The sequence below is a fragment of the Cellulosimicrobium sp. NPDC057862 genome, from assembly GCF_042797035.1.
GTDB lineage: Bacteria > Actinomycetota > Actinomycetes > Actinomycetales > Cellulomonadaceae > Cellulosimicrobium.
On record NZ_JBHVMH010000015.1, the window covers coordinates 1 to 56431 of the forward strand.

Here is a 56431-nt window from a genome sequence, read left to right on the forward strand (position 1 = left end):
GATCTGGCTGGACCGGTACAACCTGGAACGACCCCACACCGGCATCGGCGGCCTACGCCCCATCGACCGCGTGAACAACGTCCCGGGTCAGTACACCTAGGAGGAGGGAAGCGCATGTTCGGCGGACGGTGCGCGCTCGCCCGCTTCGAGCTGGTCGGCAGCGACACGAGCCCCCGCGGCGTCGTCGTCCTCACGTATGTCCGCGCGAGGTGAGTCCTCCGGGCGCACGAGCCTCAGGTCGGGACCGGCCTGGCCGGCGCCTCGTCGCCGGGACGACAAAGGGCCCCACCGCGAGGTGGGGCCCTTCGTCGTGGCGTGCTCTCGGCGCTGTCCTGCCAGGTCAGACGTCGTCGGCCTTCTCGGCGGCGTCCTCCGCGGCGGCCTCGGCCGCCTCGCGCGCCTTCTTGCCGGCGTCGCCGAGGTCGTCCTTCGCGTCCGCGGCCGCGTCCTTGGCCGAGGACGCCGTGCCGCGGGCGTTGCTGCGGGCGCGCGAGGTGGCCTTCTTGGCCGCGTCCTTGGCGTCGGAGACGGCGTCGCTGACGCGGTCGGTGACGTCGTCGCGGACCTCGGCGGCCCGCTCGGCGAGCTTGTCGGTCGCCTCGCGGCCCTTCGCGACGGCGACGCCCGCGGCCTCGCCCAGCGACTCGGCGGCGTCCCCGACGGCGTGCCGGGCGTCGCCGACGACGTCGTCGAAGTGCACCTGCTGCTCCTCCTGCTCCCACGGCTCGGCCCAGGGGTCGGTCGTGGGCTGCGCGCGGCGGTAGAGCACGTAGCCGACGCCGGCCGCGGTGACGCCGCCGGCGATCCACCACAGGGTGCGGCCCTTGCCCTTCGAGGCGTCGGCCTCGGCCGCCTTCGCCGCTGCCTTGTCAGCCGCGGCGGCGAGCTTGGCTGCCGCCTTCTCCGCCGCCTTGTCCGCGTGCTTGGAGGCCTTCTTGCCGGCCTTGCCCGCGGCCTTCTGCGCCTGCTTCGCGGCCTCGGCGGCGGCCTTCTGCGCCTCCTTGGCGAGCTTGCGCGCCTTCTTGCCGGTCGCGACCGCCGTGGCCGTGGCCGCGGCGGCGGTCGCCTCGGCCGCGTTGTCGGCCGCGCGCTGGGCGGAGTCGGCGGCGCTGGCGGCAGCGGCGTTGAAGCTCGCGACGATCTTCGGCAGCACGTCGTCGACGAGCTTGTCGTGCGCGGTGTCGATGGCGGGCGCGGCCTTGCCCGCGGCCTTCTCGACGCGGGGCGCGGCGGCCTGGATGCTGTCCTGCCAGGCCTTCTCGACGCGCGGCTGGAGCCACTCGAGGAAGGCCTCGACCTTGGGCGAACCCCACTCCTTGGCCTGCACGGCCGCGTCCTTGGCCTGGTCGGCGAGCTGGGTCGCCGCGCTCTGCGCGGTCGCGGCGGCCTGCGCGGCCTGGTCCTTGAGCTTCTCGGTGTCGATCGACTCGAGCGTGTCCTTGACGGAGTCGCTCGCTGAGCGAGAACGGGTCATGCGTGCTCCCCGGGGTCGTCGTCCGACGGGACGAAAGGGCGGATGCGATGGGCGTTTCCGACCACTCTGCCACCACCGTGCCCGGCCCGCGAGACATCGCGTCGGACGGGTCGCGCGCGGGTCTCGTGGGAGGATGGTGCCCATGTTCGCAACCCTCCACACGACCGCAGGTGACATCCGGATCGAGCTCCTGCCGAACCACGCCCCGAAGACGGTGGCGAACTTCGTCGGGCTCGCCCAGGGCACCACGACGTGGTCCGACCCCCGCACGGGCGCAGAGCGCACCGAGCCCTTCTACGACGGCCTGATCTTCCACCGCGTGATCCAGGACTTCATGATCCAGGGCGGCTGCCCGCTGGGCACCGGGACGGGCGGCCCCGGCTACACGTTCAACGACGAGATCCACCCCGAGCTCCAGTTCGACCGCCCCTACCTCCTGGCGATGGCGAACGCGGGCCTGCGCCGCAACCCGGTCACGGGCGAGGTCGAGGGCACCAACGGGTCGCAGTTCTTCATCTCGACGGTCCCCACCACCTGGCTCAACGGCAAGCACACGATCTTCGGCGAGGTCGCGGACGACGCGTCCCGTGCGGTGGTCGACGCGATCAACACGACGCCGACCCGGCCGGGCGACCGCCCGCAGGAGGACATCGTCATCACGTCGGTCACCATCGAGGACTGACCATCTCGACCACACCTCCCGGGCCCCCCGGCCCGCCCGCGTACGGGACGGCCGGACCGCACGACGGTCCTGCCGTCCCGCCCGTGTGCCCGCGGCACCCGGACCGGGTGTCGTACGTGCGCTGCCAGCGTTGCGGCCGCCCTGCGTGCCCGGAGTGCCAGCGCCCGGCAGCCGTCGGCGTGCAGTGCGTCGACTGCGTGCGCGAGGCCGCTCGGCAGGCGCCGACGCAGCGCACCGCGCTCGGCGGCACGGTGCGCGGTGGCCCTCCGGTCGTGACGTTCACGATCATCGGCCTGTGCGTGGTGAGCTGGATCCTCCAGCTCGTCACCGGCGGCGAGTGGACGCGACTGTGGTGGTTCGCACCGGTCATCGGCGAGGCCGAGCCGTACCGCTTCCTCACGTCGGCGTTCCTGCACTCGACGAGCCCCGTCCACATCCTCTTCAACATGTACGCGCTGTGGGTCACGGGGCCGTTCCTCGAGCAGATGCTCGGCCGCTGGCGCTTCGTCGCGCTCTACCTGCTGTCGGCCATCGGCGGCTCGGTCGGCTACCTCGTCCTCGCCGGCGGCCCGACGTCGGAGGGGTGGTACCAGCCCGTCGTCGGTGCCTCGGGCGCCGTGTTCGGGCTCTTCGGCGCGATCCTGCTCGTGCTGCGCCGGACGGGTCGCAACGCCATGCAGATCGTCGTGCTCATCGGCATCAACTTCGCGATCGGCCTGTTCTTCACCGGCATCGCGTGGCAGGCGCACCTCGGTGGGCTCGTCGTCGGTCTCGTCCTCGGGGCCGCGTACGCGTACGCGCCGAAGGAACGCCGCACCCTGGTGTCCGTGGGCGCGACGGCGGTCGTCGCGGTCGCGCTCGTCGCGGCGGCATGGCTGACGTATGCCTCGGCGGGCCAGGTCGGGCACCTCGTCGGCTGATCCCGGGTGACAGTGCCGGCGAGTTATCCCCAGGGTTACTCACAGGTGTGGAACTACGCCGGTGTCATTCCCACCACGGGTCGCTCGGCACGCCGCGCGCCCCGAGGCGCGCGGCGGCCGTCGGACCGCCTACTTCCAGCGGGTCGTGAGCGCGAAGCCCGCGATGATGAACGCGAAGCCGACGCCGAGGTTCCAGGCGCCCAGCGCCGGGATCGGGAGCTGCGCGGACCCGCTGAGGTAGAACAGCACGATCCACGCCAGCCCGACGAGCATGAGCCCGAGCATCGTGGGCACGAGCCAGCGCGGGTTGCCCGACTCGGGCTTGGGCACGCTCGGCGGACGCTGCGGCTTGGGCTTCTTGCGCGACTTCGACTCGGGCACGAGGGTGGGCTCCTGTCCTGGTGGGGTCCGCTGCCGGCGGCGTCGGGACGCACCGCGGGAGCGGACGCCTGCCGTCGTCGTGCAGGAACCGTGCATGGCTCGGGCGAAGGTCGTCGACGCGCCGCGAGGCTCCGTAGGAGCACGGGTCCGTCACGATCGTGGACGACGTTCGTCGACTAGCGTAGTGGGCGCACACAATAGGCACGGACACCGCGCGCGGGCAACGGCCCTCTGGCGGCGACGACGACACGACAGACGCACGGCAGAGACCCCTCGGAGAGAGGGGCGACGACCTCGTCCGACCAGGAAGGAGACGGTCGCGTGAGCAGCACCGACCCCGCCTCCGCGACGCCGGACGAGACCGCCGAGGCGGTCGCGGCCGGTCCCGCGCCGTCGTCCGCCGCACCGGCCGCGCCGCCGCGCTCACGCAGGGTCCGGTCGGCCGTGACCGTCGCGCTCGTCCTCGCGCTCGCCGGCGTGATGTTCACGGCGAACGCGCGCCTCGCCCGGGGCGACGACTCGCGCCACCCCGAGAACCTCGCGCAGCTCGTCGACCGCGAGTCGGACCGCGTGGCGGAGCTCTCGGCCGAGGTCGACGCGCTCACGGAGGAGATCGCGGGGCTTTCGCAGACCGGCGACGCGCCGGCCGGCGTCGACCCCGACCTCGCGTCGCGCACCGCGGTCGCGGCGGGCACGACGCCGGTCTCGGGTACGGGCCTGTCCGTCTCGCTCGACGACGCGCCCCCGGAGGGCAACTACCCGCCGCAGATCCGCCCGGACGACCTGGTCGTGCACCAGCAGGACATCCAGTCCGTCGTCAACGCCCTGTGGGCCGGCGGCGCGGAGGCGATGACGCTCCAGGGGCAGCGCGTCACCGCGACGTCGGCGTTCCGCTGCGCGGGCAACATCCTCCTGCTGCACGGCCGCGTGTACTCGCCGCCCTACGTCGTGGAGGCCGTGGGTGACCCCGACGCGCTGCGCGACGCCCTGGAGCGCTCGCCCGGCGTGCAGGTCTACCAGGAGTACGTCGACGCCGTGAACCTGGGTTGGTCCGTCGAGGACAAGTCGAACCTCGAGCTCCCCGGCTACGAGGGCGCGCTCGAGCTCCGCTACGCGCGACCCTCCGACGCGGTGGCGTCGTGACGGCCACCGCCCCCGCGCCGGTGCGGCACGCGGGCCGCCGCGCCTCGGGGCGCGGCGCGGTCTCGACGGTCGTCGGCATCGTCGGGGAGCTGCTCATCACGCTCGGGATCCTCCTGGGGCTGTACGTCGTCTGGCAGCTCTGGTGGACGGACGTGCAGGCGGACCGCGTGCAGGCGCAGGTCCTGGAGGAGATGGACGCGCCCACGCCGGACGCCGCGGACGTCGCGACGGCCGTGCGCCGGGACGAGCCGCCGGTCATGGAGGCGCCCGCCCTCGGCGAGGTGTGGGGCACGCTCTACGTGCCGCGCTGGGACGGCAAGATGATGCCGATCGCCGAGGGGACGGACAAGCGCTCGATCCTCGACCAGGGCCAGGCGGGGCACTACCCGGAGACCGTCATGCCGGGCGACGTCGGCAACTTCTCGCTCGCGGGGCACCGGCAGACGTACGGCAAGATCTTCCACGACGTGGAGGAGCTCGAGATCGGCGACCCGATCGTCGTGGAGGCGGGCGGGGTCTGGTACGTGTACCGCGTGGACCACATGCAGGCCGTGAAGCCCGACCAGGTGGAGGCCGTGGCGCCCGTGCCGTGGCAGCCCGGCGTCGAGCCGACGGAGCGGTACCTCACCCTGACGACGTGCCACCCGATCGGGCTGAACTCGCTCGTGGCGCGGTTCATCGTCAACGCGAAGCTGGACTACTGGATGCCCGTCGAGGACGGCACGCCGCCCGACCTGGTCGGCCAGGCGGCACCTGCGGCCGAAGGGAGCGCGTGATGTACGGGGCGCTGTGGCGCGTGCTGCCCGGGCCCGCGTGGGTCCGGGTGGTGATCCTGCTCGTCCTCGCGGCTGCCGTCGTGCTCGCGTGCTTCGAGTGGCTGTTCCCGATCGTGTCCGAGTACATGCCGTTCAACGACCCCAACATCCAGACCGACGCCGCCGGCGCAGTGTCCGTGGAGGCCCCGCGATGACCCACCAGACCCGCATCCTCGTCGTGGACAACTACGACTCGTTCGTCTACACGATCGTCGGCTACCTCGACCAGCTCGGCGCCCAGACCGTCGTCGTGCGCAACGACGCCGTGCCCGAGCCCGACGCCGAGGGGCGGTTCCACGACGCCGACGGGACCGTGTTCGACGGCGTGCTCGTCTCCCCCGGGCCGGGGACGCCGAAGGAGGCAGGGCAGAGCGAGCAGGTCATCCGCGCGTGCGCCTCCTCGCGCACCCCGATGCTCGGTGTGTGCCTCGGTCACCAGGCGCTCGCCGAGGTGTACGGCGCGACGGTCACGCACGCGCCGGAGCTCATGCACGGCAAGACGAGCCTCGTCGAGCACGAGGGCGAGGGTGTCCTCGCCGGGCTCCCCGCCCCGTTCACCGCGACGCGCTACCACTCGCTCGCCGTCGTGAGCGACACGGTGCCCGCCGAGCTCGAGGTGACCGCGTCGACCTCCGGCGGCGTCATCATGGGGCTCCAGCACAAGGACCTGCCCCTGCACGGCGTCCAGTTCCACCCCGAGTCCGTGCTCACCGAGGGCGGCCACCGCCTGCTCGCGAACTGGCTCGAGGCCTGCGGCCTCGTCGGCGCCGTCGAGCGCTCGGCGGGTATGGCGCCGCTCGTCCGGCAGTAGCCCGGCCAGCTCCGGCGACTCCGTCCGGGCGCAGGGATCGTCGCCCTGTCTCGACCGGCGCAGACGCCGCCACTGCCCAGCACGACGAACGGGCCCCCACCTCGCGAGGTGGGGGCCCGTTCGTCAGCGTTCTCCGGGCGCGGCGATCGATCAGCCGTCGCCGTTGCCCCCGCCCCCGCCCGGTCCGCCGCCGCCACCGTTGTCGCCGCCGGTCGACGGGCCGGGACCGGTCGAGACGATGAGCGACACCTCCGTGCCGACCTCGACCTCGGTGCCGCCCCCGGGGTCGGAGCCGATGACGACCCCGGCCGGCCACTGGTCGGACTCCTGGTTCTGCTGCGTCCCGGGGTTGAGCCCCGCACCTCCGAGCGCGTCCTGCGCCTGGTCCAGGGTCATGCCGACGAGGTTGTTCGGGACGTTCGTGGTCTCCGCTGCACGCGGGATCGCGACGTCGATGGTCACCTCCGAGCCCTGCGGCACGCTGCCGGCGTTGGGCCGCTGCGCGACGACCTGGCCCTCGGGCTCGTCGGACTCCACCTCGTTGACGACCGGCTTGAGGCCGAGGTCGGAGATGGTCTGCTCCGCCGCCTGGCGCTGGTTCCCCACGAGCTCGGGGAGGGCGACGAGACCAGACGAGACGTACAGCGTGACGGTCGAGCCGCCGGCGACGGACTGACCGGCCGCGGGATCGGTGCGCGTCGCCGCGTCCTTCGGGACGTCCTTCGAGTCCTCGGAGCCGCCGGACGTGACCTGCAGCCCCTGCGCCTCGAGGATCTGGCGCGCCTCGTCCTGGGACTTGCCCTTGACGTCCTGGATCACGACCGCGTCGGGACCGGCGGAGAAGAAGGCCGTGACGGTCGAGCCGAGGTCGGCCTCGGTGCCGCCCGCGGGATCGGTCTTCGTGAACGTCCCCTCGGCCTCGGTCGACTCCTGGTCGATCGCCTGGGCGTACTCGAAGCCGGCGTCGGAGATCGTCTTCTCGGCCTCCTCGGGCGTGACGCCCGCGGACAGGGTCGGGACCGTGGCGGTCGTCGGTTCCTCCTCGCCCTGGCTGTTGATGACGAGCATCGTGATGATCGCGGCGAGGGCGAGCACGCCGATCGCGATGAGGGTCCACATGAGGCCCTTGCGGCTCTTGGGCTCCTCCTCGTCCTCCCCCGGGACCTCGTCGCCGGGCGGGACGGCCGGGGCCACGCTCGTCGCCCACGGGTTCGGGGCGGCGGCCGTGGGGGCCATCACCTGCGTGGCGGACTCCACCATCGTGGGCTGGAGGTCGGCGGCCGCGGCGGCGGCACCGAGGCCGGCCGCGGCGGCGGCGACCCCGAGCGCGGGGGCCGTGATCGCCCCGCCGCGCACGGCGTTCTCCAGGTCGGCGCGGAACTCCGCGGCGTTCGAGTAGCGGGCCGTGCGGTCCTTGGCGAGCGCCTTGAGCGTGATGCGGTCGAGCACCTCGGGCACGTCCGGCGCGACCGCGCTCGGCGTCGCCGGGGCCTCGCGCACGTGCTGGTAGGCCACCGCGACGGGCGAGTCGCCGATGAACGGCGGCCGGCCCGTGAGCAGCTCGTAGAGCAGGCAGCCGGTGGAGTACAGGTCGGAGCGCGCGTCGACCGTCTCGCCGCGTGCCTGCTCCGGCGAGAGGTACTGGGCGGTGCCGATGACGGCCTGCGTCTGCGTCATCGTCGCGGCGGAGTCCGCCATGGCGCGGGCGATGCCGAAGTCCATGACCTTGACGGCGCCCGTGGGCGTGATCATGACGTTCGCGGGCTTGATGTCGCGGTGCACGATGCCGGCGTGGTGCGAGTACTCGAGCGCCGCGAGCACGCCCGCCGTGATCTCGACCGCCTCGTCGATGGGGACGGCCTGGCCGTCGCGGAGGATGTCGCGGACGGTGTGGCCCTCGACGTACTCCATGACGATGAACGGGACGTGCACCGAGTTGCCCGTGGCGTCCGCGTGGACGTCCTCGCCCGTGTCGTAGACCGCGACGATGGCGGGGTGGTTGAGGGACGCCGCCGCCTGGGCCTCGCGGCGGAAGCGCGCGAGGAAGGTGGGGTCGCGGGCGAGGTCGGACCGCAGGATCTTGATCGCGACGGTGCGACCGAGGCGGTTGTCGTGCCCGATGTGCACCTCGGCCATGCCACCACGGCCGATGAGCTCACCGACCTGGTAGCGCCCGGCAAGCACTCGGGGAGCGTTGTCCACCACTCATTCGTCCTTCGGAGTCGTCGGAGCCGCGGGCGCGTCCGCACGCGGCACATCTGGCGCAATCATCCCACTGGAGGGCGTCCGGGAAAGCCGGGAACACAACGATGTCGTCACGATGTCACCCGTCCGGAGGGAGTCGCGGAGTCTGGGACGGAGGCGTCGGTGACCGTCTCGACGACGGTCGCGGGAGCCGCGTCCGCATCGCCCCCGTCCCGGTCGCCCAGGGACGCGATCGTCGCGACGACCAGCACGAGGAGCAGGCCCAGCAGGGCCACCAGGGGCCACGTGAGGCCGTTCGGCAGCCCGCCGAGGCGCCGCCCTGTCGTCGTGGACGTGCGGCGGCCGGCGGACGACCGCGACGGGGCCGTCTGGGACTGCCGTCGGGCCTCGGCCCGCGTGGCCGGCGCCGCCGACGGGGTGCTCGTGGTCGAGCCGGCGCCCGGCCGTGCGCCGCCGCGAGCGGGCTGCGGGCGTCGGGACGAGCGGGTGCCGCCGTGCATCTCGCGGCGCGGCGGGTAGGCCCGGGGACCGGCCGGGTCCTCGCCCGCCGGCGCGGGGACCGGGCGCTCCCACGGCAGGGCGGGTCCCGGGGCGGGCGGCGTGTCGGACGGCGGAGCGGCCGTCCGACCGGCGCGCTCGGCACCGTCTCCGACGGAGGGCCCGTCGGCGGGCTCCGCGGCGTGGGCACCGGGTCGCGGCTCGGGAGCGACCCAGGGCGTCGCCGGGTCCACGGGGTGCGGGTCGCGCACGGCGGCCGGGATGACGAGCGGCGTGATGACGGGAGCGGGGTCCGGCTCGGGCGCCGGAGGGGCGTCGTCCGCCGTCGCGCGCGCGCGACGGCCGCGCCGGGTGTTGGCGGCCGCGCCGGCGCGGGCGGACCACGGGTCGGCTGCGAGGCGCTCCTGGATCTCCTCGAAGACCCGCGCGAGGGCGTCGGCCGGGTGCGGCCGCGCCAGCGGGTCCTTGGCGAGCATGATCATGACGAGCTCGGAGAGCTCCGGGTCGACCGACGACGGGAGCGGCGGCACGGGCTCGTTGACGTGCGCGACCGCGATGTCGACCGGGGTGGACCCGGTGAACGGCCGGTTCCCGATGATCGACTCGTACGCGACGATGCCCAGCGCGTAGATGTCCGACGCCCCCGTGGCCGCCTGCCCGACGGCCTGCTCGGGCGACAGGTACTGGGCGGTGCCCATCACCATGCCGGTCGCGGTCATCGGGACCTGGTTGGCCGCGAGCGAGACGCCGAAGTCGGTGATCTTCACCGTGCCCGAGCGGTCGATGAGGATGTTGCCCGGCTTGACGTCGCGGTGCACGACGCCGGACAGGTGCGCCGCGTGGAGGGCGCGCGCCGTCTGGGCGAGGATCGGCAGGAGCCGGGCGGGCGGGAGCACGGGCTCGCGCTCCAGCAGGTCCGCCATGGGCTCGCCCACGACGAGCTCCATGACGAGGTACCCGGAGCCGTTGGTCTCGCCGTAGTCGTACATCTGGGCGATGTTGGGGTGCGAGAGCGCGGCGCTGTTGCGGGCCTCGGTCCGCAGCCGGTTGAGGAAGTCCTCGTTGCCCGCGTACTCGGTCCGCAGGACCTTGACGGCCACCTCGCGCCCGAGCGCGTCGTCGGCCGCGACCCACACCTCGCCCATGCCACCGACGGCGATGCGCCGCACCAGGCGGTAGCGGTTGCCGAGCGTCAGCCCCCTCACGGGCTTCATCCGTTCAACACCGCCTCCATGACGGCGCGCGCGATCGGCGCGGCGATCGCGCCGCCGGTCGCCTCGTTGCCCAGCGAGCCGCCGTTCTCGACGATGACCGCGACCGCGACCTGCGGGTCGTCGGCGGGCGCGAAGCTCGTGAACCAGGCGTGCGGGGCGGCCTCGCCACCGGTCTCGGCGGTGCCGGTCTTGCCCGCGACCTGCACGCCCGGGATCTGCGCCGCCTTCCCGGAGCCGTTCTCGACGACCCCGAGCATCATCTGCGTGAGCTGGTCGGCCGTCGACGGCGACACCGACGTCCGCAGGCGGCGCGGCTCGGACTGGCGGACGACGTCGAGGTCGGGGTTGCGGATCGTCTCGACCGTGTACGGGGCCATCTGCACGCCGTCGTTCGCGATCGCGGCGGCGACCATCGCCATCTGGAGCGGCGTGACCTTGACCTCGCCCTGCCCGATGCCCGCACGCGCGATGCCCGCCGGGTCGGCGCCCGGGGTGCCCTCCGCGGGGAACTGGCTGGGCGTGACGTCCATCGGGATCTCGAGCGGCGCGTCGAAGCCGAAGTCCTCGGCCTGGTCCCGCATCGCGTCCTCCCCGAGCGTCATGGCCAGGTCGCCGAACGCGGTGTTGCAGGAGATGCGCAGCGCGTCCGCGAGGGTCATCTCGCCCGTGGGCGAGCAGCGGGTGCCGCCGAAGTTCTTCATCGTCTGCGTCGACTGCGGGTACGGGAGCTCGTCCGGGGCCGGGATCACGGTCTCGGACGTGTACTGCCCGCTCTCGAGCGCCGCGGCGGACGTGACGATCTTGAACGTCGAGCCCGGCGGGTACGTGTTGCCGCGGATCGCCCGGTTCGACATCGGGTTGCCGTCGGCGTTGAGCAGCTCCTGGTAGCGCTCGCGCGCGAGGGCGGTGTCGTGCGTCGCGAGCTCGTTGGGGTCGTAGCTCGGCTTGGACACGAGCGCGAGGACGCGGCCGGTCTTCGGCTCGATCGCGACGACGGCGCCGCGCTGGTCGCCCAGGGCGTCCCAGGCGGCCTGCTGCGCCGCGGGGTCGATCGTCAGCTCGACGGACGCACCCTGGGGCTGCTTGCCGGTGAACAGCGCGCTGAGGCGGTCGAGCCACAGCGAGCTCGCCTCGCCGTTGAGGTAGTCGTTCTCCTTGTCCTCGATCTCCGTGCGCCCGTTGGTGAGCGAGAGGAAACCGGAGACCGGCGCGTAGAGCGGGCCGTTGGAGTACTGCCGCTGGAAGCCGAACGCGTCGTCCACCGGGGTCGAGGACGCGATCGCGTCGCCCGCGACGACGATCGGACCGCGGAACTTGTTGTACTCGCGGTAGATCGTGCGGGCGTTGCGCGAGTCGTTGTTGAGCGAGTCCGCCTGGACGAACTGGATGTACGTCGTCGACACCATGAGCGCGAGGAACATGACGAGGACGACCGTCGCGACGCGACGCAGGGGGACGTTCACCGGGCTCCTCCCCAGGGGTCGGTCTCGGGGTGGGTGCCGTCGGGACCGGGGCGTCGCACGACCTCCGTGCGGAGCTCGTCGGGGTGGTCCGAGAGCTCCCCCGTCTGCCCGACGGCGGGCTGCACACCCGTCGTCGCGCGCGTCGGACCTGTGGCGGGTCCCGTCAATGGCCCTGCGGCGGGCGCGCCGACCGTGGTGGGCGCGTCGTCGGGCCGGGCGCCGACGGCGGGGGCCCCGCTGCCCACGACCTCGACCGGGTCGGAGTCGGGGCGCGTGCGCGCCCCGCCGGGGGCCACCTGCCCGCGCACGGGCAGGGACGAGGGCCGCCGCGCGTCGTCGGAGATGCGCAGCAGCAGGCCCACGACCAGCCAGTTCGCGAGGAGCGACGACCCGCCCTGGGCGACGAACGGCATCGTGAGGCCCGTGAGCGGGATGATGCGTGTGATCCCGCCGACGACGACGAAGAGCTGCCACGCCATGACGAACGCGAGGCCGCCCGCGAGGAGCTTGCCGAACCCGTCACGGACCCCGATCGCGGTGCGCAGGCCGCGCTCCACGAGGATGAGGTAGGCGAGCAGGATGCCGATGAGGCCGGTGAGGCCGAGCTCCTCGCCGAGCGAGGCGTAGATGAAGTCGGAGAACGCGTACGGGACCGTGCGCGGGTAGCCCGCGCCCCAGCCCGTGCCGAACAGGCCGCCGTTGCCCAGGGAGAACAGGCCGCCCACGAGCTGGCCCGAGCCGCCGGGGCTGCGGCCGAAGATCTCGGGGTCGAACGGGTGGAGCCACACGTCGACGCGCGCCTGGACGTGCCCGAACGTCGACGCGGCGAGCACCGCGCCGACGGCGATGAGCAGCAGACCGATGACGACCCAGCTCACGCGCTCGGTCGCGATGTAGAGCATCGCGACGAACAGGCCGAAGAAGAGGAGCGACGTGCCGAGGTCGCGCTCGAACACGAGGATCGCGAGCGAGACCAGCCAGACGATGATGATCGGCCCGAGGTCGCGCAGGCGCGGGAGCTGGAGCCCGAGCACCTTGGGCCCCGCGAGCGCGAGCGTGTCGCGGTTCGTCACGAGGTAGCCGGCGAAGAAGATCGCGAACGCGATCTTCGCGAACTCCGCGGGCTGGAGCGAGAAGCCGAAGACGTTGATCCAGATCTGCGCGCCGTTGATGCGCGTGCCCAGGCCCGGGACGAGCGGCAGCGCGACGAGCACGATGCCCGCGATCATCGCGGTGTAGGTGTAGCGCCGCAGGGTCCGGTGGTCGCGCAGGAACCAGATCACGGCGAACGCGCAGAGGATGCCGAGCGCGGTCCACTGGAGCTGGCGCGGCGCGAGGTCCTGCGTGCCGCCCGTGACCTGCGAGCCGAGGTCGAGGCGGAAGATCATGGCGAGGCCGATGCCGTTGAGCGCGACCGCGATCGGCAGGATCACCGGGTCCGCGTACGGCGCCTTGAAGCGCAGCAGCAGGTGCGCGGCGCCCGCGAGCACCACGGTGCCGATGCTGTACACGTAGAAGCGGCCCGGGAGCTCGCCCGTGAGCTGGAGGCCCACGAGCGCGTAGGCCCCGATGCCCAGCGCGAGCGCGAGGACGAGCAGACCGAGCTCCGCGCCCCGGCCAGGGCGCACCTCGGTGGTCTCCACCGTGGCCATCAGGCCCCCGAGCCGGCGCCGTCGGTGGGTGCCGGGGTCACGTCGGGCGCCCCGGCCTCCGGGGTCTCGGCGGCACCTTCGGTGGGCGCCTCCGTGGTGTCGTCGGTCGCGGGCGCGTCGGTGGACTCGTCCGCGGCCTCGGCGACGAGGCGCTCCGCGCGCGCACGGGCGTCCTCGAGCGACTCCGCGGGGATCGTCGTCTCGAGGCGGTCGACGACGTAGCCCGGCAGGTCCGCGACGCGCGTCCCGGTGAGCTCGATCGGCGTCGACAGCGTCACCGGGCCCGCGTTCTCCGGGATGCCCCGGAACACGGCCACCTGACCGTCGGCGACCCCGACGTAGTACTGCGTCTGCGTCCAGCGGTAGCCCGCCCACCCGGCCACGCCCAGGCCGGCGACGACGAGGAGGATCGCGACGACGGTGATCCAGCGGCGCGGCGCGCGGCCCGGTCGCACGTCGTCGTCGCCGTCCTCCGCGACGTCGCCCGGGGTCGCCCCGCCCTCCGCGGGCTCGGGTGCGCCGTCCGTGGCGGGCTCCTCGGTCGCGGCGGGGGCGTTCGCGCTGGCCATGAGGGCTGCCGCCCGCGCGGCGGGGCCGTCCGCGGCCGACGTCGGGGCGTCGCGGTCGATCGCCGCGGACCCGACGATCTGCGCCCCGGTGCCGGGCGCCGTGCCGTCGGGCAGGACGTCGAGGTCGACGATGTCCGCGACCACGACCGTCACGTTGTCCGTGCTGCCGGCGCGCAGCGCGAGCTGGAGCAGGTGGTCGGCGCACGCGTCGACGTCGGGGGTGTCGGTGAGCGTCTGGGCGATCGTCTCCGGGCTGACGAAGCCCGAGAGGCCGTCGGAGCACAGGAGCCAGCGGTCCCCCGGCTTCGCCTCCCGCACCGACATGTCCGGCGTGAGGTCGATGTCGAAGTCGCCGAGCACGCGCATGACGACGTTGCGCTGCGGGTGCGTCTCCGCCTCGTCGGGCGAGATGCGGCCCGTGTCCACGAGGTGCTGCACGAACGTGTGGTCGGTCGTGACCTGGGTGAGCTCGCCGTCGCGCAGCAGGTACGCGCGCGAGTCGCCGAGGTGCGCCATCGCGAGCTTGTTGCCCGCCCGCAGGATCGCGGTGACGGTCGTGCCCATCCCCACCAGCTCGGGGTCGGTCACGCTGCGGTCCACGAGGTCCTGGCGCGCGTGGTCGATCGAGCGCTCGAGCTCGGCGAGCGCGTCGTCCGGCCCGTGCGACTCGCCGTCGAGCGGTGCGAGCGCCGCGATGGCGATCGACGACGCGACGTCTCCACCGGCGTGGCCGCCCATGCCGTCGGCGACGACGAGCAGGTGCGGCCCGGCGTAGCCGGAGTCCTGGTTGTTCGAGCGCACGAGCCCGACGTCGGAGCGCGCGGCGTAGCGCAGGGCGATGTTCACTGCGGGCTACCTCTGCAGCTCGACGACGGACTGACCGATCCGCACCCGCGTGCCGGGACCCAGCGGCGTCACCTGGCCGATGCGCTGGTCCTCGACGTAGGTGCCGTTGGTGGAGCCGAGGTCCTCGACGAACCAGGACCCGTGCTGCGGGAAGATGCGCGCGTGGCGCGACGAGGAGTAGTCGTCGTCGAGCACGAGCGTGCAGCTCGGTGCCCTGCCGATGAGGATCGACGACGTCGTGAGGGGGATCGTCGTGCCCGTCAGCGGGCCGGCGGTGACGACGAGCCGGGACGGTCCCACCGGCGCGGCGGGGCGCGCGGGCTCCGCCGCCGCGGCAGGCGTGGGGCCCGACGTCGGGCGCGCGGGCTGTGCGGCGCCCTTGCGGCCCCGGCGTGGCGTGATCTTGGTGCCGTACAGGTCCCGACGCAGCACCCCGATCGCGGAGAGCACGAACACCCAGAGCAGCACCAGGTAGCCCAGCCGCAGCAGGGTGAACGTGAGGTCGGTCATGCGGGCCGGATCACCACTCCTCGTTGTCGGACGCGCCGGTCCAGAACATGATGCGGGTACGGCCGATCGTCAGGGAGTTGCCGTCCAGCAGCGTCGCGGCCGGCACCTGGTGGCCCTCGACGAACAGGCCGTTGGTCGAGCCGAGGTCCGTCGCGATGACACCCTCGGGCGTCACGCGGATCTCCAGGTGACGGCGAGAGACGCCCGGGTCGTCGACGACGATGTCGGCCTCCGAGCCGCGGCCGATGACCGTGACCGGGCCCGTGAGCAGGTAGCGCTGCCCGTCGATGTCGACGAGCGGGTGCCGCGTGCTCGGGGACGCGGACGTCGCGGGCGCCACGTTGCCGCGCACGCTGGCCGAGCGGAGCTGGAAGCGGCCGACGTCGAGCGCGTCGTTCTGCTCGAAGCTCACGCTCACCGGGCCGACGAAGGCGTAGTGCTGCGACGCCGCGTACTGCGTGACGTTCGACGCCAGCTCGTCGGCGAGCGTCTCCGCGCCCCACCCCTCGACCTGGCCGAAGTCGTCCACCGACAGCTCGATGGTGAACTCGTTGGGCACGACCGTGCGCTCGCGGTCCACGACGGCGGCGCGGTCGTCGACCTCGCGCCGCAGCGCGCTCGCGAGCTCGACGGGCTTGACCTCGCTGCGTCCGACCTTGGCGAACGCGTTGTTCACCACGCGCTCGACGCCCTTCTCGAAGCGGTCCAGGACTCCCATGCCACCTCCTCCCTCGTGCTCGCTCGTGCTGCGGCTCGTGCCGCGGTCCTCGTCTGCGCCTCCCCGGACGTGCTCCCGGCGGCCCCTGGTGCACACCTGCGTCCCGGGCAGACTACCTAGATCGTATCGATCACGTCTGCGACGGAGGCCCGATTCGTCGCACGATCTCCGGACGGATGTGGCGCGTTCGGGGCGGAGCGTGTGAACGTCGGGCGCGCAGCCGTCGGGGCGCCTCGTCGGTGCGCGACGACCGGCACGTGGCGGCCGTCACCTCCGGCCGCGCGGTTCCAGGCGTCGTCGTGCATCGTGCTAGTCTTCTGCGGCACGCGCGAGTGGCGGAATGGCAGACGCGCTGGCTTCAGGTGCCAGTGTCCGAAAGGGCGTGGGGGTTCAAGTCCCCCCTCGCGCACGTGGCGAGGGCTTCGACTTCTCAGTCGGAAGACCCGCGGAAGAGTCCCGGTCAGGTGATCCTGACCGGGACTTCTTGCATCCCGGGACCCCGACCCCCTCTCCCTGCGCCGGGAGCGTAGAGCACTCCCCCACCATCGGGGTAATGGGGGTCAAGCATCGGTCAAAATCTCCCGCTTGCGCGATGGGAAACCGGTATCCTACGATCGGGAAACCGGTTACCCAGATCTCGACCCCCTCCGAGCGCCTCGACGAGCTCTTCCGAGGCGGGCTGCCCGACGTCGTCGTCGGCCGCCGCGCAGGCGCACGACCCAGCGCCGTGCACCAGGACGAGGTCGTCGCGTCGACCGATGCGAGCGCGGACCTGGAGCCGTGAGTCACCACGCACTGCCCCCAGTTCGATGACGAAAGGTGAGGCACCACGATGAGACGACCCGTCGCACGACGACTGCTCGCGGCCACCGCCGCGACGGCCCTGGCGGCCACGATGGGCGTGACGGCCCTGTCCACGATCGCGAACGCGGCCGTGACGGGCAGCCCGACCGGCTACGCGACCCAGAACGGCGGCACGACCGGCGGTGCAGGCGGCCAGACCGTCCGCGCCACGACCGGTACCCAGATCCACGCGGCCCTGTGCAACAGGGCCAGCGACGACACCCCGATCGTCATCGAGGTCGAGGGCACCATCAACCACGGCAACACGGCCAAGGTCTCGGGCGACAGCTGCAACACGGCGGCCGGCGTGATCGAGCTCAAGCAGATCAGCAACGTGACGATCGTCGGCGTCGGCAACGGCGCGACGTTCGACCAGCTGGGCATCCACATCCGTGAGGCCAGCAACATCATCATCCAGAACGTCACCGTGAAGAACGTCAAGAAGTCCGGCTCGCCCACGTCGAACGGCGGCGACGCGATCGGCATGGAGAGCGGCGTCCGCAACGTGTGGGTGGACCACGTGACGCTCGAGGCGTCGGGCGGGGAGTCCGAGGGCTACGACGGGCTCTTCGACATGAAGGCGGGCGTCCAGTACGTGACGCTGTCGTACAGCATCCTGCGCAACTCCGGCCGCGGCGGCCTCATCGGCTCGAGCGAGAGCGACACGTCCAACGGCTTCGTGACGTTCCACCACAACAAGTACGAGAACCTCGACTCGCGCACACCGCTGCTGCGCGGCGGCATCGCCCACATCTACAACAACCACTACGTGAAGCTCAACGAGTCCGGGATCAACTCGCGGGCCGGGGCGAAGGCGAAGGTCGAGAACAACTACTTCGAGGACTCCAAGGACGTCCTCGGCACGTTCTACACCGACCAGAAGGGCACCTGGCAGGTCGCGGGGAACGTCCTCGACAACGTCACGTGGTCGAGCCCGAGCGGTGACATCCAGCCGGCCGGCCCGAACCTGACCTCCACGACGTCGGTCAGCATCCCCTACTCCTACACGCTCGACGGCGCGAGCTGCGTGCCGAACCTCGTGAACCAGACCGCGGGCGCGAACAAGGGCCTCAAGGTCTCGGACGGCTCGTGCACGCCGCAGACGCCGGACCCCGACCCCACCGACCCGACGGACCCGACCGACCCGACGGACCCGGGTCCCGTCGACCCGACGGACCCGCCGGAGCCGACGGCGGAGACGATCTACGTCGCGCCGAACGGCAGCGCGAGCGCGGCCGGCACGCTGTCGGCGCCGACGACGCTCCCCGTCGCGATCGAGCGCGTCGCCTCGGGCGGCGAGATCTTCCTGCGTGGCGGCACGTACAACCTGTCGTCGACCGTCACGATCCAGCCGGGCAACGACGGGACGTCGGGCGACCGCACGCTGCTGTCGGCGTACCCCGGTGAGCGGCCGGTGCTGAACTTCTCGGCGCAGGCGGAGGACCCGGCGAACCGCGGTCTCGCGATCGGCGGCGACTGGTGGCATTTCTACGGCATCGTGGTCGAGCACGCGGGCGACAACGGCATCCTGCTCGGCGGCAGCAACAACGTCATCGAGCGCGTCGTGACCCGCTACAACCACGACACCGGCCTCCAGCTCTCCCGTCTCGTGGCAGGCGCCCCGGCGAGCGAGTGGCCGTCGAACAACCTCGTCGTCAGCAGCGAGTCGCACGACAACGCGGACTCCGACGGCGAGGACGCGGACGGCTTCGCCGCCAAGCTCACGTCGGGCCCGGGGAACGTGTTCCGGAACACCGTGGCGCACCACAACATCGACGACGGCTGGGACCTGTACACGAAGTCCGACACCGGCCCCATCGGTGCCGTGACGATCGAGAGCTCGCTCGCCTACGAGAACGGCACGCTCTCCGACGGGGGCCAGGCCGGAGCGGGCGACCGCAACGGGTACAAGCTCGGAGGCGAGGACATCAAGGTCGACCACGTCGTGCGCAACTCGTTCGCCGTGGACAACGGCAAGCACGGGTTCACGTACAACTCGAACCCGGGCTCGATCACGGTCAGCGGCAACGTCGCGGTCGGGAACGAGGAGCGCAACTTCAGCTTCGACGCCGGGACCCACCGCTTCAGCGGCAACGTGTCCTGCGACTCCGGGGCGAACGACAAGACGGTCGGCACGGACGCGGGCGGCAACTCGTTCTGGTCCGGCTCGAACGGGTCGGCGTGCTCCGCCTACGACGGCGAGCTCGGCTGGTCGTTCGCGGCGGACGGCTCGCTCCGGGTCACCTTCGGCGGCGAGCCGACGAACCCGACCGATCCCACCGATCCCACCGATCCCACCGATCCCACCGATCCGACCGACCCGCCGTCGGGCACCAACCTCAGCATCGGTGCCGGCGCGGACGGCTCGAGCAAGGCCAGCGGGACGAGCTACGGCAACGCGATCGACGGCAGCACCGCGACCTGGTGGTCGCCCAGCGGCTCGACCGGGACCATCTCCGTCAAGTGGGGCACCGCGACGACCGTGGGCCGGGTCGTCGTCAAGGAGGCCGCGGGCGGCGGCACCATCGGGACGTGGCGCCTCGTAAACAACGACACGGGCGCCGTCCTCAAGACGGGCAGCGGTGCGGGGACGATCACGTTCACCGCGACGTCGCTCAAGAAGATCAACCTCGAGATCACGGGCGCGTCGGGCACTCCCCGCGTCGCCGAGCTCGAGACCTACGCCGGGTAGCCCGACCCTCCTCCGGGAGACCCGTGCACGACCCCGGGCGGGACCACGTGGTCCCGCCCGGGCTCGACGACGGCCCCGCCGCGCCGTCCGCGGCGGGGCCGTCCTTCCCGTCGGTCTGCTGCCGGGCCGTCTCGCCCGGTGTCAGGGCGCGAAGGGGTCGGCGGTCAGCGTGTACTTCGTCTGCAGGTACTCGTGGATGCCCTCGGCGCCGCCCTCGCGGCCGAGACCGGACATCTTCCAGCCGCCGAACGGGGCGGCGGCGTCGGAGACGACGCCCACGTTGAGCCCCATCATCCCGGTCTCCAGCCGCTCGATCATGCGCTGGCCACGCGCGAGGTCGCGCGTATAGACGTAGGAGACGAGCCCGTACTCCGTGTCGTTGGCGATGCGCACGGCCTCGTCCTCGTCGTCGAACGGGACGATCGCCAGCACGGGCCCGAAGATCTCCTCGCGCAGCACGGCGCTGTCCGGCGGGACGTCGCTCAGGACGGTGGCGGCGAAGAAGCTGCCGGGCCCGTCCACCGCCGCACCGCCGGTCCGCAGCGTCGCGCCGCGCTCGACGGCGTCCCGCACGAGCGCGGCGCTCGCCGCGACCGCGCGCCGGTCGATCAGCGGCCCGACGGTCACCCCCTCCTCCGTCCCGCGCCCGGTGCGGAACGCCCGGACACGCTCGGTCACGCGCCGCGCGAACTCCTCGGCGACCGGACGGTGCACCAGGAACCGGTTGGCGGCCGTGCACGCCTGCCCGACGTTGCGGAACTTGGCGAGGATCGCCCCCTCGACGGCGAGGTCGAGGTCCGCGTCGTCGAACACGACGAAGGGCGCGTTGCCGCCGAGCTCCATCGACGTCCGCAGGACGCCCCCGGCGGCCTGCTCGAGGAGCCGCTGCCCGACGGGCGTCGAGCCCGTGAACGACAGCTTGCGCAGGCGGGGGTCGCGGAGGATCGCCTCGGAGACCGGGGCGGTGCGCGTCGTCGTGACGACGTTGACGACGCCCGCGGGCACTCCGGCCTCCGCGAGGATCGAGGCGAGGAGCAGCGTCGTCAGCGGCGTGAGCGTGGCGGGCTTGACCACGACCGTGCACCCGGCGGCGAGCGCCGGGGCGATCTTGCGCGTGGCCATGGCCAGGGGGAAGTTCCACGGCGTGATGAGGAAGCACGGCCCCACGGGGTGCTGCGTGACGACCGTGCGCCCCGACCCGGCAGGGCTCGGGCCGTACCGCCCCTGGACGCGCGGGGCCTCCTCGCCGAACCAGCGCAGGAACTCCGCGCCATACCGCACCTCGGCACGCGCCTCGGCGAGCGGCTTGCCCATCTCGACCGTCATGAGGAGCGCGAGGTCGTCGGCGCGCTCCTGCACCAGGTCGAAGGCGCGGCGCAGGATCTCGCCGCGCTCGCGCGCGGGCGTGGACGCCCAGGCAGGGAACGCGTCGCACGCGGCGTCGAGCGCGGCCACGCCGTCCGCGACGGTCGCGTCCGCGATCTCCTTGACGCGCTGCCCCGTGGCCGGGTCCTCGACGCCGAGCACGGCGCCGTCGGCGGCGGGACGCCACGCCCCGCCGACGAAGAGACCGTCCGGGACGGACGCGAGGAGCGCCGTCTCGCGCGGGTCGTTCATGGGTGCTCCTTCGTGGGGGACGGTGCCAGGACGGCGAGGAGGTCGGCCTGGACGAGCGTGCCGCGGTCGAGCTCGGCCGCGACGACCTGCCGGGCCGGGCGCGACGCCGGGTCGGGGAACATGGCCGCCCACTCGCGGTTCAGCGCCTCCCGCTCGCGGTAGTCGACGAGGCGGACAGTCATCGTGAGGACGTCGTCGGGCGAGCCGCCCGCGGCCGCCAGGAGCGCACGGACGTGGGCGAACAGGTTCACGCACTGGGTGTCGAGGTCCGCCGGCAGCTCGCGAGTCACCGGGTCTCTGCCGGTGAGCACGCCGGACGCCAGGAACGGGCCGATGCGGCTCGCGACCGGCACGGGGTTCTCGTGGCCGAACCCGGGGAGCTCGACGCTGAGGCGGCGGGGTGCGTCTTCGGTCATGGGGCGGCCCGCCTCAGGACGCCGCCACGACGCGGTTCTCGAGAGCCCCGAGGCCCTCGATCTCCGCGCGCACGACGTCGCCCACCTTCAGGAAGCGACCCGTGGGAGCCCCGATCCCCGACGGCGTCCCGGTGGCCAGCACGTCGCCGGGCATGAGCGTCATCACTTGGGAGAGGTAGGCGATCTGCTCGTAGACGTCGTAGATCATGTCGTTCGTCCGCCAGTCCTGGCGCACCTCGCCGTTGACGGTGAGGCGCATGCTCAGGTCGAGGGGGTCGTCGATCTCGTCGTCCGTGGTGAGCCAGGGTCCGAGCGGGCCGTGCGTGTCGAACGACTTGCCGAGCGTGAACGTCGGCGACAGCTTCATGAGCCAGTCGCGCACGGAGACGTCGTTCGCGACGACGTAACCGGCGATCACGGACCGGGCGTCGCGCACGTCGACGTCCTTGCAGCGGCGCCCGATGACGACCCCGAGCTCGATCTCGTAGTCCAGCTCGTCGGACACGTCGGGCTTCACGACGTCGGCGCGGGGTCCGACGATGCACGACACCTGCTTGTTGAACCAGAGCTGGCTCGTGGGGATCGGGATGCCGGCCTGGCGCGCCTCCTCGGCGTGCTCCTTGTAGTTCATGCCGATGCCGAGGTACTTCTGCGGGTCGTCGACCGGCGCCTCGAGCACGACGTCGGCGACGGCGTACGGCGGGCCGTCGGCGGCGAGCACCGCGTCGCGCAGGTCGTCGAGCGACGGGAGGATCGCGCGCAGCGAGGTCCCGACGCCGGGGACGTCGGAGACGTCGGTGACGCGCGCGGCGGCAAGGTCGCCGTCGGGGACGTCCACCCGGCCGAGCCGGACCGGGGAGTCGGCGGACGCGCGGAATCGTGCGATCTTCATGGGTTCTCGTCTCCGTCGTTCGTGGTGGTCGTGCTCGGGGCGGCGAGCTCGGAGGGCAGCGCGCCCCACTCCTGCTTCCCGTCCGGGGTCATCTGGAAGCTGACGAACCGCCAGCGGCCGTCAGGGCCGCGGTGCAGCACCTGGGTGGCGACGCCGGCAAGGGTCCGCTCGCCGCCCTCGGCCGTCCGCAGCCGGTTGGAGATCCGGCCCGTCACTACGACGACGTCGTCCCCGACCGTGCGCACGACGAGGTCCGCGCGGGTCACGTCGAGGTAGGCGTGGCGTGTGGCGACGTGCTCCAGGAGCAGCGCCTTGGTGTGGATCAGGCCCGGTGCGTGGACGTGCACCAGGGAGTCGTCGAACAGCGCGTCCAGCGCGTCGAGGTCGTGCGCGACCAGGGCCGCGCGACGCGCTTCCTCGACGGCGAGGACCTCGGCACGGGTCGTCGGGTCCGCGACCCGCACCGCGCTCATACGAGGCCCCGGTAGGCGCCGCCGTCGAGCTGGACGTTCTGGCCCGTGAGGTACCCGGCCTGCGTGCTGCACAGGAACGCGCAGGCGTCGCCGAGCTCGTCGGGCCGACCGAACCGGCCCGCCGGCACGTCGGCCACGATCTGACGCCTCGCCTCGTCGTGGTCGATCCCGAGGGCCGCCATGCGGCGTCGCACCATGACCCCCTGACGTGGGGTGTCGAAGCGTTCGGGGAGCAGGTTGTTCACCGTGACCCCGTCCGCGGCCGCCGACCGGCTCACTGACTTCGCGACGGCAGTGAGGGCGGCGCGGGCCGAGGCCGACAGCCCCATGTCGGCAGCCGGGCTCTTCACCATCGCCGACGTGATGTTGACGACGCGGCCGAACCCGCGGGCGCGCATGCCCGGCACGTAGGCGCGGATCAGCTCGACGGCGGGCACGGCGTTCGCGCGCAGGGCCGCGACGAGGGCTTCCTCGTCCCAGTCGTCGAGCGACCCGGGTGGCGGACCCGCGTTGTTGTTCACGAGGACGTCGACCTCGGGCAGGGCCTCGACGATCGCCCCGCGGCCCTCCCGGGTGGTGAGGTCGCCCACGACGACCGAGACGACGGCGTCGGGCACGTGCTCGCGCAGGGTGTCCGCCGCCGCGGCGAGCCGACCGGCGTCGCGCCCGTTGAGCGTGACCTCCGCGCCCTCGCGCGCGAGGGAGGTCGCGCACGCGAGCCCGAGCCCCTGGGACGAGGCCGTGACGAGCGCGACGCGACCGCGCAGTCCGAGATCCATGGCTGCCGCCCCGTCAGCGCGCGGGGCCGACGACGGCCGCCGTGTCGGGGACACGGGGCGACGCGGCCTCCGCCTCCCACGTGCGGAAGCCCGTCGGCTCCCCCGCTTCGAAGCCCGGGCGCGGCTGGCCGACCATCGCGTGGTACCTCGAGAAGATCGCGTCGGCCTCGGCGAGCGGCAGGACCTCCTCGATGTCGTCGAACGGCTGGCAGTCCGTCCGGTCCGCCACCATGCGGCGGATCACCTCGTACCCCTCGCCGCGGTGGGCCATGATCATGGCGTTGACCTTCGCGAGGCGCTCGCCCTCGAACGCCTTCAGCGCGGCGGGGACCGAGTCGTGCTCGACGAGCGCCCGCGCGAGGGCGCTGCCGTCGACGATCGCCTGGCACGCGCCGTTCCCGCCGCGCGGGTACATCGCGTGGGCGGCGTCGCCGACGAGCACCACGCGTCCGTCGGTCCACGAGTCGAGCGGCTCGTGCCGGATGAGGGGGAAGAGATAGACCTCGCGGTGGTCACGCAGCATCTGCTGGACGTCGAGGAACGGCAGGTCGACGCTGTCGAACAGCGGGACGATCTCGTCGACGCTGCCCTGCTGGTTCCAGTCCTCGACGGTCTCGTCGCGCTCGCGCTCGACGACCCAGTTCACGAGGGTCTTGCCCGTGCCCTCGAAGTCGTCCGCGATGGGGTACACGATCATCGTCGCGATCTGGGGCGCGCCGATGTGCAGGATGGTGTGCCCGTCCCGGTAGGGGTCCATGAGCGTCGTCCCGCGGTACATCGTGATGCCCGAGTAGTGCGGCTCGGCCTGCTCGGGGTGCATCTGCCGGCGCGCGGCGGACTTGATGCCGTCGGCCGCCACGAGGACGTCGGCGCGCAGCTGCTCGGAGCGGCCGTCGGCGTGCTCGAGGTGGACGGTGACGCCGTCGCCGTCCTGCTCGTACCGCACGAACCGCGCCCCCTGCACGACGGACTCCGGCCCGAGGCGGTCGATCACGGTGCGGTACAGGAGCATCTGCAGGTACCCGCGGTGCACGAACCGCTGCTCGTGCACGTACCCCATGTGGGTGCCGCAGAGCTCGGCGTAGATCTCCTGACCGTGGTTGTTGTAGAAGATCGAGGTCTTCGCGTCCACCGAGATGTCGACGAACTCGTCGTAGACGCCGAGCTCGATCAGCTCCTTGGTGCCGTACACCTTGACGTCGATGCCGACGCCCAGCGGCCGCAGCTCCTCCACGGACTCGTAGACGCGCGCGCGCAGGCCCTGCTGGTGGAACCGCAGGGCCGCCGCGAGCCCGGCGGGGCCGGCGCCGATGATGACGATGTCGAGCATGGGGTTCCTCGTTCTCTCCGGGCGCGACGACCGCCGTGGTCGCGGCGCCCCGTGGTCGGCCGGCCGGGAGGGTCGGCGGGGGTGTTCGTGGTGGGGCGCCTCAGGCCGCGTCGCCCGTGGCGTGGCGCACCGCGGGGAACAGCTCGTGGAGGAAGCGGACGGTCGCGTCCCAGGCGCGCGCGGCGGCGCGCGCGTCGTACGCGACGACCTCAGGGTTCGGGGAGTGCTGCGCGCGAGGGCTCGTGAAAGCGTGCTTCGCGCCGCCGTACAGGTCGAGCTCCCAGGAGACGCCGACGGCGGTGAGCGCCGCCGCGAGCGCAGCGCGCTGCTCCGCCGTGGCCATGGGGTCCGCCGAGCCCGTGCACACGAGCACGTGGTCGGTCGCGACAGGCGCGTCCCAGTCGTGGCCGAGGAGGTCGAGGCCGCCGTGGACGCTCACGGCCCCGCGGAGGTCCCCGCCGGCCCGCACGTACTCGAGCGCCGACGAGCCGCCGAAGCAGTAGCCGAGCGCGACGACGGCCGACCCGTCCACCTCCGGCTGGTCGCGTGCGGCGTCGTGCGCGGCCGCGACGCGGGCGACCCAGCGTGCCCGGTCGCCGACCATCGACCCGATGAGCGGGCCGATCTCGGGTTCCGTGGCGGGCTGGGTGCGCTCGCCCCACACGTCCGCCGCGAAGACCGCGAAGCCCTGCTCGGCGAGGCCGTGCGCGACCGCGACCATGTCCTCGCTCAGCCCGAACGCGTCGTGCACGAGGAGCACGGCGGGGACACGGCGCGCACCACGGGGGGCCACGAGCATCCCGATCATCCGGGTGCCGTCGTGGGTGTAGTCGACGTCGCGCGAGACGAGGTCGTTCATGAGCCGTCCTCCTTTGGACGTGAGGCCGAGCGGACGGGAGGGGCGCTCGCGGTGGAGCCGTACGAGCGCCCGGGGCCCGGGCCATCCCCTCGGCGGTGAGGCGTTCCCGGATCATAGAGTTGTTTCGTACACGATCTCAAGTAGGGAATCTTGCCACGAGTCGAGTGAGACGAGGCGACGCGACGACAGAAGGACTGGGAAATCAACGATCAGGCGGGCTTGGCGCCCGTGCGTCTCCGAGAGCCGTGGCGAAGGGACTTGTCGATCCTTCTTCCATCTGCATATGATTTCGAACACGATCCGCCAAGGATGGCGGACAGGATGACGTACTAGGATCGCGACTCCTCGCGCGAGCGACGGGTCGCCAACCCTCCGGAGACGGAGCCGGGCGACGCGCCCGGACCCGGTCCGGAGGAACGCAGCGGCAACGAGGCCTGACACGGCCGGCACACCGATGTGCGCAGGCAACGAACGTAGGACGGAGCACCGACCCGACATGGCTGTCGTCGACATCAACATCCACCACCTGCCCGAGGACCTCTTCTCGAACGAGAAGATCCTCAACGGCTTCCTCGACAGCGCACCGCGCGGCTTCGGCGAGATCGCGCGGGTCGCGACCACCGCGAGCGGCAAGCAGCAGCTGATCCTCGAGAAGCCGGCCGGCTTCCAGAACCTCAACTACGTGGACGGCGACTACTCCGTCGAGGCGAAGCTCGCCGCCATGGACGACGCCGGTGTCGACTACGGCGTCATGCGGGTCCCGGTCTGGCAGGAGTGGCTGCCGCTCGAGATCTGCAAGGAGGTCAACGACAACGCGGCGGACATCGTCAAGCGGTCGAACGGGCGCCTCTTCGCGACGGCATGCGTCCCGCCGTGGGGCGGCAAGGAGAACGTGTACGAGCTCGAGCGCTGCGTCGGCGAGCTCGGCGCGGTCGGCGTCCAGCTCGCGTGCCACTACGGCCAGCTCTACCTCGACGACCCGGTCTTCGAGCCCTACCTCAAGGTCATCGAGAAGCTCGACGTCCCCGTCGTCGTGCACCACACCCCGCTGCCCGTCGAGTGGCGGTCGGTGATCGACTACACCAACCTGCGGCGAGAGTACGGGCGCATCATCGACCAGGGGATAGCGGTGGGTCGCGAGCTCTTCAGCGGGATGTTCGACCGCATGCCGGGCCTGCGCTTCATCCACACCATGATGGGCGGCAACTGGTTCGCGAACACGGCGCTCCTCACCCCGCACGCGTCGAACAAGGACGAGTCCCTCACGCGGCTCGACCCGACGGGCGGCGAGAAGATCAAGAGCTACCTCGAGAACAACATCTTCTTCGACATGACCCACCCGCACTCGTGGGGCAAGGAGCAGGTCGAGGCGGCGCTGCGGATCAACGGTGCCGACCACTACCTCTTCGGTTCCTCGTTCCCCGTCTTCTACGGGTGGATGAGCCAGGGCGTCGAGTTCGTGAAGAACGAGCTCGAGATCAGCGACGAGGACCGCGAGCTCGTGCTCTCGGGGAACGCCGCCCGCCTCTTCAACCTCCCCATCTAGGAGCCTCTGGGCGCGTCCCGGACGCCTCAGCTCTCCTCACCGCACGGAGCACCCACCACCCGCCGGGCTCCTCCGTGCCCTCTCCCCTTCCCATGTGTATGCCGGCGCAAGGAGGCGCCCCACCATGAAGAAGTCAACACTCCTCGTCCGGAGCCTCGTCTCCGTGACGACGCTCGGGCTGGTCCTCGGAGCCTGCACGAGCACGAACGGCGAGACGGACGACCCCGCCGCCACGCAGTCCGGGGACGCGAGCAGCGGCACGGTGCCCGGCTCGGTCCTGCGCGTCAACTGGGGCGGGTTCCCCGAGAGCTGGGCACCCGGGGCCGAGATGGAGGCCGGCTTCCTGCGCGTGCCGTACGAGAACCTCGTGGCGTTCGGCCCGGACGGCGAGATCGAGGGCGTCCTCGCAACCTCCTGGGAGGAGACGGACGAGGCGCTCACCCTCACGCTGCGGGAGGGCGTCACGTTCCACGACGGCACGCCGTTCGACGCCGAGGCCGTGAAGGTCAACATCGAGACCATCAAGAACACGCCCGGGCCGTACGCGGGTCCGTTCCAGGTGGTCGAGTCGATCGACGTCGTCGACCCGCAGACCGTCCGGCTCAACCTGTCGGAGCCGACGCCGTCGCTCCTCACGACCCTGACGACGCGCGCCGCGCCGATGGCGAGCCCGGCCGCGATCGAGGCGGGCACGATCGCGCAGACCCCGGTCGGCACCGGACCGTGGGCGTACGACGCCGCCGCCTCGATCCCCGGGACGCGCCTCGTGTTCGGTCCCGCCGACGCGTACTGGGGCGAGCCGGTCGGGTTCGAGACCGTCCAGCTCGTCGCGATCCCCGAGGACAACGCCGCGACCGCCGCGCTCGTCAACGGCGAGATCGACCTCACCGACACCGAGGTCAACCAGTTCAGCACGCTCGACGCCGCGGGCACCATCGAGCGCCTGTCCTACCCCGCGATCCGAAACAACCCGATCTTCTTCGACCGGGGCCCCGGGGGGATGTTCGAGGACGTCCGTGTGCGCCAGGCGGCGTGCTCCGCGATCGACACGGAGGTGCTCGCCCAGCTCGAGCCCGACTGGCAGGTGCGCACGCAGCACTTCGCCGAGGGCGAGCAGGGCTTCAACCCGGACCTCCAGGGCTACCCGCACGACCTCGCGAAGGCACAGGACCTCTACGACGAGGCAGGCAACCCGCCCGTCGACGCCGAGATGCTGGCCACGGTGTTCAACGAGAACCAGATGAAGATCTACGCCGAGCAGATGGGCGAGATCGGCATGAACGTCACCGTCCAGAGCGCGCCGCCGCCGCAGTACTTCACGGAGTGGAACAGCGGCCGCTACCCGCTGGGCCTCGGCGGCAACGACGAGCTCACGCCGTTCGACTGGTACCGGGCCTGGTTCGCCGCCGACGCCCCGGGCAACCCGTCCGGCGTCGAGAGCCCGGAGCTCAAGGCCGCGGCCGACGCCGCGATCGCGGCGGGCAGCTCCGACGAGGCCGACCTCCTGTGGTCCGTGGTCACGAAGGTCATCCAGGACGAGGCGCTGACGTGCGCCCACGTCGCGGGCGAGGAGCTGCTCGCCTGGAACGCGGAGACCGTGACCGGCGTGGCGGAACCCAGCGAGCGCTGGGAGACGAACCTCGTCAACTACCGCGACCTGCGCCCCGCCTCCTGACGCGCGCACCCCTCTCGAGACGAGGAGAACCCGATGGGCAAGCTCATCGCCTACCGCCTGCTCTTCGCCGTCCCGCAGCTCCTGATCATCTCGGTCGTCGTCTTCTCGCTGACGTACCTGATCCCGGGCAGCCCGGCGGCGGCGATCCTCGGCACCTCCGCGACGCCGGACGCGATCGCGCAGCTCGAGGCCCAGATGGGTCTCGACCGGCCGCCGGTCGAACGCTTCGTGGAGTGGTTCGGAGGTCTGCTGCACGGTGACCTCGGCACGTCGTACCGCGCCGGGGTCCCCGTGACGGACATGCTCGCCCAGCGGGTGCCCGCCACCGTCTCGATCGTCCTCGGCGGCATGGTCGTCGCCCTCCTGCTCGGGGTGGGTGCCGGTGTCTTCACCGGTACCCGCCCGGGCACGGTCGCCGACCGCGTCGTCACCGGGGGCACGGTGCTCGGCCTCGCGATCCCCGAGTTCTGGCTCGGTCTGCTCCTCACGACCGTCTTCGCGGTGAAGCTCGGCTGGGTGCCCATCCTCGCGTGGACGCCGTTCACCGACGACCCGCTCGGCTGGCTCCGCGGCATCGTCCTGCCGTCCCTCGCGCTCGGCGTCACCGGCGGGGCGATCATCGCCCGCCAGACGCGGGCGGCCACGGTCTCCTCGCTGGCCTCCCCCTACGTCGACACCCTGACGGCCGCCGGCGTCCCCCGGCGCGTGCTCGTCGCGCGGTACGGCGTCAAGAACGCGCTCGTGCCCGTGCTCGCTTCCGCGGGCGTCACGTTCGCCATCCTCATCGGCGTGAGCTTCGTCGTCGAGAAGGTCTTCGCTCTTCCCGGACTAGGGAGCCTCATGCTCACCAGCGTCATCGGACAGGACTTCCCCGTGGTGCAGGGGATCGTCATGATCACGGCACTCATGGTCATCGCCGTGAACCTGCTCCTCGACATCGGCTACGGCCTCATCAACCCTCAGGCGAGGCCGCAGTGAGCGCCCCCGTCACGGTCGGTGCGCCGGCCTCCACGACGCCCACCCGTCGGCAGGCCACGAGCGCCGGCCAGACCTGGCAGCGCCTGCGCCGACAGCCGTCGACCGTCTTCGCGCTCGTCGTGCTGGCCGTGCTCGCCGTCGTCGCGCTCGCGGCTCCGGTCCTCGCGCCCTACGCGCCGGACGCCACCGACTTCGGCGCCCCGCTCTCGGGCCCGACGGCGGAGCACCCCCTGGGGACCGACGACCTCGGTGGCGACCTGCTCAGCCAGCTGGTCTACGGTGCGCGGACCGCGCTCGTCGTCGCCGCCGGATCGGTGCTGGTGGCGATGCTCATCGGTGTCCCGCTCGGGCTCGTCCTCGGGTACAAGGGCGGCTGGTACGACCGCATCGGGTCGCGCGGCCTCGACATCGCCGACGCCTTGCCCGGACTCATGGTCGGGTTCGTGGTCATCGCGATCCTCGGCCGAGGCATGGCGGTGCTCATCCTGGCCATCGGCCTCGTGTTCTGCATGAACTTCGCGCGCATGACCCGTGCGATCACCCTCACCGAGCGCAAGAAGCTCTACGTCGAGTCGGCGCGGGTCTCCGGGCTGAGCAGCCGCCAGGTCCTGTTCGGCCAGGTGCTCCCGAACCTCGCCGGGCCGCTCGCCGTGCAGGGAGCGGTCTTCCTCGGGTCCGCGATCAAGGTGGAGGCGGCGCTGTCGTTCCTCGGCCTCGGGCTCGGCGACGACCAGCCGTCGTGGGGCGGCATGCTCGGCGTCGCCGCCCAGCACCAGGCGGACCGTCCGTTCATGGCGCTCGCACCGGGCATCGCGATCGTCCTCACGGTGCTCGCGTTCAACCTCCTGGGCGACGGCATCAACGACGCGCTCTCCGGACGGCGCACCCGTGCGCGCCGCACGAAGGTCCTCGGTCGGGTGCGTCCTGCCACGGACGACGCCGTCCCGACGCTCGCGGCCGTGCGCGAGGCGCAGGCGGCCGCGGCTCGCGCGGGCGACGTCGTGCTCGACGTCCGTGGCGTCGAGATCGTCGCGGACCGGCCCGACGGCACGACGGTCACGCTCGTGCGCGACGTGTCGCTCACCGTGGGGCGGGGCGAGATCCTCGGCCTGCTCGGCGAGTCCGGTTCCGGGAAGTCCATGCTCGCCAAGTCCGTCCTCGGGATGCTCCCGCCGGGCGTGCGGGTGGCGGCCGGGTCGATCACGCTCGACGGCACCGACCTGACCGCGTGCTCCGAGCGCGAGCTGCGGGCGCTGCGGGGCTCGGCGCTCGGTGTCGTGTTCCAGAACCCGCAGGCGAACCTCTCCCCCGTGCACACCGTGGGGCGCCAGCTCACCGACGTCCTGCACGCCCACCACCGGCTCACGCGCCGTCAGGCCCAGGACCGCGCGGCCGAGCTCCTCGACCTCGTCGGTGTGCAGGACGCGCGGCGCCGCCTCGGGCAGTACCCGTACCAGTTCTCGGGCGGCATGGCGCAGCGCGTGGCGATCGCGATCGCGCTCGCCGGAGAACCACGCCTCCTCATCCTCGACGAGGCGACGTCCGCCCTCGACGTCACGACGCAGAGCCAGGTCCTCGATCTCGTGCTCGACCTGCGCGAGCGGCTCGACATGTCGATCGTCAACATCACGCACGACCTCGGCGTCGCCGCCGAGACGTGCGACCGGGTGGCCGTCATGTACCGGGGCGACCTCGTCGAGGTCGACGACGTCACGGCACTCTTCGACCGGCCGGCCCACCCCTACACCGCGGCGCTGCTCGCCGCCCACCCGACGGCGGACCACGACCTCGGGCGGCTGGCCACGCTCGTGAGCCCTGCCGACGCCGACGTCACCGACGCGGTCGCCGCCGACGGCGCGCTGACCGGGAAGTGAGGCACGCATGAACGACGACACCAGGCCCCTGCTCGACGTCCGCGACCTCCGCGTCGACTACGACGTGGCGGGCGCCGCGTCGTGGCGGCGGCGGACCCTGACGGTGGTCAAGGGCATCAGCTTCTCCATCGCACCCGGCGAGACCTACGGGCTCGTCGGCGAGTCGGGGTCCGGGAAGAGCACGACCGGTCGCGCCGTCCTGCGTCTCGCGGACGTGAGCGGAGGGTCGGTGCACTTCCGTGGCCGGGACCTGGCCGAGATGGGTCGTCGCACACCGCTGTCCTTCCGGCGCCAGATCCAGGCCGTCTACCAGGACCCGGTCGCGTCGCTCAACCCCCGTCACCACGTGGGCCGCGCGGTCACGGAGACGCTCGAACGGCACGGCCTGGGCGACCGGCGCGAGCGGTACCGCAAGGCGGTCGAGTCGTTCGAGCAGGTCGGCCTCACGGAGGCGCACCTCGGGCGCTTTCCCGCCGAGATGTCGGGCGGCCAGCTCCAGCGCGTCGCCATCGCCCGGGCGCTCGTCCTCGACCCGCGGCTGGTGGTGTGCGACGAGGCGGTGAGCGCGCTCGACCTGTCGACTCAGAGCCAGATCATCAACCTGCTCATGGACCTCCAGGCGGCGCGCGGCGTCAGCTACCTGTTCATCACGCACGACCTGGGCGTCGTGCGCCACATCTCGCACCACGTCGGCGTGCTGCGGCACGGGGAGCTCGTGGAGCAGGGACGCACGCGCGACGTCTTCGCCGCCCCGCAGCACGAGTACACGCGCAGCCTGCTCGCGGCGAGCCCCGCCTCGCACCCGGCGGGCCGCGAGCAGCGCCGGGCCGAGCGGCTCGCGCGACGGACGGACACGGCCGCCTGAGCGGTCGACCTCACGGAAGGAGTCCGCGCATGAGCGCCGACCAGGACATCGACGGCTTCTTCTCGACCGCCCGGGTCACCGCGCGCGAGGAGGGCGTCACCCTCACGGACGAGGACTACCGGGCCCACGTGCCGGACCCGGACGACCCGGACCTCGCGCAGTGGCGCGGCCTCGGGTACGAGGAGTTCTCCGCGCGCAAGCGCGAGCCCGGGTTCGTGCAGGAGCTGCTGGCGTCCTGGCAGGACCTGTACGACGAGCCGTTCGTCGGGATCACGTCGGACGGGGCGGTGCGCGACGACGTCCACCGGCTCGTCCCCGTCGCGGACCCGGACCCGGCACCCGCCCGTGCGGCCGCGCGGGCGCTGGAGCTCCTCACGACGGCCGAGCGCGACGCCGTGCGCCACCCGGTCGACTCGCCGCGGTGGCGCGCGTGGAGCAACCCCGAGTTCGTGATCCACCGCGCGGGCCTCCGGCTCGAGGACGTCGCGCCTGCCGTGGCGGAGGCGCTGCTCGGCGTGGTCGAGGCGTCGCTCAGTGCAGAGGGCTACGAGCGCGTGCGCGAGGCCATGGCGCTCAACGGCTTCCTCGGCGAGCTCGTCGGGCTGCCGGAGATCATGAACGACCGCAGCTACTGGTTCTCCCTCTTCGGGGAGCCGTCACCGGACGGGGCCTGGGGATGGCAGCTCTTCGGCCACCACGTCGCGGTCAGCTTCGTGTCCGTCGCCGGCCGGCACGTCGTCGCCCCCGTGTTCCTCGGCGCCGAGCCGGCGCTCACCGACGAGCGGCCCCCGCTCTTCGCCGCGCGGGAGGAGGTCGCGCTCGCGCTCGCGGCGTCGCTCGATGCTGTACAGCGTGAGAGTGCCGTGGTGTACGCATCGGTGCTCGACCCCGCCATGCCCCCGGGGCGGCTGCATCCTGCGGACGAGCGGCACGTCGCCGGGGCGTTCCGCGACAACCGCGTCGTGCCCTACGAGGGGATCCGCGGCGCGTCCCTGACCGACGACCAGTGGGCGCTGCTGCGCACCGTCGTCGAGGACTTCCTCCTCCTGCTCCGCCAGCCGCAGCGCCGCGCGCTGCTCGAGGAGGTCGATGCGCACCGCGACGAGACCTGGTTCGCCTGGTACGGCGCGACCGACGGCTCGCAGCCGTTCTACCTGCGGGTCCACAGCCCGGTCGTGCTCGCCGAGCTCGACCACCACGCCGGCGTCTGGCTCACCAACCGGTTGCCCGCGCGCTTCCACGTGCACACCACGCTGCGGCTGCCGAACGGCAACGACTACGGCCGTGCCTACGTCGCCCAGCAGCGAGGCGGGTCACGCGCGGGGAGCCACGTCCTGGACTGAGCCCGCGTACCGGGACGCGACCGCGACGGTACGGTCTCGCAATGCTGCCCGCAGCGCGGGCGGGTCGAGCGCCTCGGCGTTCGCGCCGAGCTGCCAGACCGCCCAGACGGCGTGCCTCAGGTCCTGGAAGGCGACTTCCAGGACCAGCGCCCCGTCCGAGGGCTCCTCGGTGAGCAGCGCGACCGCGGTGCCCACGAGCTCCTCCCGACGGGCCGGGACGACCTGCACCCGCGCGGTGACCTGGGCGTCCCCCGCTCGGAACCGGGCGCTCCGCTCGCGCCACAGCTGCTCGAGGTCGACGCCGTCGGGCCGCCGCGCCGCGTCCGGGAGCGCCTCGGCCGCGTCGATCCGGGAAAGGCGGTACGTCCGGTCCGCCCCGGCGACGGACGCCAGGAGGTACCCCGTGCCCCGCACGGTGACCAGGCCGACCGGGTCCACCGTCCGCCACGCGGGCGTCCTCCCGACCGCCGCGTAGCGGACCCGGAGCCGGCGCCCGTCGAGGACCGCGATGCGCACCTCGCGCATGACCGCACCCGGGATCTGCTCCGTCACTCGGCGGCGCGAGAGCAGGTCCGCCTCCGGCTCGACGAGGATCCGTCGTGCGGCGTCCGTCGCGGTCGAACGATGGCCGTCCGGCAGTGCGTCGACGACCTTGCGCACGGCCGACGCGAGGGCCGGACCGAGCCCGAGCAGCTCCCCCGCGTGCCCGGAGGCGGCCGCGAGCACGGCGAGCGTCTCGTCGTGGTTGAGGCCCGTGAGCTCGGTCCGGAACCCGGGCAGGAGCGCGAACCCGCCGTGCCGCCCGCGCTCGGCGTAGACGGGGACGCCTGCGGCGGAGAGCGCCTCGACGTCGCGCAGCACGGTCCGGGTGGACACCTCGAGCTCGCGAGCGAGGGTCGTGGCTGACAGCCGGCCGCGCTGGCGCAGCAGGAGGACGAGGGACACCAACCGATCGGCGCGCACCCGAGCAACCTATCCGGATACCTGTCACAGGGTGTCGTGATTGACCGCCAGGCTCGTCTGGACGGGGGTGGAGGACGTCGGCCAGAGGGTCGGCGCGCTCCCGTGCACGACGAGAAGGACGGAGACCGGACGTGGCAGCACGACGAACGGCGATCAACCCGGTGGCATGGTCGCACGAGCTCGGCTTCGACCAGGGGGTGCTCGTCTCCGGGCACACCCGGACCGTGTACTGCTCGGGGCAGACGGCGACGGGCAGCGACGGCCTGCCCCGGCACGAGGGTGACATGGCGGCGCAGCTGGCGCTGAGCCTGGACAACCTGGAGGCGGTGCTGCACGACGCGGGTATGACGCTCGCGGACGTGGTCCGGCTGACGGTCTGCTCGACCGACGTGGGCCTGCTCCTGCGGCACTACTCCGTGCTGGGAACGCGCCTGGCAGCAGCGGGTGCGTCGCCGGCGTCCACGATGCTCGGGGTGACGCGCCTGGCGGTGCCGGGACTGCTGGTGGAGCTGGAGGCGACGGCGGTCGCGTAGCGCGGAGCGGTCAGCGGGTGCGGGCGGCGTCGACCTCGGAGAGCTGCCGCTCGTGCTCGTGGATCGCCCCGACGGTGTTGAGCTCGTGCCGTCGCGCCGCGGTCTCGATGACGTCCGGGTCGGCTCCGCCCTCGATGAGGTCGATGAGGCCGTCGTGCTCCGCGAGGGACGCGAGCGCGCGGCCCGGTGCGTACCAGAAGGCGGACCGGCGGATGAGCTCGAGCCGCGTCCACTCCCCGTCCACGAGGGTGCTGAGCCGCTCGTCCCCGCAGCGCGAGCAGAGGAGCTGGTGGAACTCGCGGTTGAGGAGCCCGAAGCGCGCCGGGTCGAACGTCTCGAGCGCGCGCCCCATCTCCCGGTTGAGCGAACGGGCGTGGTCGAGGTCGTCCGAGGTGAGGTGGGGCGCGGACAGAGCGGTGGCGTAGCCCTCGAGACGCGCGAGGAGCTGCATGGTCTGCTCCCAGGATCCTGTGTCGAACGTCTTCACCACGGCGCCTGCGTGCCGCACGATGTCGACCCAGCCCTCCGCCTCGAGGCGGCGCAGCGACTCACGCCACGGGACGGAGCTGATCCCGTACTCGCGCACGAGCTGGTCGATGACGAGCCGGTGCCCGGGGCCGAACGTGCCCTCCATGATCCCCTTGCGCAGGATCTCGTAGCACTGGTCGGTCTTGCTCGCGGCCACGGCCGCCTCCTCCGGGGTCGGGTGCGAGGGCGAGCGGTCCCGCGTCGTCGCGGCTCGGTCGGCGCCCTCGTCGAACCGCTCGATCATATCGAAGATCACACAGGATCGCGCCCGGCCTCAGCTCCCGGCGATGCGTGCGACGAGGCGCTCGAGGCGTGGGTCCTCCTCCGCGCCGGGCCGTGAGAGGACGAGCGCGCGCATGGGCCGCGGCGCGGGGTCGAGCCGGCGCACCGTGACGTCGAACCGGGCGAGGCTCGCGTGGTCCGGATCGGGCAGGATCGCCCGCGCGGTTCCTGCCTCGACCAGCGGGAGGCCCGACTGGATCGTCTCCACCGTCCGGACCGACGACGGAGCGACGCCGTGCTGGCGGAACGTCGCGTCCACCGCCTCGGGCAGGCTGGGGACCGCGGCGGTGCGGCGCGGCAGGATCACCTGCTCGCCGTCGAACGCGTGCAGCGGCAGCGGGTCGGGCGCGTCGTGGGCGTCGGGCGGCAGCACGGCGACGAGCGGGACGTCGCCCCAGTCGACGACGTCGAGCAGGCCGCGGTGCCGGGCGACGAACCGCCGAGGCTCCGCGACGACCACGGCGGCGAGGTCGACGGCGCGCTGCCGCAGCATCTCGATCGCGGTCCAGGGCGGCGGGTCGACGAGGCGGACCTCGAGGTCCGGCGCCTCGACGGCGTGCGCGCGCAGCAGCGCCGGCACGCGGTGCCACATGAGGACCGGGACGGCTGCGAGGGTGACCGACCCGGCGAGGCCCGACGCGTAGCGGCCGAGCGTCGCGACGATCTCGTCGACGTCTCCGAGCACGCGCGACGACGCGTCGAGGAGGTAGCGGCCGGCGCTCGTGGGCTCGACGCCGCGCGGCGTGCGGTCGAGCAGGCGCACCCCGACCTCGGCCTCGAGCTTGGCGACCGCGACGCTCAGGGGCGGCTGGGAGACGTGGAGCGTCGCCGCGGCGGCGGTGAACGACCCCGCTTCGACGACGGCGGTGAAGTACCGGAGATGTCGCAGCTCCATAACTCCAGAATACGAGACAGGCCCTCCGGTATAGCGCTCGCGTATGGCAGGGAGAGCACATCGGTAGTTCCCTGCGATCCACTCGAGGGTGTCGGATGGGTACCGGGTCGGCACCGCACGGCCCGCCCCGACACCGCCGCGACCAGGAGCCGACGATGCTTCCGACGACCAACCCCGCGCCCCCGTTCACCATCACCCGTGCCAGCCACGTCGGCCTCGCCGTGACCGATCTCGAGCGGAGCCGCGACTTCTACCGCGACGTCATCGGGCTCGTCGTGACGGAGGAGGCCGACGACACGGTCTACCTGCGCGGGCTGGAGGAAGACCAGCACCACAGCCTCGTGCTCGAGCGTGCGGCCGCACCGCACGCGCTCTTCGTCGGGCTGCGCGTGCGCACCGACGAGGACATCACGGCGGCGGAGGAGTTCTTCGCCGCGCGCGGCGTGGAGCACGAGCGCGTGGAGCGCGACCACCAGGGCCCGACGCTCCGCTTCCGCGACGCGGTGGGCACGCACATGGAGCTCACGTCGTCGATGGAGACGGTGCCGCGCAAGATGGCCGACTTCCACGACTTCGTCGCCGGCGCGCCGCAGCGGCTCGACCACTTCCAGGCGGTCACGCACGACGTGCAGGCCGCGACCGACTTCTGGACCGGCCTCGGCCTCCGGATGTCCGAGTACACCGCGAAGGACGGCACGGACGAGCTGTGGGGCACGTGGATGGAGGCCAAAGGGAACACCCACGACCTCGTGTTCACGAACGGTCGTGGCCCCCGCCTGCACCATTTCGCGTACACGGTGCCGGACGCGACGGCGCTCATCCACGCGGCCGACGTGACGGGCTCCCGCGGGTTCGGCGAGGAGATCGACCGCGGACCTGGGCGGCACGGCATCAGCAACGCGCTCTTCCTGTACGTCCGCGACCCCGACCAGCACCGGGTCGAGCTCTTCACGACGCACTACCAGTTCATCGACCTGGAGAGCGAGCCGATCCGCTGGGACGTGAGCAACCCGCGCCGCGCCCAGCAGTGGGGCATGCCGGCGTCCCGGAGGTGGTTCTTCGAGGCCAGCGAGTTCCCCGGCGAGCCGGTGCACGAGCCCCTGCTCCAGGCCACGCCCGGGACGCTGGAGGACTACCTCGCCCTGCACTGACCGGACCAGCCCGCCGTCGAAGATCGTATACGATCCTTGATGGCGAACCGTTCGACGGACCGCCCGACGACGAGCGAAGGAGCTCGATGACGACGCACGACACCACCAACCCGACCGAGGGCGACCTCTCCCTCACCGACGCGCTGCGGGACAAGCTCGTGCGCGCACCCGTCGCCGCGCTCTCCGCGCAGCTCCGAGCGCTCGGCCTCGACGACGTGAGCATCGACGGCGTCCGGGCCCTCCGTCCGGGCGACAAGATGGTCGGCACCGCGCGGACGCTCCGCTACGTCCCGTACCGCCAGGACCTCTTCGCGCGGCACGGCGGCGGCTACAACGTGCAGAAGCGCACCTTCGACGCCGTCGCGCCCGGCGAGGTGCTCGTCATCGAGGCGCGCGGCGAGTCCGACGCGGGGACCCTGGGTGACATCCTCGCGATCCGCGCACGCACGCGCGGCGCCGCGGGCGTCGTCACCGACGGCGCGGTGCGGGACGTCGCGGCGGTCACCGCCGTCGGCATCCCCGTCTACTGCGCGGGCGCCCACCCCGCGGTCCTCGGCCGTCGGCACGTGCCCTGGGATGCCGACGTGGCCGTCGCGTGCGGCGGGACGACCGTGCTGCCGGGCGACGTCGTCGTCGGGGACGCGGACGGCGTGGTCGTGATTCCCGCGCACCTCGCCGAGCAGGTCGCGGACGCGGCGCTCGCGAAGGAGGAGGAGGACGCCTGGGTCGCCGAGCAGGTGGCGGCCGGGCACCCGATCGAGGGCCTGTTCCCCCCGGACGCGGTCTGGCGAGAGAGGTTCGAGGCGTGGCGCGCGGCGCGGTGACGGCCACCGCCGGCAGCGAGGCGGGTGCCGCCGCGGGTGCCGCGGTAGCGGGCGTGAGCAAGGCCCAGCGCGCGTACCGCTGGATCCGGGAGCGCATCCTCGCGCACGACTACACCCCCGGGTACCGCCTCGTGCTCGCGACGGTCGCCGCGGAGCTCGACATGAGCGTCGTGCCGGTCCGCGAGGCGGTGCGCCGGCTCGAGGCGGAGGGGCTCGTGACGTTCGAGCGCAACGTCGGGGCGCGCGTCGCGATGCTCGACGACACCGCGTACCGCCACGCCATGGAGACCATCGCGGTCGTGGAGAGCGCGGCGACGGCGCTCGCGAGCCGCCACCTCTCGGCGTCCGACCTGCGGCGCGCCCGGGCGCTCAACGACGTCATGGTGGGCGGGCTGGACCGGTTCGACCCCCGCTCGTTCTCCGCGCTCAACCAGGAGTTCCACCACGTCCTGTACGCGGCGTGCCCCAACCCGCGCATGCTCGCGATCGTCGAGGCGGAGTGGGCACGGCTCGGGCGCCTGCGCGACTCGATCTTCGCGTTCGTCCCCGGCCGGGCACGCGACTCGGTCCGCGAGCACGCGGAGATCCTCGCGCTCGTCGAGGCGCGGGCTCCCGTCGCCGAGATAGAGCAGGCCGTGCGGCGGCACCGCGCGGGCACCCTCGCGGCGTTCCTCGGCCATCGACCCCACGCCGACCACGAACCGGAGGAGCGCTGATGCTTCCCGCCGCGACCATCGCCGCGCTCGCCGCCGAGCTCGCCGAGGCAGGCCGCACGCGCGGCGTCGTCCCGCGGATCACCGCCCGCCACCCCGAGGCGACCGTCGAGGACTCGTACGCGATCCAGGGCGTCTGGCGCGACGCGCGTCTCGCGGCAGGGCGGCGCCTCGTGGGGCGCAAGATCGGGCTGACCTCGCGAGCGATGCAGGCCGCGACGGGCATCACCGAGCCCGACTACGGCGTCATGTTCGACGACACGGTGTGGGAGAACGGCGCCACCATCCCGTTCGACGACTTCTCCAACGTCCGCATCGAGGTCGAGCTCGCGTTCGTCCTCGGGGCGCCGCTCGAGGGCCCTCGGTGCACGCTCTTCGACGTCCTGCGGGCGACCGAGCACGTGACCCCGGCGCTCGAGGTCCTCGACTCCCGGGTCGCTCTCGAGGGACGCACGATCGTCGACACGATCGCGGACAACGCCGCGTACGGGGGCATGGTGCTCGGGGGCAACCCCACCGCGCCGGACCGCGTGGACCTGCGCTGGGTCTCGGCGCTGCTCTACCGCAACGAGACGATCGAGGAGACGGGCGTCGCCGCCGGCGTCCTCAACCACCCCGCGACCGGCGTGGCCTGGCTCGCGAACAAGCTGCACCAGCACGGAGCCCGCCTCGAGGCGGGCGAGATCGTCCTCGCCGGGTCGTTCACGCGGCCGATGTGGGTGTCCCGGGGGGACAGCGTGCTGTGCGACTACGGACCGATGGGGACGATCACGTGCCGCTTCGACTGAGCCCGACCCTGCGGCACGCGCTGGCCGGTGCCGACCGCCCCCTCGCCGGGATGTGGGTGTGCACGGGCAACCCGCTGGTCGCGGAGATCTGCGCCGGCGCCGGCCTGGACTGGTTGCTGGTGGACATGGAGCACGGGCCCAACGGCCTCGAGTCCGTGCTCGCCCAGCTCCAGGCGATCGCCGCCTCGCCGACGCTCCCCGTGGTCCGCGTCCCGAGCGGGGACCCCGTGGTCCTCAAGCAGGTCCTCGACCTCGGGGCCCAGAACGTGCTCGTGCCCATGGTCTCGTCGGCGGACGAGGCGCGCGCCGCCGTCGAGGCCGTGCGCTACCCGCCCCGCGGCCGTCGCGGCGTCGGCTCGGCGCTCGCCCGCTCGGGGCGCTGGAACCGGGTCGACGGGTACCTCGCCGACGGCGACGAGCACGTCGCGCTGTTCGTGCAGGTCGAGAACGTCGAGGGGGTCGAGGCGGCGGGCGAGATCGCCGCCGTGGACGGGGTCGACGGCGTGTTCGTCGGGCCGTCGGACCTCGCGGCCTCGATGGGTCTGCTCGGGCAGCAGACGCACCCCGACGTCACGAGGGCGGTCCTGCGTGCGTTCGACGCCGTGCTTGCTGCGGGCACGCCCGTGGGTGTCAACGCCTTCGATCCCGCGGTCGCTGACGCCTACCTCGCCGCCGGGGCGTCGTTCGTCCTCGTCGGCGCCGACGTCGCGCTCCTGGCCCGGGGGTCCGAGGCGCTCGCCGCGCGGTACGGCGGCCCGCCCGACCCGGGCCGGGCCGGGTACTGACGCGACGCTTCGCTCCATCCTGCGACCGCGTCCCGCCCGGGGCTGACAGGCAGGCCGCCGGGTCAGGGCTCGAGGTCGAGCGGGACGTCGGTGCCGTACCCGTCGTGGCCCTCCACCCGGCCGGGGACGCGCGTGCGCCCCCGCGCCGCGGCGTCCCACACCTCGACGACCCACGCGGCGGCCGTGTCGACGACGAGGTCGCGCGCGTCGTACGCCGCGCGTCCCGGGGCCACGAGCGGCACGGCGGGAACGGGGCCGTCCTCGCCGTGCACGACTGCGAAGAGCGTGCGGAACGGCTCGACGGCGCGGTCGAGGACGAACGCGTCGGGACCGTCGAGCGAGACGACGACGTCGAGCGTGCCCTCGCCGTCCTGGTCGGGGAACACCGTCACGACGACCTCCTCGGCGGCGTCCGGCAGCGCGTCGACGAGCGCGCGCAGACGACGCACCGCGTCGGGCGTCGCGGCGTCGAGGTGGGCGCGCAGGCGGCGGGCGTGGGTCTCGGCGTCCATCGGGTCACCGTAGCGGCGGTGGGTCGCCGCCGGGTCCGAGGTCCTCGAGCTCGGCGACGAGCGTGCTGTGCTCGGCGTCGCGCCGGACCGCGTCGCCGAGCGCGGCGGCCCGGCGCGTGTACGCGGGGTCGTCGAGGACCTGCCGGACGGCGCGCGCGGGCCGCTCGGCGGAGGCCTTTCGCGAGAGCGCGACGCCCGCGCCGCGCAGCGTGACGCGCACGGCGTTGTCGCCCTGGTCGCGCCCGTGCGGCAGCACGACGACGGGGCAGCCCGCCGCGAACGCCTTGAGGAGCGTGCCGTGCCCGCCGTGCGTGACGACGAGCGCGGCGTCGCGCAGCACCTCGTGGTGGGGAGCGGAGGCGACCACGGCGACGTTCGCCGCGCCCGGCACGGCGTCGGGCGCGAGGCCCTGCCCGGTCGTGACGACCCCGCGCACGGGCAGCGTCGCGAGCGCCGCGACGATCCGCCGCAGGAGCGCGGCCTGGTCCTGGAACGTGGACGACAGCGCGACGAGGACGAGCGGGTCGTCGCCCGGCGGCGCGGTCCACGGGACGTCGTCGGCCCACGCCGGGTCGTCGAGCACGGGCCCCACGTACCGGGCGTTCGCGGGGAGCGGGCCGGGGAGGTCGAACGCGGGGCTCGTCATGACGAGCTGGCGCCGCGCGGCGCTCATCTGCTCCCACGAGCGCGCGAGCGGGTCGAGGCCCAGGTCGGCGCGCAGGGCGTTGAGCCGGTCGCGCGTGAAGCGGTCGAACACGCGCGTCGAGAGGCCGGTGATCGCGCGGTCGCGCAGCCGGCCGAGCGGCCCGCGCGCGGGCCTGAGCCCCGCGCCGAAGGGCGTGCGGCCGGGCGTGGGCAGGGCGTAGACGTTGGGGATCAGGACGTCGAACGGGATCCCGCGCGACTGCGCCGCGACCATCGCGCCGAACGCGAAGACGGACGTGACGACGAGGTCGGGCCGCTCGTCCTCGACCGCCGCGAGGACGTCCCGCGCGTAGTCCGGTGCCGGGCCGGCGATCAGGTGGTCGCCCATGTCGCGCGCCTGCGCCAGGAGGCTCGGCGCCGCCCAGTCCTTGAGGGGGTCGTGCGCCGGGTCGCGGTCGGGCCGGTTCGGCGCGGTGGCCCACGAGACGAGCGCCGCACCCGTCGCGCGGACCTCGGGAGCCATCGAGTCCTCGGCCAGCACGCGGACGCGGTGCCCCCGGTCCACGAGCCGACGCACGGCCCCCACCTCGGGCGGGACCGTCCCCCCGCCGTCGGTCAGGGCGAAGAGGTACGTGCGAGGCATGGGCCCTCCCCTGTCGAGGCCGGCGCGTGGCACGCACCGGCCGGGACGTCACGACGGCGTCGGCAGGAACCACGCTAGACCGCACGGCGGCCCCGCCAACCCTAGATCTGCTAGGGTCAGCATCCCTAGAACAACTAGGCATAGGAGTGTCATGCGTATCGACAAGGACCTCGTGGCCGCGTCGGCCACCCCGCTCGTGCTCGGGATCCTCGCCGACGGCGAGTCGTACGGCTACGCGATCCTCAAGCGCGTCGACGAGCTCTCGGGCGGCCGCATGCAATGGACCGACGGCATGCTGTACCCGTTGCTGCACCGGCTGGAGCGCCTCGGGCTCGTCGAGGCGTCGTGGGGCACGTCCGACGTCGGGCGGCGCCGCAAGCACTACGCCATCACCCCGGCGGGCCGTGAGGCGCTCGTCGAGCGGCAGGCGCAGTGGGACGTCGTCGCCCACGCGCTCCACCAGGTCTGGCGCACGGCCCAGGACGGGCTGCCGACCCCGCCGCGCGTCGCGGAGGGGTGGGCCTGATGGGCGCCGCGACCGCGCCGACCGACGGGGCGAGCCCCGGCCCGCACGCCGCGCTCGAGGCCCAGATCGACCAGTGGCGCGGGTACGTGCGCCGCCGCGAGGCCATCTCTGCGGCGGACGTCGACGAGATGGAGGACCACCTGCGCGAGCGGGTCGAGGACCTGCGCGCGACCGGGCTCGACGACGACGAGGCGTTCCTCGTCGCGGTGAAGCGCATGGGCACGCTCGACGACCTGTCGCGCGAGTTCGCGCAGGAGCACTCCGAGCGGCTGTGGAAGCAGCTCGTCCTCGTCGGCGAGCAGCCGGGCCGCACGCGGTCGTGGCGCGAGCTCGCGGTCGTGCTCGGGCTCGCCGTCGCGGCGGGCGTCGCGGTCAAGGTCGCGACCGCTGTCCTCGACCCGGAGACGGTCGGCCTCAACGTCGCGCTCCTCGTGCTGCCATTCCTCACGGCCTACCTCGCGTGGAAGCGGCAGGTCACGGCGCGCGTCGTCGGGGCGCTCGCCGTGCCGTTCGTGGTGCTGGGAGTCGTCCTCAACGTGTACCCGTTCGAGCCCACGGGCTCGACGCTCGTGCTCGCGGCGCTCGCCGCGCCGGTGACGCTGTGGGCCGTCGTCGGGCTCGCGTACGTCGGGGGCCGCTGGCGCTCGGACGCGCGTCGCATGGACTTCGCGCGCTTCACCGGCGAGCTCGCCGTGTACTACACGCTGCTCGCGCTCGGCGGCGGCGTCCTGCTCGGCCTCACCGCGGGCGTCTTCTCCCTCGCCGACGTCGACCTCGAGCCGTACCTCGAGGACTGGATCCTGCCGCTGTGCGTCCCGGCCGCGCTGATCGTCGCCGCGTGGCTCGTCGAGGCCAAGCAGAACGTCGTCGAGAACATCGCGCCCGTGCTCACGCGCGTCTTCACGCCGCTGACGCTCGTCATGCTCCTCGCCGTGTTCGTCGTCCTCGCGACCGCGGGGAACCTCGCCGCCGTCGACCGCGAGCTGCTCATCCTCATGGACGCGATCCTCGTCCTCGTCCTGTGCCTGCTCCTGTACTCGGTCTCGGCGCGCGACCCGCTCGCGCCGCGGTCGTTCTTCGACGGGCTCCAGGTCGTCCTCGTCGTCGCGGCGCTCGCGGTCGACGCCGTCGCGCTCACCGCGATGCTCACGCGCATCGCGGAGTTCGGCGTCAGCCCGAACAAGGCCGCCGCGCTCGGGCTCAACCTGCTCCTCCTCGTCCACCTCGTGTGGTCCGCCGTGCTCGCGACGGCGTTCCTGCGCGGGCGGCGCCCGTTCGCCGACCTCGTGGCGTGGCAGACCCGGTTCCTGCCGGTGTACGCGGCGTGGGCCGCGATCGTCGTCGTCGTGTTCCCTCCGGTCTTCGGGTTCGTCTGAGGGACGGCGGGCGGCCCTGCCCGGGCGTAGCGTGGCCGGATGGCCGACGGCACTCCCGGAGGGCCGCCCGACGGCGGGCTGGTCGACTGGCTGCTCGACTCCGACCCGGCGCTGCGCTGGCGGGTCGAGCGCGACCTCGTGCACGCGCCGCCCGAGGTGTGGGAGGAGACGCGGGCGCGGGTCGCGACCGAGGGGTTCGGCGCGCGCCTGCTCGCGCTGCAGGACCCGGACGGCCAGTGGGCCGGCGGCGCGTACTTCCCCGCGGACGCCGGAGCGGTCGACGCGGGCGGCGCGCCCGAGGAGGGTCAGCCCTGGACCGCGACGACCTGGTCGCTCGTCGCGCTCCGTGAGTGGGGGCTCGACCCGGGCGTCCTGCGAGCGCGCCGCACGCCCGAGCGGCTCGCCGCGCACAGCCGCTGGGAGTACGACGACCTGCCCTACTGGGGCGGCGAGGTCGACTGGTGCATCAACGGGTACACGCTCGCGGCCGGTGCGTGGCTCGGGGTCGACGTGTCGGAGCTCCTCCGCGCGGTCCTGGACGGACGCCTGCCCGACGGCGGGTGGAACTGCGAGTGGGTCGAGGGTGCCACGGTCTCCTCGTTCCACTCGACGCTCAACGCGCTCAAGGGGCTGCTCGCCTACCAGGAGCTCGCCGGGGGCGACGACGAGCTGCGTGCGGCACGCCGGTCGGGCGAGGAGTACCTGCTGCGCCGGGGCCTGTTCCGCCGCCTGAGCACGGGCGAGCCCGTCGGCGACTGGGTGCTCCGCCTCGCCTACCCGTTCCGCTGGTACTACAGCGTGCTCAACGCGCTGGTCTACCTCCGCGAGGCGTCGCTGCTGGACGGCACGCCCCCGGACCCGCGCGCGGCGGACGCCGTCGAGCACGTCCGCCGCGCCCGCCGCCCGGGCGGCACCTGGCTCCAGGGCCGGCGCCACCCGGGCCGGGTGTGGTTCGAGGTCGACGCGCCCGCAGGCGAGCCGTCACGCTGGCTCACGTACCACGCGACCGTCGTCCTCGACTGGTGGGACGGCGCGGAAAATCAGGACGCGGGCGTCCCGGACACGACCTCCGCGCCGTCGAGCACCGCGATCAGCTCGTCGAACCACTCGACGTAGCTCGCGTACGTGAACGGGCGCTTGTCGTCCCAGCCGACGACCTGACCCGCCTGCACCGCGGGCAGCCCCGCGTAGACCGGGTTCGCGGCCATCGCCTCGTCGGAGCCCGTGTAGCTCAGCACGACGTCGGCCGGGTAGTCCGGCACGCGCTCCCAGCTCAGCTCGGCCCAGGCCTCCTGGTCCTGCGGCCCGCCGATCGTGAAGCCCAGCTCGTCGAGCAGCGCGAGCTGGCCGAGCGTCTTCTGACCCACCCACAGCTCCTCGGCGCCGTTGAGCGGCAGGATCGTCAGCGGCTTCTCCGCCGCGATGCCGCGCAGGGTGTCGAGGCGCTCGTCGAACGCGGCCCGGGCCTCCGTGACCTCCCGCGAGTCGACGTCGCCGCCGAGCGCCTCGGCGAGCGACGCGTAGTCCTCGATCACCTCGACGACCGGGCGGCCCGCGAACTTCATGCCGACGAACGGCGCGACCGCCGTCGCCTCCTCGGTGACCTTGTCGTCCCACCAGGTCCAGGCAGTGCCGTCCTCGTTGCCGAACCCGATCACCAGGTCGGGCTCGAGGGCGAGCAGCTTCTCCAGGCTGAGCTCCGCGTCGGCACCGACGACCTTCATCTCGTCGACCTGCGCGTTCCCGATCGACAGCGCGCCGGCGTCCGAGAAGCCGTAGCCGAACACCCCGGCGGGCCGCACGCCGTAGTCCCACAGCGCCGCGGCGCTGTAGCCGTCCACGACGACGCTGTCGGGCGCCGCGTCGAGCTCGTACGTCGTGCCGTAGCCCGACGACGTCCAGGACCAGCCGTCGGCGCTCGCCGCGGGCTGCGCGTCGTCGTCGGCCCCGGCTCCGGGGTCGGTGCCGGTCGAGCACGCCGCGAGCGTGGCCGCGAGCCCGACGGCGAGCGTGCCGGCCGCGAGCGAACGCACCCGGCGGCGTGCCGGGCGGGTCGCGCCGGGCAGGGTGGACGAGGGACGGGTGGTGCGGGTCATGCGTTGCTCCTCCGACGAGGCGGTGCGGGCGAGCGCAGGACGGTGGGGGGCCGGTCGGGCGGGTGGGTCGACCGGCTGGGGAACGGGGCCGCGCGCTCAGGCGCGGCGGGGACGACCCTCGGGCACGACGAGCGGGGTGCCCGTCACGGGGTCGGCGATGATGCGGCACGGCAGGCCGAACACGTCCTCGACGAGCTCGGCCGTCACGACGTCGGCCGGCGCGCCCTCGGCGACGATCGCGCCGTCCTTCATGGCGATGAGGTGGGTCGCGTAGCGGCACGCGTGGTTGAGGTCGTGCAGCACGGCGACGAGCGTGTGGCCGCGGTCGCGGTTGAGGTCGGCGCACAGCTCGAGCAGCTCGATCTGGTGCGCGATGTCGAGGAACGTCGTCGGCTCGTCGAGCAGGAGGATCGGGGTCTCCTGCGCGAGGACCATGGCGACCCACACGCGCTGGCGCTGGCCGCCGGAGAGCTCGTCGACGAGGCGGCCCGAGAGCTCGGTCGTCCCGGTCGCGGCGAGCGCGCCGACCACCGCGGCCTCGTCCTCGCGCGACCACTGCCGCAGGAGCTTCTGGTGCGGGTAGCGACCGCGCGCGACGAGGTCGGCGACCGTGATGCCCTCGGGCGCGATCGACGTCTGCGGCAGGAGGCCGAGGCGGCGCGCGACCTCCTTCGCGGGGATCGACGAGATCGAGCGGCCGTCGAGCACGACCTGCCCCCGCGACGGCTTGAGCAGGCGCGACAGCGCGCGCAGCAGCGTCGACTTGCCGCACGCGTTCGGCCCGACGATCACCGTGAACGACCCGTCGGGGATGCTCACGTCGAGGTCGGCGGAGATGACACGGTCGTCGTACCCGATCGTGACCCCCTCGGCGTGCAGGCGGTCCGCGGGGTGCACGCGGTCCGCGCGCGCGTCGGTCGACGCGGCGGCGAGGGCGCCGCTCGGGGCGTCCGCGAGGTTCGTGAGAGCCACCGGGGTCCTTCCGGTCTGCGGGTTCGTGGTCATTTGCGGGCCTCGCGCACGAGGAGCCAGACGAGGTAGGCGCCACCGACGCTCACGGTCACGACGCCGACGGGGAGCTGGGTGGGCGCGAACGCGCGCTGGGCGACGAGGTCGCTCGCGGCGAGCAGCACGGCGCCCATGACGGCGGCCGGGAGGATCCGCACCCCGGCGGCGCCCGTGAGGCGGCGCGCGAGCTGCGGGGCGGCGAGGGCGACGAACGCGATCGGTCCGGCGGCGGCGGTGACGAGGGCCGTGAGCGCGACGCCGACGATCACGAGGGCGAGGCGCACGCGCTCGCTGCGCAGGCCGAGGGCGGCCGCGGCATCGTCCCCGAGCTCGAGCAGGCCCATGCGAGGCGCGAGCCACACGAGGGGCAGCGCGAGGAGCGCGGCCAGCACGGCCGCGGGGACGGCCTGCGCCCACGTCATGCCGTTGAGCGACCCCGCGCCCCACACGGCGGCGGCCATCGCGGTCTCGAGGTCGGCCTTGATGATGAGCCACTGGTTGACGGACGCGAGCATCGCCGAGACGGCGATGCCGACGATGATGAGCCGGAAGCCCTGGACGCCGCGCCGGTACGCGAGGACGTACACGACCCCCGCGGTGACGATGCCGCCGACGAGCGCGCCCGCGGCGACGCCCACGTACCCGCCGCCGAGCAGCATGATGACGACGAGCGCGCCCGTGTACGCACCGGTGTTGAAGCCGATGACGTCGGGGCTGCCGAGCGGGTTGCGCGTGAGCGACTGGAAGATCGCGCCGCTCGCGCCCAGCGCAGCGCCGAGCACGAGCGCCATGAGCGCGCGCGGCAGGCGCCACTCGACGACGACCATGTGCACCGGGCCGTCGGCCGCGCCGACGAGCGCCTGGAGCACCTGCGGCACGGTGAGCGGGTAGTCGCCCGTGGTCAGCGCGACGATCCCGACCGCGAGCGCGACGAGCAGCAGGACCCCGCACACCGCGAGGGTGCGCAGGTCGAGCCGGTGGCTCACGCGGCCGCCGAGCCCGCGCACGACGCGCGTGGGGCGGCCGAAGTCCACGCGGTGCGCGCCGCCGTCGGGCACGCGCGGGCCCACGCGAGCGTCGTCCCGGACCGGGGCGCTCACAGCCCGCTCGCCTTCGAGCGGCGCACGAGCGCGATGAGCACCGGCGCCCCGACGAACGCGGTGACGATGCCGACCTGGAGCTCGCCCGGCATGACGACGACGCGGCCGACGACGTCGGAGACGAGGAGCAGGACCGGTGCGAGGACGGCCGAGTACGGGAGGATCCAGCGCTGGTCGGGGCCGACCGTCCAGCGCGCGACGTGCGGGACCATGAGCCCGACGAACCCGATCGGCCCGGCGGCTGCCGTCGCGGCACCGCACAGGAGCATGACCGCGACGCCGACGAGGATGCGCGTGCGCCCGACGTGCGCGCCGAGCGAGCTCGCGAGGTCGTCGCCGAGCGCGATGGTGTTGAGCGGGCGGGCGACGACGAGCGCGATGACGAGCCCGATCACGACGAACGGCGCGATCGTGCCGGCCATCTCCATCGTGCGGCCGGCCAGCGAGCCGGCGCCCCAGAAGCGCATGCGGTCGAACGCGGCGGGGTCGAGCAGCGTGATGCCCTGGGAGATCCCGCCCAGGACCGCCCCGAGCGCGACGCCCGCGAGGGTCAGGCGCACCGGCGTCGCTCCCCCGCGCCCCTGCGAGCCGATCGCGTAGACGGCGATCGTCGCCACGACCGCCCCGGCGAACGCGAACCAGATGAAGGACTGGATGTCCGTGAACCCGAGGAACGCGACCGCGAGCACGACGGCGAACGCCGCCCCGGCGTTGACGCCGAGGATGCCCGGGTCCGCCAGCGGGTTGCGCGTCATGGCCTGGATGAGGGCGCCCGAGACGCCGAGCGCGGTCCCGACGAGGAGGCCGACGAGGGTCCGGGGCAGGCGCAGGTCGCGGATGATCACGTGGTCGCCGGAGCCGTCGTAGCCGGTCAGCGCGTCCCACACCGTGCCGAGCGGCACCGGCTTGGAGCCGACGACGAGGCTCAGGGCGATCGCGAGGACGAGCACCGCGACCGCCACGAGGAGCCCGAGGCTGCGACCGGCGTTGGTGCGGGCGAGCCCGGCGGGACGGTCGTCGCGGTCCGTCGTGGGCCTGCTGGTCCCGTCGGGGACGCCGGCTGGCGCGTCGGCGGTCGCGGGCGAGGTCATGGTGCTCGGATCTTTCGGGGGCGCGTGCCCGGTCGGTCGATGGCCTAGTGAGGTTACCCTCACCTTAATTCACGCCGGGGTGGGCCCGGCAAGACGGTGCGGCGGTCTGCCCGGGTGACGCCCCTCACGATCCCACGTCGGTAAGGCTTACCTCACCTACGATGTGCCGGTGCCTCCGCTCCCCGACCCGCAGCCTGCCCCGTCACCCGACCGGCGACGGCGTCACGACGCCTCCGACGCCCTGCGCGTCGTCCTCGGCGGGCGACGCGGACGCCTCCTCGTCCTCGCCGCGGGCGGGCTGGTGCTGCACCAGGTCACGGAGGCGCTCGTCCCGGTCGTCATCGGCAGGACGGTCGACGCCGCGATCGCGACGTCCGACCCGCGCGCGCTGGCGGTGTGCCTCGGGCTGCTCGCCGCGCTGTTCCTCGTCCTCACCGCCGCGTGGCGCCTCTCCTTCCGGCTCACCGCGCGCGTGTTCGAGACGTCGGCCCACGCGCTGCGCACGCGCGTCGTCGGGCACGCCCTGCGACCCCTGCGCCGTCCGCGGCTGCCCGGCGAGGTGCTGTCCGTCGCGGGCTCGGACACGCAGCAGGTCGCCGGGATCGTCTGGGTCGTCGGGGAGAACGCCGCGGCCGCCGCCGCGCTCCTCACGGCCGCGGTCTCGCTGCTCGTCGTCTCCGTCCCGCTGGGGCTCGGCGTGCTCGTCGTGACGCCGCTCGCGCTCTGGGCGATGCACGCGCTCTCCGGCCCGCTCGAGCGGCGCAGCGCGCGCGAGCAGGAGGAGGTCGCCGCGGCCGGCGCGCTCGCGACCGACACCGTCACCGGCCTGCGCGCCCTCAAGGGCCTCGGCGCGGAGGACGAGGCCGGGCGCCGGTACGCGATCGCGAGCCGCGACGCGCTCGCCGCCGCGCTGCGCGCCGCGCGGTCGCGCGCGGGCCACCGGGCGACGAGCTCCCTGGTCGGCGGGCTCCTGCTCGCCGCGGTGGTGGGCGCCGCGGCGTGGATGGCGCTCGAGGGGCGGATCACGGTCGGGGAGCTCGTCGCCGTCGTCGGGCTCGCGCAGTTCGTGCAGTGGCCGCTCACCGGCCTGGCGTACCTCGGCGCGGAGGCCGCGGGCGTTCGCGCGTCGCTCGGCCGCGTGCGCGACTGGCTCGCGGAGCCCTCCGTCGCCGGGCCGGTCGTCGGGGCCGGAGCGGACGTCCCGGGCACGGCCGGGGCGAGCACCCGGGGCGGGGAGGACCCCGAGGTCGCCCCGTGGCACGTCGAGCTCGACGCCGTCTCCACCGACGTGCTGCGCGAGGTGTCGTGGCGCAGCGACCGCCCGGGTCTGGTCGGCGTCGTCACGGACGACCCGGCCGCGGCGGCGTCCCTCGCGGGGCTGCTCGCGGGCGCCGAGCCCGCGCACCGGGGGGCCGTGCGGGTCGGCGGGCACGACGTGCGCGCGCTCGACGCCGTGGGCCGCCGCGCCCGCGTCCTCGCCGTCCCGCACGAGCCGGTGCTCCTCGACGGCAGCGTCCACGACAACGTCGCGGTCGTCCTCCCGGGCGCCGCCGCGGGCACCGCCACAGGGACGTCGGACGACCCGGCCGGTGCCGTCGCCGCGGCGCTCGCCGTCGCGCAGGTGCACGACGTCGCGCCCGGGACGCCGGTCGGGGAGCGCGGCGGCGCGCTCTCCGGCGGCCAGCGCCAACGCGTCCTGCTGGCGCGGGCGCTCGCGACGCGGCGTCCGGTCGTCGTGCTCCAGGAGCCGACGTCGGCCCTCGACGCCGCGACCGAGCTCGGCGTGGCCGAGGCGGTGCGCGCGCACCGGGCGGACCTGCTGACGGTGGTCGTCACGACGAGCCCCGTCGTGCTCGGGACGTGCGACCACGTGCTCCTGCTCGACGACGGCCGCCTGGTCGCGCGCGGCACCCACCGGGAGCTCCTCGACCACGACGGCTACCGAGAGGCGGTGCTCGCATGACCGCGGCGCTCCCCGGCGACCCGGGCGCCTCGGCGCCCGCCGGTCCGCGCGAGCCCCTGCCCACGGCGAGCGCGCGGGAGACGTGGCGCGCGGCGCGCGGCCTCCTCGGACGCCATCGCGCCCTCGCGGCGGGCGCGTTCGCGGCGCTCCTGGCGACGAGCACGGCGGGACTGGCCGTCCCGTGGCTGCTCGGCCGCGTCGTCGACGCGGTCACGGAGCGCGACGGCCGCGCGGCGGTCGTCCTCGTCGTCGCGCTGGTCGTGGTCGGGCTGGTGACGGCGGCGCTGACGCACGTCTCGACGCGCGCCGTCGCCGCGCTCGGCGAGCGCCTGCTCGCCGACCTGCGCGAGCGCGTCCTCGACCGGGCGCTGCACCAGCCGCTCGGCCGGGTCGAGCGCGCCGGGACGGGCGACCTCGTGGCCCGCGTGTCGGGCGACGTCCGGGTCGTCGCGGACGCCGCGTCGCAGGTGCTGCCGGGCACGACGGGGGCCGCGCTGACGATCGGCGTGACGCTCGCGGGGCTGGGTCTACTCGACTGGCGCTTCGCCGTCGCGGCGCTCGTCGCGGTCCCGGTACAGGTCTTCGCCACGGTGATGTACATCCGCCGGACCTCGCCGATGTACCGCGCGACCCGGGTCGCCGAGGCCGCGCGCACCCAGCGCAGCCTCGACGCGCTCGTCGGCGCCGAGACCGTGCGCGCGTTCGGGATCGAGGAGCACGCGCGCACCGCCGTGGACCGCGCGTCCCTCGACTACGTGGACCACTCGCTGCGCGCCGCGCGCTCGATGACCCGCTTCTACGGGCGTCTCAACGTCGCCGAGCTCCTCGGGCTCGGCTCGGTGCTCGTCGTCGGGTTCGTCCTCGTGCGCGACGGTGCGGCGACGCTCGGTGCAGCGACCGCCGCGGCGCTCTACTTCCACCGGCTCTTCGGCCCGATCAACACGCTCCTGGGCGGCGCGGACGAGCTCCAGCGCGCCGGGGCGGGGCTCGCCCGCCTGGTCGGCGTCCTGGACCTCCCGGACGCGCCAGCCGGGGCGGGCCCCGAGCCCGGACGGCCGGGCCGGGCGAACCCCGACCCGGCCCGCGCGGCCGAGGGTGCCGCGGTGAGCCTGCGCGGCGTGCGCTTCGCGTACGACGGCGCCGACGTGCTGCACGGCGTGGACCTCGACGTCGCCCCGGGCGAGCACGTGGCGCTCGTGGGCCCGAGCGGGTCCGGGAAGTCGACGATCGCGCGCCTCGTCGCGGGGATCGAGGAGCCCCGCGCGGGCTCGGTCGCGGTCGACGGGGCGCCGCCGCGCACCGGTCCGGGCGGAGACGTCGCGCTCGTGACGCAGGACGTGCACGTCTTCGCGGGCACGCTCGCGGACGACCTGCGCCTCGCGCGCCCGGACGCCACGGACGACGACCTGTGGGACGCGCTCCGGACCGTGGGCGCCGCGCGCTGGGTTCGCGCCCTCCCGGACGGCCTCGCGACCCGTGTCGGGGCGACCGCGCACCCGCTGGGCGGGGACCGTGCGCAGCAGCTCGCGCTCGCCCGGCTCCGGCTGCGCGACCCCCGCGTCGCCGTGCTCGACGAGGCCACCGCCGAGGCGGGCAGCCGCGGGGCGCGCGTGCTCGACGCCGCGGTGGCGGCCGTCGCGCGCGGGCGCACGTGCGTCGTCGTCGCGCACCGGCTCAGCCAGGCCGTGACCGCCGACCGCGTGGCCTACGTCGCCGACGGCCGCGTGGTCGAGCAGGGCACGCACGCGGAGCTCGTCGCCGCGGGAGGGCGCTACGCACACCTGTGGTCGACCTGGTCGGCCGGGCGGGACGCGGGCAGCGGCTCGGGGGCCGACACCTGACCGGCACCTCGGCCGGCACCGGCCCGACGAGGACACCTGACAGCGGTTCCCCGTCCCGGACGGCCGTGTGCGAGAGTGGCCGCATGACCTCGCACGTCCCCGTCGCCGCCGACCACGTCGTCACCGTCGACGACCAGGGTCGCCGGACCGGCACCTTCGAGCGCGCCGCGGTCCACACGACCGAGACGCCCCTCCACCTGGCCTTCTCCTGCTACGTCCTCGACGACGCGGGCCGCCTCCTGCTCACGCGGCGCGCGCTCGCGAAGCGCACGTGGCCGGGTGTGTGGACCAACTCGTTCTGCGGGCACCCGCGCTGGACCGAGACCACCGAGGAGTCGATCGTCCGGCACGCGGGTCACGAGCTCGGGCTCGAGATCGCGGGCCTCGAGGTCGCGGTGCCGGGCTTCCGCTACCGCGCCGTCGACGCGTCCGGCGTCGTGGAGAACGAGATCTGCCCGGTCTATGCGGCGCGCGCGGTGGGCACGGTCGAGCCGAACCCCGACGAGGTCATGGAGACCGCCTGGGCGGACCCGCGCGACGTCGCGCGCGCGGTCGCCGCGACCCCGTGGGCGTTCAGCCCGTGGATGGTGCTCCAGGTCGCCGCTCTCGGCTCCGCGAGCACCGAGGGCGACGGCCCGACGGCGCGCCTCGCCGCGGCGTTCGGACCCCCCTCGGCCTGACGCGGTCGACCCGCGAGGCGCTCAGCGCGTCGTCTGCGGGTGCCGCGCCCGGGCGCTGCGCAGCCGCTCCGGGACCGCGAGTCGGTCCGCGCCCTGCGGCGAGACCTGCACGGGCTGCGCGGGCAGGGCGAGCGCCTCGACGTGCTCCGCGCCGGGCACCCCGGCCGCGCGCGCGGCGTCGCCCAGCGCGCGGACGACCTGCTCCTGGCGACGCGGGTCCCGAGCGGAGAAGACCCAGAGGTCGACGGCGGTCGCGGTCGAGAGGTCGACGTGCAGGCCTCGCGCCCGCGCCTGGCGGAGCTGGCTCGGCGCGACGCCGACGAAGGTCACGGCGCGGCGCGACCAGAGCACGGTGCGCGACGCCGTCGACACGCCGCGGTCGGTGAGCAGCAGGCCGAGCGTGCGCGGGCTCGCGACGGCGGCCCGCACGGTCCGGACGTCGAGGGCCGCGAACGGCACCGCGACCGGGCGCAGGAACGGGGCGAACGAGCCGACGAGGATCCCGTGGTCGAGCACGACCAGCTTCTCGGAGCCGAGGAACCAGAGGATGACGGCGGCGATCGCCGCGAACGACGGCAGGAGGTAGCCGATCGCGGCGGCGCCCGCGTTCCCCACGAGCGCCGGCCCGACCGAGAACACCAGCACCACGACGACGGTCACCGCCCACGCGGGACCGTTCGGCGTCGACGCCGACACGTGCCGGACCGCACCGAGGCCGGACCGCTCGGCGTGGTGCCGTACCTTGCGCGTCGCGCGCGCGCCGGTCGCCGTCGGCCCGCTCATCGACCGAGCAGCTCGAGCGGGAGACGGCGGACCGTGGCCGCCCCGACCTCGGAGAGCGTGAGCGTCGTCGGGGCACCGTCGGCCCCGTGCTCGCCGCCGCGGACCGTGTACACACCGTCGGGCGTCGCGTAGACGCTCACCTGCTCCAGGACGTCGGAGCCGGCGCGCACCGCGCCGATCGTCGTGACGGCCAGCGCCCCGGCCAGCTCGGGCAGGGTCGGCGCCTGGGCCGCGAACTCGTCGGGCGTGAAGGTCTGCGAGCGCCCGTCGAGCAGGGCCTTGGCGCCCGGGTCGACGAACACCGCGAGCCGGCCCGGGAGCTCGGCCAGCGGGTAGACGCTGAAAGCGTGGTGGCCGCTGGGCGCGACCTCCTCCTCGAGCACGCGGTCGTCCTCGTGGAGGTAGACGTACACCCAGTGCCGGCCGAGCGACGTCGTGCGCTCGACGGACAGGATCGCGTTCGCCGTGCGTCGCAGCACGAGCGGGCCCGTGATCTCGGGGACGGCCTCGATGCCGACGGCCGGGCGGCCGTCCACGGGCTCCGCCGCGGCCGCGTCCTCGGTCGGCACGACCATGCCGCGGGCGAGGAGCGAGCGGAGCGCGACGCGGCCCACGAGCGCGC

51 protein-coding genes, 1 tRNA gene and 1 pseudogene (1 of these 53 cut by a window edge) are annotated in these 56431 nt (G+C 73.7%); 26 read left to right on the top strand and 27 right to left on the bottom strand.

Annotated elements, in window-relative coordinates:
- Nucleotides 1-340: 340 nt before the first annotated feature.
- Nucleotides 341-1474: a hypothetical protein gene (locus ACFVN3_RS16280; RefSeq protein ID WP_378233969.1), complete on the bottom strand. Its 1134-nt coding sequence runs from the start codon at nt 1472-1474 to the stop codon at nt 341-343.
- Between the two features lie 142 nt (nt 1475-1616).
- Between ACFVN3_RS16280 and ACFVN3_RS16285 the strand changes: the two genes are divergently transcribed.
- Both ACFVN3_RS16285 and ACFVN3_RS16290 read left to right on the top strand, forming a co-directional pair.
- The gene (locus ACFVN3_RS16285) at nt 1617-2156 is read left to right on the top strand and encodes a peptidylprolyl isomerase (RefSeq protein WP_264028979.1); all 540 of its coding nucleotides are present in this window, start codon (nt 1617-1619) and stop codon (nt 2154-2156) included.
- A gap of 197 nt (nt 2157-2353) precedes the next feature.
- Nucleotides 2354-3076: a rhomboid family intramembrane serine protease gene (locus ACFVN3_RS16290; protein WP_378233970.1), complete on the top strand. Its 723-nt coding sequence runs from the start codon at nt 2354-2356 to the stop codon at nt 3074-3076.
- A 129-nt stretch (nt 3077-3205) separates the two neighbouring features.
- Here ACFVN3_RS16290 and ACFVN3_RS16295 read toward each other — a convergent pair whose 3' ends face one another.
- Entirely contained in the window at nt 3206-3457 is a 252-nt protein-coding gene (locus tag ACFVN3_RS16295) for a cell division protein CrgA (RefSeq protein ID WP_047230891.1), read from the bottom strand.
- 321 nt (nt 3458-3778) lie between these two features.
- On the opposite strand from ACFVN3_RS16295, the gene ACFVN3_RS16300 reads away from it, so the two are divergent.
- The 4 genes from ACFVN3_RS16300 to ACFVN3_RS16315 are packed head-to-tail and all read left to right on the top strand — an operon-like array spanning nt 3779 to nt 6226.
- Nucleotides 3779-4600 carry a DUF881 domain-containing protein gene (locus tag ACFVN3_RS16300; RefSeq protein WP_378233971.1) on the top strand — a complete coding sequence of 274 codons (822 nt, stop codon included), beginning with the start codon at nt 3779-3781 and terminating at the stop codon, nt 4598-4600.
- Complete coding sequence (locus ACFVN3_RS16305) at nt 4597-5376, top strand: class E sortase (protein WP_378233972.1); 780 nt, start codon at nt 4597-4599, stop codon at nt 5374-5376. The genes ACFVN3_RS16300 and ACFVN3_RS16305 overlap by 4 nt, the downstream gene beginning before the upstream one ends.
- The gene (locus ACFVN3_RS16310; protein ID WP_378233973.1) at nt 5376-5570 is read left to right on the top strand and encodes a hypothetical protein; all 195 of its coding nucleotides are present in this window, start codon (nt 5376-5378) and stop codon (nt 5568-5570) included. The genes ACFVN3_RS16305 and ACFVN3_RS16310 overlap by 1 nt, the downstream gene beginning before the upstream one ends.
- Nucleotides 5567-6226, top strand: coding sequence for an aminodeoxychorismate/anthranilate synthase component II (locus ACFVN3_RS16315; protein WP_378233975.1), 660 nt, complete (start codon nt 5567-5569; stop codon nt 6224-6226). The genes ACFVN3_RS16310 and ACFVN3_RS16315 overlap by 4 nt, the downstream gene beginning before the upstream one ends.
- 150 nt (nt 6227-6376) lie before the next feature.
- Here ACFVN3_RS16315 and pknB read toward each other — a convergent pair whose 3' ends face one another.
- From pknB to ACFVN3_RS16350, 7 genes are all read right to left on the bottom strand, one after another.
- Nucleotides 6377-8431, bottom strand: a complete 2055-nt coding sequence (gene pknB / locus ACFVN3_RS16320) for a Stk1 family PASTA domain-containing Ser/Thr kinase (RefSeq protein ID WP_378233977.1) — start codon at nt 8429-8431, stop codon at nt 6377-6379.
- Nucleotides 8432-8541: 110 nt separating this feature from the next.
- Complete coding sequence (locus ACFVN3_RS16325; protein ID WP_378233978.1) at nt 8542-10143, bottom strand: protein kinase; 1602 nt, start codon at nt 10141-10143, stop codon at nt 8542-8544.
- Nucleotides 10140-11606 (bottom strand): peptidoglycan D,D-transpeptidase FtsI family protein, encoded by a 1467-nt coding sequence (locus tag ACFVN3_RS16330; RefSeq protein WP_378233979.1) that lies wholly within the window; start codon nt 11604-11606, stop codon nt 10140-10142. Before ACFVN3_RS16330 ends, ACFVN3_RS16325 begins: the two co-directional genes overlap by 4 nt.
- The gene (locus tag ACFVN3_RS16335) at nt 11603-13258 is read right to left on the bottom strand and encodes an FtsW/RodA/SpoVE family cell cycle protein (RefSeq protein ID WP_378233981.1); all 1656 of its coding nucleotides are present in this window, start codon (nt 13256-13258) and stop codon (nt 11603-11605) included. The genes ACFVN3_RS16330 and ACFVN3_RS16335 overlap by 4 nt, the downstream gene beginning before the upstream one ends.
- Entirely contained in the window at nt 13258-14673 is a 1416-nt protein-coding gene (locus ACFVN3_RS16340) for a Stp1/IreP family PP2C-type Ser/Thr phosphatase (RefSeq protein WP_378233982.1), read from the bottom strand. Before ACFVN3_RS16340 ends, ACFVN3_RS16335 begins: the two co-directional genes overlap by 1 nt.
- Nucleotides 14674-14679: 6 nt before the next feature.
- On the bottom strand, nt 14680-15183 hold the full coding sequence (locus ACFVN3_RS16345; RefSeq protein ID WP_378233983.1) for an FHA domain-containing protein: 504 nt from the start codon (nt 15181-15183) through the stop codon (nt 14680-14682).
- Nucleotides 15184-15193: 10 nt separating this feature from the next.
- The gene (locus tag ACFVN3_RS16350; protein WP_024841610.1) at nt 15194-15901 is read right to left on the bottom strand and encodes a DUF3662 and FHA domain-containing protein; all 708 of its coding nucleotides are present in this window, start codon (nt 15899-15901) and stop codon (nt 15194-15196) included.
- Between the two features lie 326 nt (nt 15902-16227).
- Between ACFVN3_RS16350 and ACFVN3_RS16355 the strand changes: the two genes are divergently transcribed.
- Together ACFVN3_RS16355 and ACFVN3_RS16360 are read left to right on the top strand one after the other, a co-directional pair.
- Nucleotides 16228-16310, top strand: a tRNA-Leu gene (locus ACFVN3_RS16355).
- 423 nt (nt 16311-16733) lie between these two features.
- On the top strand, nt 16734-19436 hold the full coding sequence (locus tag ACFVN3_RS16360) for a polysaccharide lyase family 1 protein (protein ID WP_378233984.1): 2703 nt from the start codon (nt 16734-16736) through the stop codon (nt 19434-19436).
- 141 nt (nt 19437-19577) lie between these two features.
- Here the strand turns inward: ACFVN3_RS16360 and ACFVN3_RS16365 are convergent, their stop codons facing one another.
- The 7 genes from ACFVN3_RS16365 to ACFVN3_RS16395 form a co-directional block, all read right to left on the bottom strand.
- Nucleotides 19578-21053, bottom strand: coding sequence for an NAD-dependent succinate-semialdehyde dehydrogenase (locus ACFVN3_RS16365; RefSeq protein ID WP_378233986.1), 1476 nt, complete (start codon nt 21051-21053; stop codon nt 19578-19580).
- Nucleotides 21050-21469, bottom strand: coding sequence for a RidA family protein (locus ACFVN3_RS16370; RefSeq protein ID WP_378233987.1), 420 nt, complete (start codon nt 21467-21469; stop codon nt 21050-21052). Before ACFVN3_RS16370 ends, ACFVN3_RS16365 begins: the two co-directional genes overlap by 4 nt.
- 13 nt (nt 21470-21482) lie before the next feature.
- Complete coding sequence (locus ACFVN3_RS16375) at nt 21483-22361, bottom strand: fumarylacetoacetate hydrolase family protein (RefSeq protein WP_378233988.1); 879 nt, start codon at nt 22359-22361, stop codon at nt 21483-21485.
- Complete coding sequence (locus ACFVN3_RS16380) at nt 22358-22834, bottom strand: YybH family protein (RefSeq protein WP_378233989.1); 477 nt, start codon at nt 22832-22834, stop codon at nt 22358-22360. Before ACFVN3_RS16380 ends, ACFVN3_RS16375 begins: the two co-directional genes overlap by 4 nt.
- The gene (locus ACFVN3_RS16385) at nt 22831-23613 is read right to left on the bottom strand and encodes an SDR family oxidoreductase (RefSeq protein ID WP_378233990.1); all 783 of its coding nucleotides are present in this window, start codon (nt 23611-23613) and stop codon (nt 22831-22833) included. The genes ACFVN3_RS16380 and ACFVN3_RS16385 overlap by 4 nt, the downstream gene beginning before the upstream one ends.
- Nucleotides 23614-23626: 13 nt before the next feature.
- A complete protein-coding gene (locus ACFVN3_RS16390) occupies nt 23627-24943 on the bottom strand; it encodes an FAD-dependent monooxygenase (RefSeq protein WP_378233991.1) in 1317 nt (438 codons plus the stop codon).
- A gap of 100 nt (nt 24944-25043) precedes the next feature.
- The gene (locus ACFVN3_RS16395; protein WP_378233992.1) at nt 25044-25802 is read right to left on the bottom strand and encodes a dienelactone hydrolase family protein; all 759 of its coding nucleotides are present in this window, start codon (nt 25800-25802) and stop codon (nt 25044-25046) included.
- A gap of 496 nt (nt 25803-26298) precedes the next feature.
- Between ACFVN3_RS16395 and ACFVN3_RS16400 the strand changes: the two genes are divergently transcribed.
- From ACFVN3_RS16400 to ACFVN3_RS16425, 6 genes are all read left to right on the top strand, one after another.
- Nucleotides 26299-27348, top strand: coding sequence for an amidohydrolase family protein (locus ACFVN3_RS16400; RefSeq protein WP_378233993.1), 1050 nt, complete (start codon nt 26299-26301; stop codon nt 27346-27348).
- Nucleotides 27349-27472: 124 nt separating this feature from the next.
- Nucleotides 27473-29023 carry an ABC transporter substrate-binding protein gene (locus tag ACFVN3_RS16405; protein ID WP_378233994.1) on the top strand — a complete coding sequence of 517 codons (1551 nt, stop codon included), beginning with the start codon at nt 27473-27475 and terminating at the stop codon, nt 29021-29023.
- Nucleotides 29024-29056: 33 nt separating this feature from the next.
- Nucleotides 29057-30001, top strand: a complete 945-nt coding sequence (locus tag ACFVN3_RS16410) for an ABC transporter permease (protein ID WP_378233995.1) — start codon at nt 29057-29059, stop codon at nt 29999-30001.
- The gene (locus ACFVN3_RS16415; RefSeq protein ID WP_378233996.1) at nt 29998-31875 is read left to right on the top strand and encodes a dipeptide/oligopeptide/nickel ABC transporter permease/ATP-binding protein; all 1878 of its coding nucleotides are present in this window, start codon (nt 29998-30000) and stop codon (nt 31873-31875) included. Before ACFVN3_RS16410 ends, ACFVN3_RS16415 begins: the two co-directional genes overlap by 4 nt.
- A gap of 7 nt (nt 31876-31882) precedes the next feature.
- Nucleotides 31883-32740 (top strand): ATP-binding cassette domain-containing protein, encoded by an 858-nt coding sequence (locus tag ACFVN3_RS16420; protein ID WP_378233997.1) that lies wholly within the window; start codon nt 31883-31885, stop codon nt 32738-32740.
- Nucleotides 32741-32769: 29 nt separating this feature from the next.
- Nucleotides 32770-34083 carry a DUF3500 domain-containing protein gene (locus ACFVN3_RS16425; protein ID WP_378233998.1) on the top strand — a complete coding sequence of 438 codons (1314 nt, stop codon included), beginning with the start codon at nt 32770-32772 and terminating at the stop codon, nt 34081-34083.
- On the opposite strand, the gene ACFVN3_RS16430 is transcribed toward ACFVN3_RS16425, so the two are convergent.
- A complete protein-coding gene (locus ACFVN3_RS16430) occupies nt 34054-35028 on the bottom strand; it encodes a helix-turn-helix transcriptional regulator (protein ID WP_378233999.1) in 975 nt (324 codons plus the stop codon). The genes ACFVN3_RS16425 and ACFVN3_RS16430 overlap by 30 nt on opposite strands.
- A gap of 149 nt (nt 35029-35177) precedes the next feature.
- On the opposite strand from ACFVN3_RS16430, the gene ACFVN3_RS16435 reads away from it, so the two are divergent.
- Nucleotides 35178-35579, top strand: coding sequence for a RidA family protein (locus ACFVN3_RS16435; RefSeq protein ID WP_378234000.1), 402 nt, complete (start codon nt 35178-35180; stop codon nt 35577-35579).
- 10 nt (nt 35580-35589) lie between these two features.
- Here ACFVN3_RS16435 and ACFVN3_RS16440 read toward each other — a convergent pair whose 3' ends face one another.
- Together ACFVN3_RS16440 and ACFVN3_RS16445 are read right to left on the bottom strand one after the other, a co-directional pair.
- Complete coding sequence (locus ACFVN3_RS16440; RefSeq protein ID WP_378234001.1) at nt 35590-36264, bottom strand: GntR family transcriptional regulator; 675 nt, start codon at nt 36262-36264, stop codon at nt 35590-35592.
- Nucleotides 36265-36381: 117 nt separating this feature from the next.
- A complete protein-coding gene (locus ACFVN3_RS16445) occupies nt 36382-37284 on the bottom strand; it encodes a LysR family transcriptional regulator (RefSeq protein ID WP_378234002.1) in 903 nt (300 codons plus the stop codon).
- A 155-nt stretch (nt 37285-37439) separates the two neighbouring features.
- Between ACFVN3_RS16445 and hpaD the strand changes: the two genes are divergently transcribed.
- The 5 genes and pseudogenes from hpaD to ACFVN3_RS16470 all read left to right on the top strand — a co-directional run bounded on the left by hpaD (nt 37440) and on the right by ACFVN3_RS16470 (nt 41545).
- A complete protein-coding gene (hpaD, locus tag ACFVN3_RS16450; RefSeq protein WP_378234003.1) occupies nt 37440-38435 on the top strand; it encodes a 3,4-dihydroxyphenylacetate 2,3-dioxygenase in 996 nt (331 codons plus the stop codon).
- A 137-nt stretch (nt 38436-38572) separates the two neighbouring features.
- Nucleotides 38573-39259 (top strand): annotated as a pseudogene (locus ACFVN3_RS16455) (hypothetical protein); the annotation flags it as partial.
- A complete protein-coding gene (locus tag ACFVN3_RS16460; protein ID WP_378234063.1) occupies nt 39256-39975 on the top strand; it encodes a GntR family transcriptional regulator in 720 nt (239 codons plus the stop codon). The pseudogene ACFVN3_RS16455 and the gene ACFVN3_RS16460, both read left to right, overlap by 4 nt.
- A complete protein-coding gene (gene hpaH, locus ACFVN3_RS16465) occupies nt 39975-40760 on the top strand; it encodes a 2-oxo-hept-4-ene-1,7-dioate hydratase (RefSeq protein ID WP_064316730.1) in 786 nt (261 codons plus the stop codon). Before ACFVN3_RS16460 ends, hpaH begins: the two co-directional genes overlap by 1 nt.
- Complete coding sequence (locus ACFVN3_RS16470) at nt 40745-41545, top strand: HpcH/HpaI aldolase/citrate lyase family protein (RefSeq protein ID WP_378234004.1); 801 nt, start codon at nt 40745-40747, stop codon at nt 41543-41545. Before hpaH ends, ACFVN3_RS16470 begins: the two co-directional genes overlap by 16 nt.
- Nucleotides 41546-41607: 62 nt before the next feature.
- Here ACFVN3_RS16470 and ACFVN3_RS16475 read toward each other — a convergent pair whose 3' ends face one another.
- Both ACFVN3_RS16475 and ACFVN3_RS16480 read right to left on the bottom strand, forming a co-directional pair.
- Nucleotides 41608-42057: a DUF6389 family protein gene (locus ACFVN3_RS16475; protein WP_378234005.1), complete on the bottom strand. Its 450-nt coding sequence runs from the start codon at nt 42055-42057 to the stop codon at nt 41608-41610.
- A 4-nt stretch (nt 42058-42061) separates the two neighbouring features.
- A complete protein-coding gene (locus ACFVN3_RS16480; protein WP_378234006.1) occupies nt 42062-43345 on the bottom strand; it encodes a glycosyltransferase in 1284 nt (427 codons plus the stop codon).
- 151 nt (nt 43346-43496) lie between these two features.
- On the opposite strand from ACFVN3_RS16480, the gene ACFVN3_RS16485 reads away from it, so the two are divergent.
- The 3 genes from ACFVN3_RS16485 to ACFVN3_RS16495 are packed head-to-tail and all read left to right on the top strand — an operon-like array spanning nt 43497 to nt 46363.
- Complete coding sequence (locus ACFVN3_RS16485) at nt 43497-43871, top strand: PadR family transcriptional regulator (RefSeq protein ID WP_378234007.1); 375 nt, start codon at nt 43497-43499, stop codon at nt 43869-43871.
- Entirely contained in the window at nt 43871-45247 is a 1377-nt protein-coding gene (locus ACFVN3_RS16490; RefSeq protein ID WP_378234009.1) for a permease prefix domain 1-containing protein, read from the top strand. The genes ACFVN3_RS16485 and ACFVN3_RS16490 overlap by 1 nt, the downstream gene beginning before the upstream one ends.
- A gap of 39 nt (nt 45248-45286) precedes the next feature.
- The gene (locus ACFVN3_RS16495; RefSeq protein WP_378234010.1) at nt 45287-46363 is read left to right on the top strand and encodes a squalene cyclase; all 1077 of its coding nucleotides are present in this window, start codon (nt 45287-45289) and stop codon (nt 46361-46363) included.
- Here the strand turns inward: ACFVN3_RS16495 and ACFVN3_RS16500 are convergent.
- The 4 genes from ACFVN3_RS16500 to ACFVN3_RS16515 all read right to left on the bottom strand — a co-directional run bounded on the left by ACFVN3_RS16500 (nt 46288) and on the right by ACFVN3_RS16515 (nt 50542).
- Complete coding sequence (locus ACFVN3_RS16500) at nt 46288-47343, bottom strand: ABC transporter substrate-binding protein (RefSeq protein WP_378234011.1); 1056 nt, start codon at nt 47341-47343, stop codon at nt 46288-46290. The two genes, ACFVN3_RS16495 and ACFVN3_RS16500, sit on opposite strands and share 76 nt — an antisense overlap.
- Nucleotides 47344-47439: 96 nt before the next feature.
- Nucleotides 47440-48348 (bottom strand): ABC transporter ATP-binding protein, encoded by a 909-nt coding sequence (locus tag ACFVN3_RS16505; RefSeq protein WP_378234012.1) that lies wholly within the window; start codon nt 48346-48348, stop codon nt 47440-47442.
- Nucleotides 48345-49421, bottom strand: a complete 1077-nt coding sequence (gene fepG, locus ACFVN3_RS16510; protein WP_378234064.1) for an iron-enterobactin ABC transporter permease — start codon at nt 49419-49421, stop codon at nt 48345-48347. The genes ACFVN3_RS16505 and fepG overlap by 4 nt, the downstream gene beginning before the upstream one ends.
- Nucleotides 49422-49447: 26 nt before the next feature.
- Nucleotides 49448-50542 carry an iron chelate uptake ABC transporter family permease subunit gene (locus ACFVN3_RS16515; RefSeq protein ID WP_378234013.1) on the bottom strand — a complete coding sequence of 365 codons (1095 nt, stop codon included), beginning with the start codon at nt 50540-50542 and terminating at the stop codon, nt 49448-49450.
- 169 nt (nt 50543-50711) lie between these two features.
- On the opposite strand from ACFVN3_RS16515, the gene ACFVN3_RS16520 reads away from it, so the two are divergent.
- From ACFVN3_RS16520 to idi, 3 genes are all read left to right on the top strand, one after another.
- Nucleotides 50712-52505 carry an ABC transporter transmembrane domain-containing protein gene (locus tag ACFVN3_RS16520; RefSeq protein ID WP_378234014.1) on the top strand — a complete coding sequence of 598 codons (1794 nt, stop codon included), beginning with the start codon at nt 50712-50714 and terminating at the stop codon, nt 52503-52505.
- Nucleotides 52502-54346: an ABC transporter ATP-binding protein gene (locus ACFVN3_RS16525; protein WP_378234015.1), complete on the top strand. Its 1845-nt coding sequence runs from the start codon at nt 52502-52504 to the stop codon at nt 54344-54346. The genes ACFVN3_RS16520 and ACFVN3_RS16525 overlap by 4 nt, the downstream gene beginning before the upstream one ends.
- An 83-nt stretch (nt 54347-54429) precedes the next feature.
- Nucleotides 54430-55026, top strand: a complete 597-nt coding sequence (idi, locus tag ACFVN3_RS16530) for an isopentenyl-diphosphate Delta-isomerase (RefSeq protein WP_378234017.1) — start codon at nt 54430-54432, stop codon at nt 55024-55026.
- A gap of 21 nt (nt 55027-55047) precedes the next feature.
- Here the strand turns inward: idi and ACFVN3_RS16535 are convergent, their stop codons facing one another.
- Both ACFVN3_RS16535 and ACFVN3_RS16540 read right to left on the bottom strand, forming a co-directional pair.
- Complete coding sequence (locus ACFVN3_RS16535; protein WP_378234018.1) at nt 55048-55809, bottom strand: hypothetical protein; 762 nt, start codon at nt 55807-55809, stop codon at nt 55048-55050.
- Nucleotides 55806-56431: the 3' portion of a hypothetical protein gene (locus ACFVN3_RS16540; protein WP_378234020.1), read on the bottom strand. The gene runs 190 nt beyond the window's last position; only the last 626 of its 816 coding nucleotides appear in the window; the start codon falls outside the window, past its right edge — the gene reads right to left on this strand; its stop codon occupies nt 55806-55808. Before ACFVN3_RS16540 ends, ACFVN3_RS16535 begins: the two co-directional genes overlap by 4 nt.

Coding starts and splice junctions, on each gene's coding strand:
- ACFVN3_RS16445 (WP_378234002.1), bottom strand. CDS start 37,284: ATGGAGCTGCGACATCTCCGGTACTTCACCGCCGTCGTCGAAGCGGGG.
- hpaH (WP_064316730.1), top strand. CDS start 39,975: ATGCTTCCCGCCGCGACCATCGCCGCGCTCGCCGCCGAGCTCGCCGAG.
- ACFVN3_RS16500 (WP_378234011.1), bottom strand. CDS start 47,343: ATGACCCGCACCACCCGTCCCTCGTCCACCCTGCCCGGCGCGACCCGC.
- hpaD (WP_378234003.1), top strand. CDS start 37,440: ATGCTTCCGACGACCAACCCCGCGCCCCCGTTCACCATCACCCGTGCC.
- idi (WP_378234017.1), top strand. CDS start 54,430: ATGACCTCGCACGTCCCCGTCGCCGCCGACCACGTCGTCACCGTCGAC.
- ACFVN3_RS16375 (WP_378233988.1), bottom strand. CDS start 22,361: ATGAAGATCGCACGATTCCGCGCGTCCGCCGACTCCCCGGTCCGGCTC.
- ACFVN3_RS16525 (WP_378234015.1), top strand. CDS start 52,502: ATGACCGCGGCGCTCCCCGGCGACCCGGGCGCCTCGGCGCCCGCCGGT.
- ACFVN3_RS16535 (WP_378234018.1), bottom strand. CDS start 55,809: ATGAGCGGGCCGACGGCGACCGGCGCGCGCGCGACGCGCAAGGTACGG.
- ACFVN3_RS16505 (WP_378234012.1), bottom strand. CDS start 48,348: ATGACCACGAACCCGCAGACCGGAAGGACCCCGGTGGCTCTCACGAAC.
- ACFVN3_RS16420 (WP_378233997.1), top strand. CDS start 31,883: ATGAACGACGACACCAGGCCCCTGCTCGACGTCCGCGACCTCCGCGTC.
- ACFVN3_RS16405 (WP_378233994.1), top strand. CDS start 27,473: ATGAAGAAGTCAACACTCCTCGTCCGGAGCCTCGTCTCCGTGACGACG.
- ACFVN3_RS16485 (WP_378234007.1), top strand. CDS start 43,497: ATGCGTATCGACAAGGACCTCGTGGCCGCGTCGGCCACCCCGCTCGTG.
- ACFVN3_RS16370 (WP_378233987.1), bottom strand. CDS start 21,469: ATGACCGAAGACGCACCCCGCCGCCTCAGCGTCGAGCTCCCCGGGTTC.
- ACFVN3_RS16515 (WP_378234013.1), bottom strand. CDS start 50,542: ATGACCTCGCCCGCGACCGCCGACGCGCCAGCCGGCGTCCCCGACGGG.
- ACFVN3_RS16285 (WP_264028979.1), top strand. CDS start 1,617: ATGTTCGCAACCCTCCACACGACCGCAGGTGACATCCGGATCGAGCTC.
- ACFVN3_RS16335 (WP_378233981.1), bottom strand. CDS start 13,258: ATGGCCACGGTGGAGACCACCGAGGTGCGCCCTGGCCGGGGCGCGGAG.
- ACFVN3_RS16495 (WP_378234010.1), top strand. CDS start 45,287: ATGGCCGACGGCACTCCCGGAGGGCCGCCCGACGGCGGGCTGGTCGAC.
- ACFVN3_RS16345 (WP_378233983.1), bottom strand. CDS start 15,183: ATGACCGACCTCACGTTCACCCTGCTGCGGCTGGGCTACCTGGTGCTG.
- ACFVN3_RS16310 (WP_378233973.1), top strand. CDS start 5,376: ATGTACGGGGCGCTGTGGCGCGTGCTGCCCGGGCCCGCGTGGGTCCGG.
- ACFVN3_RS16400 (WP_378233993.1), top strand. CDS start 26,299: ATGGCTGTCGTCGACATCAACATCCACCACCTGCCCGAGGACCTCTTC.
- ACFVN3_RS16280 (WP_378233969.1), bottom strand. CDS start 1,474: ATGACCCGTTCTCGCTCAGCGAGCGACTCCGTCAAGGACACGCTCGAG.
- ACFVN3_RS16490 (WP_378234009.1), top strand. CDS start 43,871: ATGGGCGCCGCGACCGCGCCGACCGACGGGGCGAGCCCCGGCCCGCAC.
- ACFVN3_RS16385 (WP_378233990.1), bottom strand. CDS start 23,613: ATGGATCTCGGACTGCGCGGTCGCGTCGCGCTCGTCACGGCCTCGTCC.
- ACFVN3_RS16480 (WP_378234006.1), bottom strand. CDS start 43,345: ATGCCTCGCACGTACCTCTTCGCCCTGACCGACGGCGGGGGGACGGTC.
- ACFVN3_RS16315 (WP_378233975.1), top strand. CDS start 5,567: ATGACCCACCAGACCCGCATCCTCGTCGTGGACAACTACGACTCGTTC.
- ACFVN3_RS16395 (WP_378233992.1), bottom strand. CDS start 25,802: ATGAACGACCTCGTCTCGCGCGACGTCGACTACACCCACGACGGCACC.
- ACFVN3_RS16380 (WP_378233989.1), bottom strand. CDS start 22,834: ATGAGCGCGGTGCGGGTCGCGGACCCGACGACCCGTGCCGAGGTCCTC.
- ACFVN3_RS16425 (WP_378233998.1), top strand. CDS start 32,770: ATGAGCGCCGACCAGGACATCGACGGCTTCTTCTCGACCGCCCGGGTC.
- ACFVN3_RS16390 (WP_378233991.1), bottom strand. CDS start 24,943: ATGCTCGACATCGTCATCATCGGCGCCGGCCCCGCCGGGCTCGCGGCG.
- ACFVN3_RS16360 (WP_378233984.1), top strand. CDS start 16,734: ATGAGACGACCCGTCGCACGACGACTGCTCGCGGCCACCGCCGCGACG.
- ACFVN3_RS16350 (WP_024841610.1), bottom strand. CDS start 15,901: ATGGGAGTCCTGGACCGCTTCGAGAAGGGCGTCGAGCGCGTGGTGAAC.
- ACFVN3_RS16410 (WP_378233995.1), top strand. CDS start 29,057: ATGGGCAAGCTCATCGCCTACCGCCTGCTCTTCGCCGTCCCGCAGCTC.
- ACFVN3_RS16325 (WP_378233978.1), bottom strand. CDS start 10,143: ATGAAGCCCGTGAGGGGGCTGACGCTCGGCAACCGCTACCGCCTGGTG.
- ACFVN3_RS16475 (WP_378234005.1), bottom strand. CDS start 42,057: ATGGACGCCGAGACCCACGCCCGCCGCCTGCGCGCCCACCTCGACGCC.
- ACFVN3_RS16365 (WP_378233986.1), bottom strand. CDS start 21,053: ATGAACGACCCGCGCGAGACGGCGCTCCTCGCGTCCGTCCCGGACGGT.